This window comes from Pontibacter sp. FD36 (assembly GCF_015686655.1).
Lineage (GTDB): Bacteria > Bacteroidota > Bacteroidia > Cytophagales > Hymenobacteraceae > Pontibacter.
In genome coordinates, this window is record NZ_JADPMP010000002.1 from 461373 (window position 1) to 519043 (window position 57671).

Annotated in this window: 51 protein-coding genes and 3 tRNA genes (2 of these 54 cut by a window edge); 28 read left to right on the top strand and 26 right to left on the bottom strand. The window is 48.2% G+C overall.

Going from position 1 to position 57671, the window contains the following annotated elements:
- The 3 genes from I0P70_RS21575 to I0P70_RS04470 all read left to right on the top strand — a co-directional run.
- Positions 1–907 carry the final stretch of an alkaline phosphatase family protein gene (locus I0P70_RS21575; protein WP_196114971.1) on the top strand. It extends 932 nt beyond the left edge of the window, so 907 of the gene's 1839 nt are visible here — the last part of the coding sequence; the start codon falls outside the window, past its left edge; its stop codon occupies positions 905–907.
- 138 nt (positions 908–1045) lie between these two features.
- Complete coding sequence (mtaB, locus tag I0P70_RS04465; protein WP_196114972.1) at positions 1046–2365, top strand: tRNA (N(6)-L-threonylcarbamoyladenosine(37)-C(2))-methylthiotransferase MtaB; 1320 nt, start codon at positions 1046–1048, stop codon at positions 2363–2365.
- Positions 2366–2438: 73 nt separating this feature from the next.
- On the top strand, positions 2439–3077 hold the full coding sequence (locus I0P70_RS04470) for an OmpH family outer membrane protein (protein WP_299986228.1): 639 nt from the start codon (positions 2439–2441) through the stop codon (positions 3075–3077).
- A 65-nt stretch (positions 3078–3142) separates the two neighbouring features.
- Here I0P70_RS04470 and I0P70_RS04475 read toward each other — a convergent pair whose 3' ends face one another.
- Both I0P70_RS04475 and I0P70_RS04480 read right to left on the bottom strand, forming a co-directional pair.
- Positions 3143–3529 carry a DUF6678 family protein gene (locus I0P70_RS04475; RefSeq protein WP_370583175.1) on the bottom strand — a complete coding sequence of 129 codons (387 nt, stop codon included), beginning with the start codon at positions 3527–3529 and terminating at the stop codon, positions 3143–3145.
- Between the two features lie 3 nt (positions 3530–3532).
- Positions 3533–4780: an ABC transporter permease gene (locus I0P70_RS04480; RefSeq protein ID WP_196114974.1), complete on the bottom strand. Its 1248-nt coding sequence runs from the start codon at positions 4778–4780 to the stop codon at positions 3533–3535.
- Between the two features lie 129 nt (positions 4781–4909).
- On the opposite strand from I0P70_RS04480, the gene I0P70_RS04485 reads away from it, so the two are divergent.
- Positions 4910–6178, top strand: a complete 1269-nt coding sequence (locus I0P70_RS04485) for an asparagine synthetase B (RefSeq protein ID WP_196114975.1) — start codon at positions 4910–4912, stop codon at positions 6176–6178.
- 95 nt (positions 6179–6273) lie between these two features.
- Here the strand turns inward: I0P70_RS04485 and I0P70_RS04490 are convergent, their stop codons facing one another.
- The 4 genes from I0P70_RS04490 to lpxK form a co-directional block, all read right to left on the bottom strand.
- Complete coding sequence (locus tag I0P70_RS04490; RefSeq protein ID WP_196114976.1) at positions 6274–8232, bottom strand: T9SS type A sorting domain-containing protein; 1959 nt, start codon at positions 8230–8232, stop codon at positions 6274–6276.
- A 441-nt stretch (positions 8233–8673) separates the two neighbouring features.
- Positions 8674–9279 (bottom strand): tRNA-(ms[2]io[6]A)-hydroxylase, encoded by a 606-nt coding sequence (locus I0P70_RS04495; RefSeq protein ID WP_196114977.1) that lies wholly within the window; start codon positions 9277–9279, stop codon positions 8674–8676.
- A gap of 15 nt (positions 9280–9294) precedes the next feature.
- A complete protein-coding gene (locus I0P70_RS04500) occupies positions 9295–11169 on the bottom strand; it encodes a putative porin (RefSeq protein WP_196114978.1) in 1875 nt (624 codons plus the stop codon).
- A gap of 66 nt (positions 11170–11235) precedes the next feature.
- Entirely contained in the window at positions 11236–12312 is a 1077-nt protein-coding gene (gene lpxK, locus I0P70_RS04505) for a tetraacyldisaccharide 4'-kinase (protein WP_196114979.1), read from the bottom strand.
- 123 nt (positions 12313–12435) lie between these two features.
- Here lpxK and I0P70_RS04510 point away from each other — a divergent pair, with 123 nt between their 5' ends.
- The 12 genes from I0P70_RS04510 to groL all read left to right on the top strand — a co-directional run bounded on the left by I0P70_RS04510 (position 12436) and on the right by groL (position 24962).
- Positions 12436–12894, top strand: coding sequence for a hypothetical protein (locus tag I0P70_RS04510; protein ID WP_196114980.1), 459 nt, complete (start codon positions 12436–12438; stop codon positions 12892–12894).
- A 55-nt stretch (positions 12895–12949) separates the two neighbouring features.
- Complete coding sequence (locus tag I0P70_RS04515) at positions 12950–14059, top strand: Nif3-like dinuclear metal center hexameric protein (RefSeq protein WP_196114981.1); 1110 nt, start codon at positions 12950–12952, stop codon at positions 14057–14059.
- 4 nt (positions 14060–14063) lie between these two features.
- Positions 14064–14795 carry a zinc ribbon domain-containing protein gene (locus I0P70_RS04520; RefSeq protein ID WP_196114982.1) on the top strand — a complete coding sequence of 244 codons (732 nt, stop codon included), beginning with the start codon at positions 14064–14066 and terminating at the stop codon, positions 14793–14795.
- 47 nt (positions 14796–14842) lie between these two features.
- Positions 14843–16321 carry a lipopolysaccharide assembly protein LapB gene (locus tag I0P70_RS04525; protein WP_230391980.1) on the top strand — a complete coding sequence of 493 codons (1479 nt, stop codon included), beginning with the start codon at positions 14843–14845 and terminating at the stop codon, positions 16319–16321.
- Between the two features lie 4 nt (positions 16322–16325).
- Complete coding sequence (locus tag I0P70_RS04530; RefSeq protein ID WP_196114983.1) at positions 16326–17621, top strand: anthranilate synthase component I family protein; 1296 nt, start codon at positions 16326–16328, stop codon at positions 17619–17621.
- Positions 17622–17712: 91 nt separating this feature from the next.
- Positions 17713–19152, top strand: a complete 1440-nt coding sequence (gene miaB / locus I0P70_RS04535; RefSeq protein ID WP_196114984.1) for a tRNA (N6-isopentenyl adenosine(37)-C2)-methylthiotransferase MiaB — start codon at positions 17713–17715, stop codon at positions 19150–19152.
- 44 nt (positions 19153–19196) lie between these two features.
- Positions 19197–20471 (top strand): sigma-54-dependent Fis family transcriptional regulator, encoded by a 1275-nt coding sequence (locus I0P70_RS04540; protein ID WP_196114985.1) that lies wholly within the window; start codon positions 19197–19199, stop codon positions 20469–20471.
- Positions 20455–20979 carry an LptE family protein gene (locus I0P70_RS04545; RefSeq protein WP_230391981.1) on the top strand — a complete coding sequence of 175 codons (525 nt, stop codon included), beginning with the start codon at positions 20455–20457 and terminating at the stop codon, positions 20977–20979. Before I0P70_RS04540 ends, I0P70_RS04545 begins: the two co-directional genes overlap by 17 nt.
- 26 nt (positions 20980–21005) lie before the next feature.
- On the top strand, positions 21006–22367 hold the full coding sequence (locus tag I0P70_RS04550; RefSeq protein WP_196114986.1) for a hypothetical protein: 1362 nt from the start codon (positions 21006–21008) through the stop codon (positions 22365–22367).
- A 1-nt stretch (position 22368) separates the two neighbouring features.
- Positions 22369–22749 carry a preprotein translocase subunit SecG gene (gene secG, locus I0P70_RS04555; RefSeq protein ID WP_196114987.1) on the top strand — a complete coding sequence of 127 codons (381 nt, stop codon included), beginning with the start codon at positions 22369–22371 and terminating at the stop codon, positions 22747–22749.
- 248 nt (positions 22750–22997) lie between these two features.
- Positions 22998–23288, top strand: a complete 291-nt coding sequence (gene groES / locus I0P70_RS04560; protein WP_007659288.1) for a co-chaperone GroES — start codon at positions 22998–23000, stop codon at positions 23286–23288.
- Positions 23289–23324: 36 nt separating this feature from the next.
- Entirely contained in the window at positions 23325–24962 is a 1638-nt protein-coding gene (groL, locus tag I0P70_RS04565; protein ID WP_196114988.1) for a chaperonin GroEL, read from the top strand.
- 87 nt (positions 24963–25049) lie between these two features.
- Here groL and I0P70_RS04570 read toward each other — a convergent pair whose 3' ends face one another.
- On the bottom strand, positions 25050–25646 hold the full coding sequence (locus I0P70_RS04570; RefSeq protein ID WP_196114989.1) for a hypothetical protein: 597 nt from the start codon (positions 25644–25646) through the stop codon (positions 25050–25052).
- Positions 25647–25817: 171 nt separating this feature from the next.
- Positions 25818–27404, bottom strand: a complete 1587-nt coding sequence (locus tag I0P70_RS04575) for a peptide MFS transporter (RefSeq protein ID WP_196114990.1) — start codon at positions 27402–27404, stop codon at positions 25818–25820.
- Between the two features lie 213 nt (positions 27405–27617).
- Here I0P70_RS04575 and pckA point away from each other — a divergent pair, with 213 nt between their 5' ends.
- From pckA to I0P70_RS04590, 3 genes are all read left to right on the top strand, one after another.
- Entirely contained in the window at positions 27618–29234 is a 1617-nt protein-coding gene (gene pckA / locus I0P70_RS04580) for a phosphoenolpyruvate carboxykinase (ATP) (RefSeq protein WP_196114991.1), read from the top strand.
- A gap of 137 nt (positions 29235–29371) precedes the next feature.
- Positions 29372–30088, top strand: a complete 717-nt coding sequence (locus I0P70_RS04585; protein ID WP_007659294.1) for a 16S rRNA (uracil(1498)-N(3))-methyltransferase — start codon at positions 29372–29374, stop codon at positions 30086–30088.
- A gap of 18 nt (positions 30089–30106) precedes the next feature.
- Positions 30107–30772 (top strand): DUF4159 domain-containing protein, encoded by a 666-nt coding sequence (locus I0P70_RS04590; RefSeq protein ID WP_196114992.1) that lies wholly within the window; start codon positions 30107–30109, stop codon positions 30770–30772.
- 89 nt (positions 30773–30861) lie between these two features.
- Here I0P70_RS04590 and I0P70_RS04595 read toward each other — a convergent pair whose 3' ends face one another.
- Entirely contained in the window at positions 30862–31410 is a 549-nt protein-coding gene (locus I0P70_RS04595; protein WP_196114993.1) for a hypothetical protein, read from the bottom strand.
- Between the two features lie 141 nt (positions 31411–31551).
- Here I0P70_RS04595 and smc point away from each other — a divergent pair, with 141 nt between their 5' ends.
- The gene (smc, locus tag I0P70_RS04600) at positions 31552–35094 is read left to right on the top strand and encodes a chromosome segregation protein SMC (RefSeq protein WP_196114994.1); all 3543 of its coding nucleotides are present in this window, start codon (positions 31552–31554) and stop codon (positions 35092–35094) included.
- 73 nt (positions 35095–35167) lie between these two features.
- On the opposite strand, the gene I0P70_RS04605 is transcribed toward smc, so the two are convergent.
- The 6 genes from I0P70_RS04605 to I0P70_RS04630 all read right to left on the bottom strand — a co-directional run bounded on the left by I0P70_RS04605 (position 35168) and on the right by I0P70_RS04630 (position 39723).
- Positions 35168–35521 (bottom strand): MmcQ/YjbR family DNA-binding protein, encoded by a 354-nt coding sequence (locus I0P70_RS04605; protein WP_196114995.1) that lies wholly within the window; start codon positions 35519–35521, stop codon positions 35168–35170.
- Between the two features lie 25 nt (positions 35522–35546).
- Positions 35547–36098 (bottom strand): 1-acyl-sn-glycerol-3-phosphate acyltransferase, encoded by a 552-nt coding sequence (locus I0P70_RS04610; RefSeq protein WP_196114996.1) that lies wholly within the window; start codon positions 36096–36098, stop codon positions 35547–35549.
- Between the two features lie 93 nt (positions 36099–36191).
- A complete protein-coding gene (locus I0P70_RS04615; protein WP_196114997.1) occupies positions 36192–36728 on the bottom strand; it encodes a hypothetical protein in 537 nt (178 codons plus the stop codon).
- A 232-nt stretch (positions 36729–36960) separates the two neighbouring features.
- On the bottom strand, positions 36961–37731 hold the full coding sequence (locus I0P70_RS04620; RefSeq protein WP_196114998.1) for a patatin-like phospholipase family protein: 771 nt from the start codon (positions 37729–37731) through the stop codon (positions 36961–36963).
- Positions 37731–38573 (bottom strand): MBL fold metallo-hydrolase, encoded by an 843-nt coding sequence (locus I0P70_RS04625; RefSeq protein WP_196114999.1) that lies wholly within the window; start codon positions 38571–38573, stop codon positions 37731–37733. The genes I0P70_RS04620 and I0P70_RS04625 overlap by 1 nt, the downstream gene beginning before the upstream one ends.
- Before the next feature lie 199 nt (positions 38574–38772).
- A complete protein-coding gene (locus I0P70_RS04630; RefSeq protein ID WP_196115000.1) occupies positions 38773–39723 on the bottom strand; it encodes an acetyl-CoA carboxylase carboxyltransferase subunit alpha in 951 nt (316 codons plus the stop codon).
- A gap of 223 nt (positions 39724–39946) precedes the next feature.
- Between I0P70_RS04630 and I0P70_RS04635 the strand changes: the two genes are divergently transcribed.
- The 3 genes from I0P70_RS04635 (at position 39947) to I0P70_RS04645 (ending at position 40285) form a co-directional block, all read left to right on the top strand.
- Positions 39947–40020, top strand: a tRNA-Asp gene (locus tag I0P70_RS04635).
- A gap of 60 nt (positions 40021–40080) precedes the next feature.
- A tRNA-Asp gene (locus I0P70_RS04640) sits at positions 40081–40154 on the top strand.
- A gap of 57 nt (positions 40155–40211) precedes the next feature.
- Positions 40212–40285 (top strand) — tRNA-Asp (locus tag I0P70_RS04645).
- A gap of 404 nt (positions 40286–40689) precedes the next feature.
- Here the strand turns inward: I0P70_RS04645 and gmd are convergent.
- From gmd to I0P70_RS04660, 3 genes are all read right to left on the bottom strand, one after another.
- Positions 40690–41802, bottom strand: a complete 1113-nt coding sequence (gene gmd, locus I0P70_RS04650) for a GDP-mannose 4,6-dehydratase (RefSeq protein ID WP_196115001.1) — start codon at positions 41800–41802, stop codon at positions 40690–40692.
- Positions 41803–41855: 53 nt separating this feature from the next.
- Positions 41856–42809 (bottom strand): GDP-L-fucose synthase family protein, encoded by a 954-nt coding sequence (locus tag I0P70_RS04655; RefSeq protein ID WP_370583176.1) that lies wholly within the window; start codon positions 42807–42809, stop codon positions 41856–41858.
- A gap of 253 nt (positions 42810–43062) precedes the next feature.
- On the bottom strand, positions 43063–43926 hold the full coding sequence (locus I0P70_RS04660; protein WP_196115003.1) for a DUF481 domain-containing protein: 864 nt from the start codon (positions 43924–43926) through the stop codon (positions 43063–43065).
- 123 nt (positions 43927–44049) lie between these two features.
- On the opposite strand from I0P70_RS04660, the gene I0P70_RS04665 reads away from it, so the two are divergent.
- From I0P70_RS04665 to rmuC, 3 genes are read left to right on the top strand one after another with little or no spacing between them, the layout of a single operon-like run.
- A complete protein-coding gene (locus tag I0P70_RS04665; protein WP_196115004.1) occupies positions 44050–44523 on the top strand; it encodes a hypothetical protein in 474 nt (157 codons plus the stop codon).
- A 57-nt stretch (positions 44524–44580) separates the two neighbouring features.
- Entirely contained in the window at positions 44581–45252 is a 672-nt protein-coding gene (locus I0P70_RS04670; RefSeq protein ID WP_196115005.1) for an HD domain-containing protein, read from the top strand.
- A gap of 55 nt (positions 45253–45307) precedes the next feature.
- Positions 45308–46639 carry a DNA recombination protein RmuC gene (gene rmuC / locus I0P70_RS04675; RefSeq protein ID WP_196115006.1) on the top strand — a complete coding sequence of 444 codons (1332 nt, stop codon included), beginning with the start codon at positions 45308–45310 and terminating at the stop codon, positions 46637–46639.
- Positions 46640–46707: 68 nt separating this feature from the next.
- Here the strand turns inward: rmuC and I0P70_RS04680 are convergent, their stop codons facing one another.
- On the bottom strand, positions 46708–47427 hold the full coding sequence (locus I0P70_RS04680; RefSeq protein ID WP_196115007.1) for a pirin-like bicupin family protein: 720 nt from the start codon (positions 47425–47427) through the stop codon (positions 46708–46710).
- Between the two features lie 146 nt (positions 47428–47573).
- On the bottom strand, positions 47574–48347 hold the full coding sequence (locus I0P70_RS04685) for a LexA family transcriptional regulator (protein ID WP_196115008.1): 774 nt from the start codon (positions 48345–48347) through the stop codon (positions 47574–47576).
- Positions 48348–48962: 615 nt separating this feature from the next.
- Here I0P70_RS04685 and I0P70_RS04690 point away from each other — a divergent pair.
- Positions 48963–50408 (top strand): S8 family serine peptidase, encoded by a 1446-nt coding sequence (locus I0P70_RS04690; protein ID WP_230391982.1) that lies wholly within the window; start codon positions 48963–48965, stop codon positions 50406–50408.
- A gap of 80 nt (positions 50409–50488) precedes the next feature.
- Here the strand turns inward: I0P70_RS04690 and recQ are convergent, their stop codons facing one another.
- Positions 50489–52624, bottom strand: coding sequence for a DNA helicase RecQ (gene recQ / locus I0P70_RS04695; protein WP_196115010.1), 2136 nt, complete (start codon positions 52622–52624; stop codon positions 50489–50491).
- A 169-nt stretch (positions 52625–52793) separates the two neighbouring features.
- Between recQ and I0P70_RS04700 the strand changes: the two genes are divergently transcribed.
- On the top strand, positions 52794–53126 hold the full coding sequence (locus tag I0P70_RS04700) for a four-helix bundle copper-binding protein (protein WP_007658239.1): 333 nt from the start codon (positions 52794–52796) through the stop codon (positions 53124–53126).
- A gap of 74 nt (positions 53127–53200) precedes the next feature.
- Here I0P70_RS04700 and I0P70_RS04705 read toward each other — a convergent pair whose 3' ends face one another.
- From I0P70_RS04705 to I0P70_RS04725, 5 genes are all read right to left on the bottom strand, one after another.
- Positions 53201–53533, bottom strand: coding sequence for a phage holin family protein (locus I0P70_RS04705; protein ID WP_196115011.1), 333 nt, complete (start codon positions 53531–53533; stop codon positions 53201–53203).
- Between the two features lie 70 nt (positions 53534–53603).
- Complete coding sequence (locus I0P70_RS04710; RefSeq protein ID WP_196115012.1) at positions 53604–54695, bottom strand: agmatinase family protein; 1092 nt, start codon at positions 54693–54695, stop codon at positions 53604–53606.
- The gene (speE, locus tag I0P70_RS04715) at positions 54667–55995 is read right to left on the bottom strand and encodes a polyamine aminopropyltransferase (RefSeq protein ID WP_196115013.1); all 1329 of its coding nucleotides are present in this window, start codon (positions 55993–55995) and stop codon (positions 54667–54669) included. Before speE ends, I0P70_RS04710 begins: the two co-directional genes overlap by 29 nt.
- A gap of 221 nt (positions 55996–56216) precedes the next feature.
- Entirely contained in the window at positions 56217–56864 is a 648-nt protein-coding gene (locus I0P70_RS04720; protein WP_230391983.1) for a chemotaxis protein CheC, read from the bottom strand.
- 12 nt (positions 56865–56876) lie between these two features.
- Positions 56877–57671, bottom strand: the final stretch of a protein-coding gene (locus tag I0P70_RS04725; RefSeq protein ID WP_196115014.1) for a chemotaxis protein CheA. 840 nt of this gene lie beyond the right edge of the window; only the last 795 of its 1635 coding nucleotides appear in the window; its start codon lies beyond the right edge, outside the window; its stop codon occupies positions 56877–56879.

Sequence of the window (57671 nt, forward strand, 5' to 3'; positions counted from 1 at the left end):
CGACCGCAGCGAAAAAGGCATAGTGGCGCTTCTGAGCGGCTATCCGGTGCAGACGACTACTTCGATCATCAAAAACCCTAAGAAAACAGAGCAACTGCCGCACCTGAGTCAGACATTCAAAAAGGCTGGTTATGGCACTTCGTTTTATTATGGAGGAGAACTGGAGTTTGCCAACATACGCTCATACCTGCAAAACGGAAAGTATGACCGGCTGATTGACAAGCATGATTTCCCGGCTGAGAGCTATAACTCCAAATGGGGCGCGCATGACCATGTACTGTTTGAGCGTGTACTACAGGACCTTAATCAGGAAAAAGAACCTTTCTTTAGCACTGTCTATACCTTGAGCAGCCACGAGCCTTTCGAGATTCCTATACCTGCGAAGTTTAAAGGAGACAAGATCAGTGACAAATTCAAGAACTCAGTTTACTATACCGACTGGGCACTGGGGCAATTCATAGCGCAGGCCCGGAAGCAACCCTGGTGGGACTCGACCCTGATTGCGCTGGTAGCCGACCATGGCCATCCGCTGCCTTACGATGATCCGAACTATAGAAGCACCAAGTTTCGCATACCTTTCATTCTGACAGGAGGCGCATTGGCGGAAAAAGGACGAATCGTTTCCACTATTGGCAGTCAGACTGATATTGCCACTACCCTGCTTTACCAGCTGGACATGCCACACCAGGACTTCAAGTGGGGACGCAACCTGCTGGCGCCAAGTGACTATCCTTTTGCATTTTATGTTTTCAGGGATGGCTTTACTTTTATCACCCCCGGCAAAGTGCTGTCCTACGATAATGTGGCCAAAAAGCCTATCATCAAGGGCAAGGGTGTAACGCCAGAACAGGTGGAGCTGGGGAAAGCCTATATGCAGTACTCCTTCGAAGACTTTGTCAGAAAGTAGAAAGAGCGCTAGGTATAGGCAAAGGCGTTGCGTATAAAAAAAATAGGTTGGCTAGCTATAACGCTGATTAACAAGACTGTTTACATAGGCCCCTACTGACTCATTCAAAATTTAAATTTGTATCTTTGCACCCTGATTATGAAAAAGGTAGCATTTTATACACTGGGCTGTAAGCTGAACTACTCTGAAACAAGCACGATCGGAAGAATTTTCCAGGAGCGCGGTTTTGAGAAGGTGGAGTTTACCGATACGCCTGACATATACGTGATCAATACCTGCTCTGTCACTGACAATGCAGATAAGAAGTGCCGTAAGATCGTAAAGGAGGCGAAGAAGTACTCTCCTAACGCATTTATAACCATTGTCGGCTGCTATGCGCAGCTCAAGCCAAAAGAGATCAGCGAAATCCCTGGTGTTGACGCCGTGTTGGGAGCCGCTGAGAAGTTTCAGTTGGTTGACATCCTCGAGACATTCGAGAAGAAGGAGCAGCCACAGGTATATGCCAGCGCCATCAGTGAGGCAAACACTTTCCATAACTCCTACTCTTTTGGCGACCGTACGCGCACCTTCCTCAAAGTGCAGGACGGCTGCGACTACTCTTGCACCTTCTGCACCATTCCCCTGGCCCGTGGCAACAGCCGCTCCGATAGCATCGCCAATGTAGTACGCTCTGCCAATGAAATTGCAGAGTCGGGTGTGAAAGAGATCGTGCTCACAGGTGTAAACACCGGTGACTTCGGTTTGCAGGATGGGGAGCGTTTGGAGACGTTTTACGAACTGGTACAGGAACTCGACAAAGTAGAAGGTATAGATCGCTTCCGCATCTCTTCTATCGAGCCTAATCTGCTAAAAGACGAGATCATCGAATTTGTGAGCCAGAGCAAGCGCTTTATGCCGCATTTCCACGTGCCGCTGCAGTCAGGCTCTAACAAGATACTGAAGCTGATGCGCCGCCGCTACCTGCGTGAGCTGTATGCTGACCGTGTTGCCACAATTAAATCGCTGATGCCGCATTGCTGCATTGGGGTGGATGTGATCGTAGGCTTCCCGGGCGAAACAGAAGAAGACTTCCTGGAGACTTATAACTTCATCAATGGACTTGATGTGAGCTACCTGCACGTATTCCCTTACTCCGAGCGTGAAAACACGATGGCTCCTGACATGCCGGGCAAGGTAAGCATCAAAGACCGCAACCGCAGAGCAGACATGCTGCGCATCCTTTCTGAAAAGAAAAAACGTTTCTTCTACGAGCAGAACATAGGCCGGGAATTTACGGTGCTGTTCGAAGACGATGTGAAAGACGGTGTGATGGAAGGCTGGACTGAGAATTATGTGCGAGTAGCAGCCAAATACGATCCTGTATTGGTAAACGAAACGAAGCATGTACGACTGACCGGCATCAATGAGCAGGGCTTAATGGAGGCCGAAGAAACTTATATAGAGGTGCTGAAACATTAAAAATTCTGAATTTTTAAAAATTAGCCCTATATTTTCAGTCTGAAACAATCAATAACAGCTTAATTATCTAATTGTGAACCTATCTAGAATCGTTTTGGGAGTTGCTTTGGGCGCTCTAGTAACTGCTTGTAACACAGATCAAAAGCCACAGGCGACTGTTACTTCTACTACATCAGCTAACAGCTCTGACACCCTGGCTACCGCTGCCGTAGCTGATATTGTGTACATTAACTCAGACTCTCTGCTGAGCAATTATGAGTATTTCAAAGACGCTCGTACACGCTTTCAGTCCAAAACGCAGAAAGCTGAGAAAGATCTTCAGGCCAAAGCAGCTGCTTTCGAGAAGGATGTACAAAACTACCAGCGCACTGGCGGCAATATGACAGTGGAGCAGCGTGCTTCTACAGAACAGAAACTCTCACAGCGTCAGCAGCAATTGCAGCAGCAGAGCCAAACTACGGGCAACCAACTGGCTACTGAAGAAGCAGAAGAGATGAAAAAGATCTACGATCGCGTAGAAGCATACCTGCAGAAGCTAAGCCAGGAAAGAGGTTATAAAATGGTATTGACGTACTCCAGAGGGCAAAGTGCAATCTTGTACGGCGACAACTCACTGGACATAACACAAGAAGTATTGGCTGGACTTAACAGCGAATATGATCAGGAGAAAACAGCGGCCACTACAAAAGAGCCAGCTGCCAAAAAGAAATAACCTGACATCAGGTATAGTAAACAAAGAAGGCGGGCCTATAAGCCCGCCTTCTTTGTTTTGATCTATTATTGTAGCTGCTGGTAACCCATTATCCTAAATATCTCCCCTTCTACTTCATGCGGTATGCCATACTTATCTAACACCTCCTGAAACAGATCTGTATAATCTGCCTGCAGTGTTGGCGCTAAGAGTCCGGTGCTGGTTTCTTTCATCGCCTTTATCTCCAGCCACTCAATGTTTGCCAAGCCTGTCTGCTCCAGTTGCTCCCACCATATAGGGGCATAATGTTTCGGCGCAACCTCCTCATGTAGATATTTGATGCGCACATGCGGTTCAATCATGGGAAGACTGAGCATGGCCGAAATCAACTCCTGCCATTTCGTGTTATTCATGATCGGGACTAAGCGCTTTTCGTCTAAGATACGGCTCAGACCATCATATGGCTTTATCATACACTATTCGTAGCGTAGCGATTCGATTGGGTCGAGTCTGGAGGCACGGTGAGCGGGATAATAGCCCGAAAGCACACCAACAACCACACAGATCGTTAAACCAACAAACACCCAGATCCAGGGAACAATGAAGCCACCATCACCGATCAGGGATGCAATGCCGTTGCCCATGAGTATACCCAGGAAAATACCAACCAGCCCTCCCAAGATGCAAATCACTATGGCCTCGATCAGGAACTGCTGCTGAATTTGCATAGCAGTGGCACCCAAAGCTTTGCGAACGCCAATTTCACGAGTACGTTCATTGACTGATACCATCATGATATTCATTAGCCCGACAGAGGCACCCAGCAGGGTTATAAATCCAATGATGAATCCGCCCACTTTAAGGTAACCCGTGATTTCGTTCAGGCTCTGGATCAGCGAGTCGCTTCTTCTGATCTCAAAGGATTCCTCCTGTCCCAGCTTGTCCTGGCGCACATTGCGCATCACGCCCGTTGCTTCGCCCATGACATAGGTAAGCTCCTCGGGTTTAGAAATGGAGGTTTTGATGTTGTAAGTAAGCGTGCCATTGCCTTGCTGCGGGATCTGGCGCCCCGTTTCGAGTGGGATAAGAATCATGCGATCACCTCCACTGCCACCCATACTACTGCCACGCTTCTCCAGTTCCCCTACTACTTTAAAGCGGCGCCCCAAAAAGGAGATATACTGGTTAATCGGATCGGTCTTTGGGAAAAGCTTATCAGATATCTCTTTACCGATGATGGCAACGTTGGAACCAAGCTCCAGCTCATAGTTGGAGAAAGCCCGGCCCCGCTCCAGGTTCAGGTTTTGACCAGAAAGATAAAATTCATCTCCGGCTATTACGTTTATATTCGGGTTTGTCTTATCTGTCACACTCTTTACAACCGTAGCACCTGAAATATTGGCTGAAAGGCTCACTTGTGACTTCGCCTCCATCAACTCCTTATACTTCACTGCCTGGTCGTAGGTGATATCCGGGTATACCTTGTCTGTTCTTCCCTGTCCATTGTTTCCCCTGCCGCTGTTGTACTTCTTTCGGATATCAAAAGAGTTGGCGCCTAGGCTCGAAAAAGTCTGGTTAAGGGAGTTCTTCATACCATCAACGGCTGTGAGTATACCTACCAGTGACATAATGCCGATGGAAATGATCAGACCGGTAAGGACGGTCCGTAGCAGGTTACTTTTGATGGCTCGAATACTTTCCCGTATATTTTCGAACAGGTCCATAGCTTAGGTCTTATATGCGAAACGTTCCCCCCTGCGTTAAGTATAAGGAAGAACCTCTGGTTTCTAATTTACCTCCAATATCTGAAAAAAGAACCAATTTCAATACATTTGTTACCATATGTTAAGCCCATGAAGTCATTCCGCCATCTGATACTGCTCATCGCATACCTGGTTCTCCCCTTTCATGCTTTCAGCTCCACGGTACTTATACCGATGGATGAAAGCCAGAAAGACCACCTGAAGTCGTATGGAGCGGCTTATTGGGTGCTCTCCAAAAGTGTGTCGGTTGACTGGCTCCTTAATTACCGGGGCGGTAGCTTTGCCTTCCAGCATGCCCCGCAGCTTGAAAACGAGCTGGTCGTGCGCGGGATCAGCTACCAGGTTATCTCTGATGCACAATACAACACCATCCTCACCCAGATTAGCGACCCAGAGGCCAATATGGATGTCATGAAGCTGGAAAAGGTACCTAAGATTGCTGTCTATACTCCAAAGTCCAAAATGCCCTGGGACGATGCGGTGACGCTGGTATTGACCTACGCCGAGATCCCTTATGATAAGATTTATGACGAAGAGATCATGCGCGGTGACCTACCTAAGTATGATTGGCTACACCTTCACCACGAGGACTTTACAGGGCAGTACGGCAAGTTTTACTCGAGCTACCGCCATTATCCCTGGTACCAGGAACAGCAGCGCGAAGCAGAAGCTTCTGCCAAATCGCTTGGCTTCAAAAAGGTGTCAGAATTGAAAGGAGCGGTAGTCCGCACCATCCGAGATTTCTGTGCCGGAGGCGGCTTTTTGTTTGCCATGTGCTCTGCCACCGATACCTATGACATAGCCCTGGCGGCAGAAGGCGTGGACTTTATTGAATCAATGTACGACGGCGACGGTGCTGATCCCAATGCGCAAAGTAAACTGGACTTCAGTAAGACCTTTGCATTCAAAGATTTCTCACTGGTGCGGAACCCGCTTGAGTACGAGTACTCCAATATTGACATGCAACCACAAGAGCGCGGTCTGACAGAGCCAAACGACTTTTTTCAGCTCTTTACCTTCTCAGCCAAGTGGGACCCTATACCTACCATGCTGACGCAAAACCACGCTAAAACTATCAAAGGGTTCATGGGCCAGACAACCGCGTTCCGCAAAAGTCTCGTTAAACCAGAAGTGGTGGTGATGGGTGAAAACAAAGAAGTGGGCGAGATTCGCTACATGCATGGCACGTTCGCCCGTGGCACCTGGACCTTCTATGGCGGTCATGACCCGGAAGACTACCAGCACCTGGTAGGCGAAGACCCTACCGATCTGGCCCTGCACCCTAACTCACCCGGGTATAGGCTTATCCTGAACAACATCCTGTTCCCGGCAGCTAAGAAGAAAAAGCAGAAGACATGATATACACAAAATATAAGATCCTACAGTTGCAGGCATTTGACAACCTGCAACTGTAGGGTCTCCAATTACAATAGTATCCGATCTAAAGCGTCAGTCTATGGATTAATAATAACTTTTCTGGTCCACACCTGGTTGTCTGATACAATTCTGAGCACATAGTAACCATGAGGAAGCTTATTAAGTTGAATCGGTATCTTGGATACCTGGCGGTAATTGCTTTCCATTAACCTGGCTCCAGTACCTACTTCCTGCAGCGTGACTTGCGCTGTAGTCAGTACTTCAGGCAGCTCGACTTGCAAAACGCCCCTGTTTCTGGCCGGGTTAGGATATACCAGGATGTCGTCCGATGAAAAAGCCGCTGTAGCTTTAGAAGACGACTTGTTTGAAGCAATTGCTCCACGGCATGGGCCTCTGTATTTCCAATCACCCTTTGCGTGACTATTTTGCGAAGGATTACTTCCTGTTGAGTTGCGCTGGGCTTCGTAAGTGTTGCCGTTTAATGAAGCAAGTGCTCCTGCAACATACCTAAAATCAGGTTGCCAATCCGGAAGTTCGCAACTGTTCCTGTTACCTCCCCCATAACCGTTTACAACCGTTATACTGATAGGATCCGAAGCATATGTTTCTCCCTGCTGATTGACTGCTACAGCATATACTTCATACGTTCCTTTTCCTATACCTTTCCAATGGAAAGTATAGGGTGCTTTGCTGGAAGCGCCCAATACCTTATTCCCCTGGTAGTAGACAACCTGTCGAATAGAGGCATTATCTGGAATGTCGAGTGCTACAACCAGATCCACAGAAGCGTCAGCTTTAAAATAAGTGCCACTTGCCGGAGAAACTAGATCAACTGCTATAACCGGAGAAACGACTGGTATGTAACCACTGATGGTATACTCCCCAAGCGATCCATATTTAGAATATGCGCCGTAAACAGAGGTTCCCCCCTCAATCGATAGAAAATACCTGCCAGATTGAAGTTCCTCTTCTATGCTGACAGCAGGTTGCCCTACATCCTGCACACGGATCACCTGACCGCTTTCGCTTCGAAGGACAAGCAGCGGGTTCAGGTTAGAATGCTCTGCAGTTGGCTGTACTTGCAGCGTAACCAAACCACCCGATGTTTCAAATGAAAATACATCTATATCATCTGAATTGCTGATGTTCCCTTTATTCGAAGCTGGTGCAACTACCCCCGTCCCATCTGTCACCAAAGCAGAAGCCGCTTCTTGATGGCCACCATGATCGTCAGTGCGATAACCGAATCCATTACGTGTGGCGATTATGTGCAGATCATCCTCTGTGTTATTGGCAAATGGATAATCTCCCTTGCTCCACTGAGCGAACGGAATAAAGGCTGCTCCCATGATAGGCGCCCAACTCCCATTACCATAGTAGTATTCCTCTGCGGGCGAAGTTCTGCCATCGTGCGACAAGTGCAGCATATGCCCAATTTCATGGGAAGCCGTGTTACCGCCATTCACGACACCTGTATTCCAGACGAAACTGGGGGTTTCTCCCCAAATCTCACCACCAAAGGTAAAAGAGCCGATGTAAGCACGACCACCATCACCAGGCGAAAAATAATTTGTCGGCGTGAAGATGACTCTGCCACGCCGGTTGACAGGCGCCCGGTTAAAGACCTCCTCACTAGTCGTGATATTGACATCAAATGCGCTGAAGTCTGCACTGATGAGGGCCCACATAGCTGCTATCTCTGACTCGCTGTAGTTCATAGGCAGCGCGTCTATAGGGTTACCGCCATTGAACATCTCGTTCCAAAGTGTGCCGTTAACATAGTGTCCATCGTAATCAAGCAGTACTACGGCTGTGGCTCCAGGCAGACTTTCGAGTTTTGGAACCTGAATGGCAGCTGCGCCTAAAGTGTTCTCAGGACGGCTAGGCTCACCACTTTGATGCCGCATGAAATCGACACAAAGCACCTTGTCAATGTCTTCTTCCTGCAGGTATACATCACCGTTCGGCTCTGTCGTAAAGCGATAATAGCGCTTCTGATCAGGCATCATGACATCGCCTGTTACACGGTTGCCCAACACTTTGAGAAAGAAGTTGCTATTAGGAACATTGGAAACTTCCCCGTAAAAAACCTCGCCGTCCCTTGCGGTTTTACTCTTGCGAATTGACAGTGAAATGGATTTGTTACCAGGGAGCTGATGGCGCACCTCAGGAGAGGCAGATCGCTGAGTTTGTTTTAGGTTGGCTTTACTCTTGTAGAGCTGAGAAATCTCTGCTGCCTTGCCAATCCGGCTTTTACCTTGTGCTAAAGCTTGTCCACTGCTTAGACATACAATAAGCAGAGAAAACAAAATACAGTAAGCTTGTTTCATAATTATTCGATTTGAGAAGTGATACTTACATAGAGTATACTCCTGCCAAAGGAATAAGTATTAACTAAGCTATAATAGATTAAACTAAATAAAGTAAATAGGTGTATTTAGGCGGTTAAACAATGAAAAAGTATGATCAATATTGATTTAGTGCATCCTATCCGGTCGGGGCTCCAGATTTCGGATGATCTCAGCTTCTATTTCGAGTAGTTCATTCAGGCGGGCATCCACTACGTCTGCTGGCATATACTCCTTGGCAAGCTTCACAAAACTTACGTAGTGCCCCGCTTCTGATACCATGAGCTCGTAGTAAAACTTCTGGAGCTCTTCGTCCTGTATATTTTTCCAAAGCAGTTTGAAGCGTTCGCAGCTGCGGGCCTCGATCAGGGCATTCACCAGCAAGTGATCCATCAATTGGCGCTCCCGTTGCCCACCTTTGCGGATATGCTTGGTCAGTTCTACCACATATTCGTCAGGCCGGTTGCGACCCAAGCCCCAGCCACGTTTTTTCAACTCTGCCAGTACACGCTCAAAATGGCTCCACTCCTCTGCTACCAGATCGGTCATCTCTTCCACAAGGCGAGTCTTGTCAGGGTACTTCACAATGAGGGATATACCTGAGGTGGCCGCTTTCTGCTCGCAGTAAGCGTGGTCAACTAATATTTCTTCAATGTTTTTCTCAGCAATGTTCACCCAACGCGGGTCAGAAGGGAGCTGAAGGCGAAGTATCGTTTTGGTAAATTGGGAAGACATACGGGGTCAGATAGATTAATCGAAAAACATCCACTTAATGCCGAAAACAAAGCTGGTCCGCATGCCCGGGTAGTAAGGCGTACTAAAATAACCAGGCGCTGTCAGATCGGAAGCGATGTTCGCCATTTTAAGGAACACGTTCAGGTTCTTGATATCAGCTGTAATAAACACATCCGTTACGGGGTAAGGCTGTATAGTGAAGTCATTCTGCAGATGGAACTGCTGCGTAACAGGCATGTAAGCATCGGCCATGTAGGCGGTAGGAGAATACACTTGCACCCCAAACTGACCTATCAATGCATTTCTGAACAGCGCACCTTCAAAGTAAAGCTTTGAGTCAAACAACCACTCCGGTATGCGGATCACAGGCGCTTCGCTCGTATTCGTGTAAGCGACAAAATTTTCAAAGTGAACCTTGCCGAAACGGATATGATGTTGAAGCTCGGCGCCAAACACCTGTTGATTGTCGGCATATTGCGCAGGAACGGCATTCAGGCCGAAATAAATATGGCGCTTGATGTGGTTAAAGTGACCGGTTAGCCGAACAAACTGACGTGCGCCCAGTTTGCCGGCAAATGTTGCCTCCAGGCGGTCAGTCACAGAATTGTTGAAATCGTTGGTCCACTCGAAGTGGTTACCGATTATACGTTGCTCTATAAGTGAGGGTGAGCGTAGCACACGGCTGACACGCCCCTGCAATGGACCCAGTTTAGCCGTGGCACCTACTTTGTAGTCGTTCGTCATCTGAAACTCACCGTCAAAAGACAATAGTGCCTGGCCGTACATCAGACGCAATTCACCCCCTACAAACAATTGGCTCAGACTTTCATTGCTTTCGTTGTAACGCTCCGAGCTGTCATGCTGTGCTATGCTGAGCACCCTGTAGTCGAGTTTGGAATTGCGGAACTTGGCGTAGGCCTTGTAGAAGGACAGTTTGTTATTTCCGGTTACACCAGCAATGTTTTCCATTTCGCGGTAAGCAGTGCGGTCATCGGTTCGGGTGAGCGGTGTGAGAACTTTTGGGTAAAACACTGGCTCACCGTTGCTCTGACGCGAAATAGCATCATCCTGAAAAATATCGCGCTGACGCCCCCAGTCGAAGCTGTGGAAGAGCTTCAGGTCTTCGCCTGCCAGTTTGTAAATGTGCATCAGGTGATAGTTGCTTCGTAACTCCTGTGTAGAGGCCTGGTCGAGGTAGGTCAGCGCCTGCTGAAACAGAAAACGGTTGGCTTCTCCGGGAATAATACCGCCAAATTCGATCTGCTCGTGATTGAGGTGGGTAAAATTTGCAAAGAGGTCATACTTTTCATTCTCGGACCGGTAATGCGTAAAGGCCTTCACGGCCTGGCTGCTCAGGATGCCATCGCGACGCAGGTTGGATACACCTATCTGTCGGTTCCCTGAAATGATCTGGTAAGCCACACCGGCATTCCAGCGCGGGGTGATGTTCCTGGCGTGAGTGGCCTCAAAGATCTGCTCTCCACGCTGCCCCTGAATGTAGTAAATGTGTGAGTATGGCGACCGTGTATCATAGTAATTGACGCGGTGCGGATCATAAGCAAAGCGGTCAAACACGTTTTTGCCGAGTCGGGCGCCAATCTTGTTTGGGGCTCTGAAAAGAATAGGCTTGGATGCAGTACCCACATTGCCCAGGTGCTGATAATGCGCTGTGTCCTGGTACCAATAGCGCTCATTATGCATGTTGTTGATGCTGGTATCAATGCGCTGCAACAGATACCGTCCTTCCAGCACATCGTTTTCAAACAACTGGAGTGTTGTTCTAGGGCTGTAGAGTACTTTTGTTGTGTCGTCAACGATCTGGGACTGTGCCTGCGGGGCAACAGCCAGACCTACCAGGAGCCATATTACTGCTAAGAGCTTACTTTTCACAAGCCAAAATTAGTGATTTTCGTGCAACCCGTATACGTACTGCTATGAAGTATAAGGTGTTTTAGTTTATTTTTTATCCCCCGCGATGGGTATAGATGCTTTGAACGTGCTTACATGCTGCCCTACCAGTTCATCAAATGCCTCTCCAGCCTGCTGCAGAAAGTACACTTCAACTGGTATGTAGAATATCGGCAGCTCCTGTGTCGCAGCTGCAATTATACCATCTGACAGTTTTACAGCATCTTTTCGTGTTGTAATGATAATCATATCTTTACCATTACTTTCTTCCAGTATACCTTTCAGCTTTTCCATATCCGCTAAGGTATAGCTATAGTGGTCGGGATACTCCAGGTGCTGCACAACTTCAAATTTCTTCTCCGCTAAATAGTGCAGCAATGGACTGGCATTGGCTATACCTGTCAGCAGCACAACTCGTTTTGACAGCTGTGTCGCATTGCCTATACCTACCGGGTTACCATAGCGAAATGCGCTGAAGAACACAGGTGTGTCAGGACGGCTATACCTGCGGATGCGTTTGTCTATACGCATCATCTCAGCTGTTGCTAGCGTTGCAGGGCATTTTGTTACGATGATAGCATCGGCGCGTCGGGCACCCTGCCGGGGCTCCCGCAATAGTCCGGTTGGCAGGACATGGTCTTCATAGAATGGACGGCCATAGTCAGTCAGCATCAGGTTAAGCGAGGGATTAACGGGGCGGTGCTGCATGGCATCATCCAGAACTACAACCTCAGGAGCAGGTTTAAGCTGCAGTAGCTGTGCTATACCTGCGGGTCTGCTCTCACAGACAGCAACCGTCACGTCCGGAAAATCGCGGTAGTATTGAAAGGGTTCGTCCCCCAGGGTATGGGCAGTTGCTTTATCATCAGCCAGTACAAAACCCTTGCTTTTGCGACGGTAGCCCCTGCTCAGCACCGCTGTTCTTTTGTCGGTCAAAAGCCGCAGCAAGTATTCCACGTGCGGGGTTTTGCCGGTGCCTCCTACCGTGAGATTGCCAACTGCTATGACTGGCAGATCAAAACGCTCCGAGGATAGCCAGCCCTTGTCATAGAGCAGATTCCGCAGCAGCATGATACCGCCGTAGAGGATCGAAAATGGCCATAAAAGGTAGCGTAGAACAGTCATAAGGGGCAGTTGTACCTTGCAAAGGTATAGAAATATGATCAAAGCCTGTTGTCCGGACTTGATTTGTATTCCCTGAATACACTATATTTAATACTTGCAATATCCGACCTCATATTTCTTCACATGAAAACAAGCCGTACCCTTACCTTTTTGGCACTTTTTCTGCTGCTTGGCACCTCAGCCTGCACACCTTGTGCCACCATGCGCTCCGATCCGCCGGCACCTGTTTCGTTTTACCTCGTGGACGCTTCGGGCAGTAGCCCATTCGATAATCCGGCTGCCGGCATCCATCCGGACTCTATTCAACTGATACTTGATGGGGAGCCCTTTAACTACCTGTTTACCGGAACCGATGAAACAGTGAATAACCTGATTTTTGAGACCTACCCGGTCATGTACACTAAGTCGAGGGTACGCATGCTGCTACGCCTCAACAACCTGAACACCGATACGCTGGACATCGCCTATACCGTGAACCGGGGCAAGTGCTATACCGACTATACTTACTCCGCTTTTTACTTCAATGGCAAAGAGCTCAAGCGCCAGCCTGATACAGGTTATCTGCAACTACAGGTGCTTTAAATTTTTAGGGCTGTGCCGAACTTAGTAATTTGGTGTTTCAAAAGCAGACTAGACTATGAAAGATAAGAACACCATCGGTGATATAATAAAGGTGCTGGAGCAGTACGCCCCTGTACCCTACCAGGAAAGCTACGACAACTCCGGTTTGCAAACCGGCAGCGCGGACGACGAAGTAAAAGGCGTGCTGCTGACCCTGGACTGTACCGAAGCAGTCATAGACGAGGCGAAAGCGAAGGGCTGCAACCTGATCGTGGCGCATCACCCAGTCATTTTCAAAGGACTGAAGAGTCTGACCGGGCGCAGCTATGTGGAGCGCACCATTATCAAGGCCATTCAAAACAACATCGCCATTTACGCCTCCCACACCAACCTGGACAGCGTGCACAATGGCGTGAATGCCAAGATTGCAGAAAAGCTGAAATTGCAGAACATCCGCATGCTCAGTTCCAAACCCCATACCCTGATGCAGCTGGCCTTTTTTGTGCCTGTTGAAAATACAGATGAGGTGCTGGCTGCTATACATAAAGCCGGCGCCGGGCAAATCGGCGAGTACAGCGATTGCAGTTTCCAGGTACAGGGCACCGGTCGCTTCCTTCCTTCCGAACAAGCAGATCCTACCATTGGTGAGAAAGGCAAACCGGAACAGGTACAGGAAAACCGGGTGGAGGTGATTTTCCCGGCCTTCAAGCAGCAGCGTATCATGCAGGCATTGTTGGAGGCGCACCCTTACGAGGAAGTGGCGCATTTTCTGACTCTGCTCGAGAACAGCAACCAGGAAGTTGGCATCGGTATGATCGGAGAGCTGGAAACGCCTATGGCGGAGCAGGACTTTCTTGATTATCTGAAAGAACATATGCAGTTGCCGGGCGTTCGCTATACCCCGGTGAGTGATAAAAAAATCAAGCGGGTAGCGGTTTGCGGTGGCTCAGGAAGCTTCCTGATAAAAGACGCCCTACGCCAGGGTGCCGACGCCTATGTGACAGCCGACCTGAAATACCACGAATTCTTCGATGCAGAGGGCCGCCTGCTCATTGCTGACATCGGACACTATGAAAGTGAGGTATTTACAAAGGAGATTTTTTATGATACAATTTCCAAAAACTTTACTAATTTTGCAGTCTATTTATCGGAAGTAAACACAAACCCTATCAGATACACCTATTAACTACATGGAAAGTACGGTAGCCAGCAAATTAGAAGCACTGCTAAAGCTTCAGAGTATCGATTCGCAGCTTGATGAAATTAGACGCGTAAGAGGCGACCTCCCTGAAGAGGTTCAGGACCTGGAAGATGAAATTGAGGGCTATGAGGTAAGGGTTCGTAAGTTTGACGATGAAGTGGCAGCACTCAACGACAGCATTGCCCAACGCAAGCAGTCTATCAAAGACGCTGAAGGTCTGATCCGCAAGTACGAAGACCAGCAGACAAACGTACGCAACAACCGCGAGTACGACGCCATCACGAAAGAGATCGAGCTGCAGAAACTGGAAATCCAGATCGCAGAAAAGAAAATCAAAGAGGCACACTACCAGATCGAGCAGAAGATCAACGAGATCGAAGGCACGAAAAACCGTCTGGAAGAGCGTCGCAAAGACCTTGAAAACAAGAAGCACGAGCTTGACCAGATCGTTGCCGAGAGCGAAGAAGAGGAAAAGAACCTGGAGAAAGACCGTGACAATGCTGCACAGCAGATCGAAGATCGTCTGCTTAGCGCCTATACCCGTATCCGTAAGAACGTGCGCAACGGACTTGCAGTAGTATTGGTGAAGCGTGATGCCTGCGGTGGCTGCTTCAACACAGTTCCGCCTCAGCGCCAGGCTGATATAGCGGCTCAGAAAAAAGTTATCGTTTGCGAGCACTGCGGCCGTATTATGGCTGGTGTTGAGCAGCGTATCTACTAAATGACAGCATGCTGAGCGTTATGCGCTTGCATACATATAGAAAAAGGATGGCGTTTGCCCATCCTTTTTTTTTGTTGCTATACCTGCTCCTTTCCCTCCCTGCACAAGCGACCTCTGTATACAGTTCTACCGTGCGACAGGCCTACGAGACATCCATCAGCCTGCGCATACCGGAAGGGCGCCGTCTGATCCAGCAGGAGCTCCTGCATCATCCTGACAATGCCGCCGCGATCCTGATCGCTAACCAGCAGGACTTTCTAACATGGGCCATTCAACAAAACCCGGAGGTATACGCAGGTATACTATCTCGTCAGGAAAAGCGACTGCAGCTACTTGGCAGCCTGCAGGAGAATTCCGTTTGGGTGGGTTATGCCCTGGCTGAAGTGCGGCTGCAGATCGCCCTGAGCAAACTGCTGCAAGGCAACAAACTTGGCGCCGCCTGGGATTTACGACAGGCCTACCTACAATACAGTGCCAACGCCCGGCAGTACCCTGATTTTCTGCCAAACCGCAAAACACTCGGTGCCCTGCAGGTCCTGATTGGCTCCGTGCCTGACTCCTACCGTGTGCTGCTCAACATCATCGGAATGCAGGGCAGTATCGAAACAGGTATGGCAAACCTGAAGGCAGCCGCCACCAAAGACAATCCTTTCCGGGAAGAGGCGCAGCTTTTGCAGATCCTGTTATTACACCTGGTTGACCCGGAGGCAGATGAAGTTGCTGGCAACTCCATGTTGCAGCTAAGCCGCCAACACCCGGAAAACCTCCTTTATACTTTCGCAGCGATGCATGTGCTCAAAAAAACCAAAAAGAGTGAAGTCGCTTTGCAGGTATACCAGCGAAGACCACATCAGGCCGGCTATCTTTCCTTCCCCTATCTGCATCACATGGCGGCAGATCTATACCTGTACAAAGGTGATTTCAACAACTCTATAAAGTCAAACCAACTGTTCCTGTCCCTGCATAAAGGAGAGAACTACTTAAAAGCAGCCAACTATAAGCTATACCTGGCTTACTGGCTGGGCGGTCATGCACAGCAGGCAGAAAAGCATTTGACACAGATAGGGCTTGCAGGGCGAACCGAGATGGAAGAAGATGCTTACGCAGCCCGGTTTGCCAAAGAGCAGGTAAAGCCTAACCGCTACCTGATGCTGGCCCGACTCCAATCCGACGGAGGCTATTATCAGGAAGCCCTTGGCATGCTGAACCAAATGCCTATGAAGCCGGATACTGCTCCTACGGAGCGGGCTGAGTATTACTACCGCAAAGCCCGCATCTACCACGGCATGGATAAGTTGCAGCAGGCCAAACAGCACTATGAACAGGCCATAGAGGCAAGCCGACAGACTACACTTTATTTTGCTCCTTATTCGGCTTTGCAACTGGGCTACATTTACCAGGACGAGCAAAAACCGGAGATGGCCAGGCAATGGTTCAGCCGTGCCTTAGCTTACAAAGGACACGATTACAAAAATAGCATTGACGGCAAAGCCAAATTGGCTCTCCAAACGCTTAAAAAGCTGTAATAACATGGCTTATACCAAAACCATTCTGCTGGCAGATATATCCTGCTCACTTAGCCTCCTTCGCCGGAAAGCTCTTGCCTGGGCGCAGCAGTTCAAGTTAGCAGCCAGCTATACCTCCAATGATATCCCCTATCCTTACCATGGTTTTGATGATTTGATCGCTGTATCAAACGGACAGCCAATTCAGTGGGAACGGGAGAATGTCTTCGGGGAACTGCAGGACAAACTGAAGGCAAAACCAGCGCTATGGTGCGGCTATCTAGGCTACGACCTCAAGAATCAGGTAGAGAAACTCAACAGCCATAATGCAAATGCGATAGGCTTTCCGGACATATTCTTTTTTGAACCGGAGCTATACCTTCACTTTAATAAAAGCAGCCTAATCATCAGCAGCAAAGCTGATAATATTCTAGTTTCTTTACAGCAGATACTAGCGACTCCTATACCTGAGAACTTCTCTATATCCCCTATTCAGCTCCAGCAGCGAGTGCTGAAGGAAGACTACATTCGTAATGTAGAGCGAGTGCGGGACTATATTCGGGATGGCGAGGTATACGAGTTGAATTACTGTATGGAGTTTTATGCAGAGGAAGTGAAGCTGCCGCCCCTGCCGCTATACCTGCAGCTCAACACACTTTCTCCTACACCATTTTCGGGCTTTCTGAAATACGATGATCTATACCTGCTTTGCGCCTCACCGGAGCGTTTTCTCAAGAAAGAAGGGAGCAAACTGATCTCACAGCCCATTAAAGGGACGATTCGTCGCGGCGCTACACCCAAAGAGGACCAGCAGCTACAACAGCAACTGCGCCATGACGAAAAAGAACTGGCCGAAAACATGATGATCGTGGATCTGGTACGCAACGACTTGCGACGCTCCTGCGCTACGGGCACCATTCAGGTCGAAGAAATGTTCGGCATTTACGGTTTTCGGCAGGTTTCGCAAATGATCTCGACGATATCAGGTCAACTGCGGCCAGAATGTAGCATTGCCGATGCGCTGATAGGGGCTTTCCCGATGGGGAGTATGACCGGTGCCCCCAAGATCAGGGCCATGGAGCTGATTGAAGAGCTGGAAGTAACCAAACGGGGGCTTTACTCTGGCGCCTTCGGCTACCTGAAGCCTGATCAGGACTTCGACTTTAATGTCGTGATCCGAAGTCTGCAGTACAACGCCTTAACAGGTTACTTGTCGTTCATGGTGGGCAGCGCTATCACCTACGATTCAATACCTGAGCAGGAGTATGAAGAGTGCCTGCTCAAAGCACAAGGTATACGGAAAGCCTTAGGGCTTGAATAAGCGCATTAGATTTAAAGAATTCCTCTGCCATTCTGTCACGTTTTCCAGTGGATTATAGTATATTTGCACCTCCTAAGAGATTTTTTGAAGTATGGACCCAATCGTTGATTTAGATTTTATAGATAACCGCACCCCTGAACAGGCTACCGCAGCCGCTTCTTGCGACACCAAAGTAACGGCTGAAACCAATACCGGCAAGACCCGCAAACTGTACATCGAGAGCTACGGCTGCCAAATGAACTTCTCAGACAGCGAGATCGTGTCGTCGATCATGTTTGAGCAGGGCTTCGACACAACGGCTCAGATCGAGCAGGCGGATGTGGTATTCCTTAACACCTGCTCTATCCGAGAGAAGGCGGAGACTACAGTTCGCAATCGTTTGGGTCAGATCAACTACTTCAAGAAGAAGAAACCTGAAATGGTGATCGGGATTCTGGGCTGCATGGCCGAGCGCCTGAAAAAATCGCTGCTGGAAGAGGAAAAGATCGTGGACCTGGTAGTCGGACCAGATGCTTACCGTGACTTACCTAACCTGATCAATGAAGTGGATGGTGGCCAGAAGGCTGTGAACGTACTTCTTTCACGCGAGGAAACCTATGCCGACATTAACCCGATCCGCCTGAATAGCAACGGGGTAAGTGCCTTTATCTCCATTATGCGTGGCTGCGACAACATGTGCTCTTTCTGCGTAGTGCCTTTCACCCGTGGTCGTGAGCGCTCCCGTGATACGCACTCTATCGTGCGAGAAGCCGAGGCACTGGTTGCACAGGGCTATAAGGAGGTGACACTGCTTGGACAGAATGTGGACTCTTATAAATGGGCTTCAGAAGACGGCAACGAGCACGTAAACTTTGCGCAGCTACTGGAAATGGTGGCTCAACTCAGCCCTACCCTGCGTGTACGCTTCTCCACCTCCCACCCTAAAGATATTACAGACGAGGTGTTGTATACCATGAAAAAGTACGACAACATCTGCAAATACATACACCTGCCTGCCCAGAGCGGTAACTCCCGTGTACTCGAGCTGATGAACCGTACCTACGACCGGGAGTGGTACCTGAATCGCGTAGACGCTATCCGTGCTATACTGGGTGAAGCCTGCGGTATCTCCTCGGACATGATCGCAGGCTTCTGCTCCGAAACAGAGGAAGAGCACCAGGATACCCTGTCGCTGATGGACTACGTGCAGTACGACTACTCATACATGTTCTTCTACTCAGAGCGCCCAGGCACCCTGGCTGCCCGCAAACTGGAAGACGACATTCCGCTGGAAGTGAAGAAGCGTCGCCTGGCTGAAATCATCGAAAAGCAGCGTGAATGTTCTCTGAACCGCAACAAGCGTGATGTGGGTCGTGTGCACCGTGTGCTGGTAGAGGGTTTCTCCAAGAAGTCAGATCAACAGCTGAGCGGCCGCAATGACCAGAACAAAGTTGTGATCTTTGACAAGAAACATTATAAGAAGGGCGATTACGTGAATGTATTTGTGAACGACTGCTCCGTAGGCACGCTCTTCGGCGAAGCGGTAGATTAGGCCTGGAAATTTTCCAGGTCATCTAATCTTCAAATAAAAAAATAATGCGCAATATCGATATACAGAGTATAAAACAGCGCTTTGGCATCATCGGCAACTCACCCTTGCTAAACTACGCCATACAGGTGGCGGCCCAGGTGGCCCCCACCGATATGACTGTGCTGATCACGGGTGAGAGCGGCAGCGGCAAAGAGTCTTTCTCCAAGATCATTCACCACCTGAGTCCGCGCAAACATGGGCAGTTTATCGCCATCAACTGCGGTGCTATACCTGAAGGCACCATTGACTCAGAGCTTTTCGGTCACGAAAAAGGATCCTTTACCGGCGCAACGGACACCCGCAAGGGTTATTTTGAAGTAACAGACGGCGGTACGATCTTTCTTGACGAAATCGGTGAGATGCCTCTCGGTACACAGGCCCGCCTGCTGCGTGTGCTCGAAAACGGAGAATTTATAAAGGTAGGATCTTCCAAAGTGCAGAAGACCGATGTGCGTGTGGTTGCCGCTACCAACGTAAACCTGATCAACGCAGTAGAGAAAGGCCGCTTCCGGGAAGACCTCTATTACCGCCTCAATACGGTTCCAATTACAGTTCCACCATTACGTGAACGTGGCGAGGATATTTACCTCCTGTTCAGAAAGTTCGCATCAGATTTTGCTGAGCGTTATCGTGTCAAGCCCATTAGCCTGACGGAGGATGCGGTGGAGGAGCTTTTGAGCTTTCGCTTTCCGGGCAACATCCGTCAGCTGAAGAATATTGTAGAGCAGATCTCCGTGCTGGAGTACGACCGTGAACTGGATGCCAACAAGCTGCGGCACTACCTGCCCCGTGAGCAAGGCGGCAGCCAGGTACCAGCCCTGCTGGCAAAAGAACCTGGTGCTGACCAGTCCTTTTCGGAGCGCGACCTGCTTTACAAGGTCCTTTTTGACATGCGCCGCGATGTATCGGAGCTCAAAAAACTCGTGTTCGAGCTCATGACGCGTCAGCCAGGTGATAACGAGCTACTCAAGGAGCACAGCCACCTGTTTGAGAACATAGAAAAAGTAAACCATGTGCGTCCTTACAAAGGGGCAGAGCAGCCAGAGCCGTATTACCTGCCAGTGCAGCATCCCCGCAACGAGGAAGAGTACGACGAAAGAGTAGAAGACATCTCCCATGAAACTGAGGAGGAAGGCCTTTCGCTGGAATCAATGGAAAAGGAAATGATTCTAAAAGCGCTCAAAAAGCACAACAACAAGCGGAAGTATGCAGCCAATGACCTGGGCATTTCCGAAAGAACGCTCTACCGTAAACTAAAGCAATATGATATCGAGAACTAAGGGCCTCACTTTATTCCTGAGCCTGCTATTGGCAATTTTCTGCACCGCCTGCGGGGTGTACTCTTTCACAGGAACCTCTATATCGCCTGACATCCGAACCATTTCGATTCAGAACTTTGAGAACAGTGCCGGCGAAGGTCCTTCTAACCTGACACAGGTGGTGACTAACAGTTTCCGAAACTATTATCAGCGTAATACCAACCTAACCGTACTACAGCGCGACGGCGACTTGCAATTGGAAGGACAGATTATTAGTTTTACACTGACTCCAGCGGCAGTACAGCGCGACGGCAACATTGACCAGGCGACGCTGAACCGCCTTACCATGGGCATTCAGATCCGCTTTACAAACGCAAAAGATCCGGAGCAGGACTTTGATCAGCAGTTTACGATCACAGAGGACTTTCCTCAAAACGTTGACATCACCAGCATTCCGCCTGCGGCCATCGACCGTATGACCGATCGCCTTGTGGCTGATGTGTTTAACAAGACGGTTGCCAACTGGTAGTCATAACATAGCATCATCACCTTTACATGAATAAATCTGCCTTTCTTAAACTGATCAAGCAGGTATCCGACATTTCTGACCAGCAGCAAAGCGAACTGGAGCAGGTAGCGGCTACCTTCCCCTATTGCCAGACGGCCCATCTGCTGCTGGCAAAGTCAGCTTATGACAAAGGCAGCATGCTCTCCACCCAGCGTCTGCGCCGGGCTTCTGCCTACGCAACAGACCGTCAGCTCCTGAAGCGCATCATCTATACCTCTCCTGTCCTGGAACCTGCTTATGCCGAAGAGACAGAAGAAACAGCCCTGGCAGATGAAGCGGAAATTATAACTTCTGAAACGGTAACAGAGCTGGAAAGCGACACAGAAGTGGCTGTTACTGAACAAACCGTAACAGAAGATGCTGAAACAACAGAAGTTATACCTGAGCCGGCATCTTCATATCCGGAAGAAACACTGGAAGAAGTATACGCCCCTGCTCCTGTTGAGGAAAGTCAATACATAGAAGCTGAGCCGGAAACAGAATCGCCTGATGCAGAAATAGACTCTGAACTAGCCTTGCTGTTCACTTTCAACAGCATCAGTTCCTCTTCCACTGACCTGCTGAGCCAGCGGGAAGAAGAAAACATTGAAGCTGCAGAACAGGAAACGGAGCACGCTCACCTGACAGAAGCGGCTGAAGTGCTGCACGAACTGGAAGTATCGCAGCAGACAGAACAAGTAGAAACCGAAGTAGAGGATCAGCACGCTGAAACTGAAGAAGAGGCTATACCTGTTCCCCAATCAGAAGCTTACCAGCCTGATACACTCACTACCGAGACGTCAATAGCGGAGAATACAGAATCTGACAGTGACATATTTGCTGAAGATGCAGACGAACCTGCGCTGGCAAGCGCGGAAGATGCCGAGATTAACTATTCTTTTGACGAGATAGACCGGCTATACGCGGAAGATGCACTGGGCTATTGGATGGGATCGAGCCGCATGGGCGAGATGCTGCAGCTGAAGGATGACTATACCCGGTCACGCCCTCAAAGCTTCCACCCGGAGCTGATTCTAGAGTATAGCAAAACGCACGAACTCGAAAAAGCGATACAGCCCACTGCCCACGTGCTCAGCAAGCAGCTTGATATTATCGACCAGTTCCTCAAGCTGAATCCGAAGCTCAAGACAATGGCCAACCTGAAGCTAAAGCCTGAGCCACAGGAGGATTTATCGCTCAAGAGCTCTAAAATAAAGAAGGGAATGGCTTCTGAAAGCCTGGCCAACATCTTTATCCAACAAGGAAAGCCTAAAAAGGCTGTTAAAATTTATGAACAGCTTATTTTGAAATATCCGGAAAAAAAGTCTTACTTTGCCGAACAGATCGAGAAATTACAAAACATAACATAAAATGTATATCGCCCTAATCAGTATCATTCTTTTCATTTGCGTACTTCTTGTTTTAGTAGTACTAGCCCAGAATCCTAAAGGAGGCGGACTTTCAAGCCAGTTTGGTGGTGGCGGTGCCAGCCAGCTGATGGGCGTAAAGCGCACAGGCGACCTGCTCGAGAAACTGACCTGGGGCTTCGCAATCGCACTGGTTGTACTGACACTTGGTACGCACATGATGATCGATACCAATACTGAATCTACTGTCCGCAGCGTGAACGAAGAGCGTGCCCGCCAGATGGGTGCTCCGGCTGCCCCAGCCCTGCCAGGCACTGAAGGTGAAGAAGACATGTCAATCCCGGGAACGGGTGAGATACCTGAAATGGTAGACACTGCACAGTAATAAAGAACTGACAAATTGAAAGCCGGCCTTCAAAGCCGGCTTTTTTATTTTGTTCTGTCCCCTACCAGCGCGAACTGACAAATAGCTCCTGACTGACAGTACCTGACAAATTTGTCAGACAGGGAACTAATTTAAACTGCTAAAATGACCCAAATTGGCAGAAAATCGGCCTTGGCACAGGAAATGATAGGGACAGTATGGTTTCAACGTTAAATCATTAACCACAAAAACTAAAAACATAACAAACTATGTCAATCAGCATTAAACCATTAGCAGACAGAGTGATTGTAGCTCCTGCTGCAGCAGAGGAAAAAACGAAGTCTGGTATCATCATTCCGGACACTGCTAAAGAGAAGCCACAGCGCGGTGAGATCGTAGCTGTAGGCGAGGGCAAAGTATCTGAGCAAGGCGCTCTGATGAAGCCACAGGTTGCCGTTGGCGACCAGGTGTTGTATGGCAAGTATGCAGGTACAGAGATTTCTGTTGACGGCAACGATTACCTGATCATGCGTGAGTCAGATATCCTGGCTATCCTTTAACCTATTCCATTTAACCAAAACCAAAGAGATATAACTATGGCTAAGAACATCACATTTGATGCTGACGCTCGCCACAAAATTAAGTCTGGCGTTGACAAACTGGCAAATGCTGTAAAAGTTACCTTGGGCCCTAAAGGTCGCAACGTAATCATCGATAAGAAATTTGGTGCCCCTACGATCACAAAAGACGGTGTATCTGTAGCGAAAGAGATTGAGCTGAAAGACGCTATCGAGAACATGGGCGCTCAGCTGGTAAAAGAGGTTGCCTCTAAAACAGCTGACCAGGCTGGTGACGGTACGACTACTGCTACTGTTCTGGCTCAGGCTATCTACACAGCCGGTATTAAGAACGTAGCGGCTGGTGCCAACCCAATGGACCTGAAGCGTGGTATCGACAAAGCTGTTCACGCAGTGGTTGAGAACCTACGTTCACAGTCTAAGAAAATCGAGAACTCCTCTGAGATCGCTCAGGTGGGTACTATCTCTGCCAACAACGACGCTGAGATCGGTAAGATGATCGCCGACGCGATGGACAAAGTTGGTAAAGATGGTGTGATCACTGTAGAGGAAGCAAAAGGTACTGAAACTGAGGTAAAGACTGTAGAAGGTATGCAGTTTGACCGTGGTTACCTGTCTCCTTACTTCGTAACCAACCCAGAGAAGATGGAAGCGGAGTTCGACAACCCTTACATCCTGATCTACGACAAGAAAGTGTCTACCATGAAAGAACTGCTTCCAGTATTGGAGCAAGTGGTTCAGACTGGTAAAGGTCTAGTGATCGTTTCTGAGGATGTGGACGGCGAAGCACTTGCTACACTGGTAGTAAACAAACTGCGTGGCTCCCTGAAGATCGCTGCTGTGAAAGCTCCTGGCTTCGGTGACCGCAGAAAAGCTATGCTGGAAGACATCGCCATCCTGACAGGTGGTACTGTGATCTCTGAAGAGCGCGGTTACAAACTGGAGAACGCTACCCTGGACTACCTGGGTCAGGCAGAGAAAGTGATCATCGACAAGGACAACACTACCATCGTGAATGGTGCTGGCCAGAAAGATGATATCGTAGCTCGCGTAAACCAGATCAAAGCGCAGATGGAAACTACTACATCTGACTACGACAAGGAGAAACTGCAGGAGCGTCTTGCTAAGCTTTCCGGTGGTGTTGCCATCCTTTACATCGGTGCTTCTACTGAGGTAGAGATGAAGGAGAAGAAAGACCGCGTAGACGATGCATTGCACGCAACAAGAGCTGCCGTTGAAGAAGGTATCGTAGCCGGTGGTGGTGTAGCCCTGATCCGTGCGCTGGATGCCCTGAACAACGTGGACGTATACAACGCTGACGAGCAGACAGGTGTAAGCATTATCAAAACTGCGCTTGAGTCTCCGCTTCGCACGATTGTAGCGAACGCAGGTGGTGAAGGTTCTGTAGTGGTGCAGGCGGTACGTGAAGGCAAGGCTGATTACGGTTACAATGCCCGCGACGACAAGTACGAGAACATGTTTGCGGCCGGTATCATCGACCCAACTAAAGTAACTCGTCTGGCGCTTGAAAACGCTGCTTCTATTGCTGGTCTGCTGCTTACTACTGAGTGTGTAGTATCAGAAGAGCCTTCTGAAGAAGGTGGAGCTCCAGCCGGCATGCCAGGTGGCATGGGCGGAATGGGCGGCATGATGTAATCAACTCCCATAGTCTGATAATAACGAAGCCCCGGGCCAATAGGTCCGGGGCTTCGTGTTTTAAGATAGCTGATGCATTAGGTATACCTACAGCTCCCTGATCTTAATCGTAACATCGTGTGGTGCCGCTTCATCTCCCCCAAAGTATGGGTACAGCTGGTAGTGACTGCTAGCTGTAGTGCAGTAACGCGGTAATGTGATTTGCGTATCGTTTACTTTAAAAATATACTCTTTCTCTCCCATTGCTAATTCATACCTGTTCGTCTGGCCGGGTTGTACCGATGCGATATAGGCTGTGTTGCGCTGCTTGTTACTATAGGTATAGGCGTGAATCTCCAAACGGTTATTAAACCAGCGCCAGCCAAAACGAGCACTGTTAGTGTGATGGTCTGTATCGCAGTCTGATAGGCCATACAGTTTGTTAATGTCTGCCTGGTTATTAGGTATAGTCGTGGTGTAAATGGCTGAGCTATCAAAAGCCGCCTCAAAACGGATGATGGAGGTTTGGACAAACTTGAACTGGCTGTTGGTGGCGTGTTCTCCTTTCTTGATAGTATAAGCGGTGACTTGCGGCTCCGGAGTGGGAGAATCAGTTTCCGTAATGGCAGTCGTTTCTACTTCACAGGAGGTGGCGATAAGTAATAGGACAGCAGCTGAAAGAAGATGCCTGAATAAGAAATGCATGTAAATTGTAAAATGGCTAAAAGACGAAATTCATAAATAGCAGCAAATAGCTATATATCAAGCAATCTGGCGTATTTTCAGAATTTTTCGCAATATCACAAATTGTACTATAAAAACAAAGAGCCCGCACTAGTTAAAGTACGGGCTCTTTTGAATACTATATTCTGCAGATTAGTGAATGCCGTGCATCCACTTGCGCATGATCGGAGTCAGCAACAGGGCAAGCACCGCGAATCCAAAGGCCACATAGGCGATTTGTTCAAACACGCCCGTGTATACCATTAAGGATGCCATACCTGTAGCAGCTTCACCTTCGCCACCGCTCACAGCAGTCAGCTTAGCGATAAGGCCAGCGATGTAGTGCGCGAAAGAAGATGACAGGAACCAGATACCCATGATGAAAGCCACGATCTTCTTAGGAGAAAGCTCTGTTACTTTAGAAAGACCAACAGGTGATACGAATAGCTCACCGGTTGTGATGAACATATAGCCCAGGATCAGGAACCAGATAGACACTCTGCCTTCCGCATCTGCATAGTTGGCACTCCAGGCGAAAATCAGGAAGCCCAAACCAAGCTGTGCTATACCTAAGGCAAACTTTACAGGTGTGAATGGGTTTACACGGCGCTTGGAAAGGAACACCCACATAGCCGAGAACGGCAGTGCAAACAGGATAATAAAGAATGGATTGATCGAGTTGGTCTGCGCCGCATTCATGAACGTCAGGTTCACGTTACGCTCTGCAAACAGGGTAAGAGAAGAACCCGCCTGCTCAAAGAATGACCAGAACACGGTGATGAAGAATGTCAACAGGATTACTACAAAAAGTCGCTGACGCTCTACACTGTCCACCTTCACCAGGTTGTAAATCAATACAAGCGTGATAACTGGAAGCAGGATGTAGTTCATCACGATGTGCATGATGGAACCATCGAATACCGTCTCACCGAAACCTGGCAGGTCCAGCGTACCATTGTACAGCAGGAGACCGAAAACAGGAAGAGACAGAAAGCTGAGGATCGTTACCCAGGCCTCTTTTGTTACACCTGCAACACGTTCTTTAATAACAGCTGGCTCCGGCGGAAGACCGTTGTTACCAAACACGCCGCTACGGCCACCTTGCCAGAACATCACCAGACCGAGCAACATACCGATACCGGCAGCGCCGAAACCATAATGCCAGCCATATTCCATACCTAACCAGCCGCAAACAAGCGGGGCTACCATCGCACCGATGTTGATACCCATGTAGAAAATGGTGAAACCAGCATCGCGGCGCGTATCACCTTCTCTGTAAAGCGTGCCTACAAGCGTTGAAATATTCGGTTTGAAAAAGCCGTTACCTACAATCAAAAGAGCAAGAGAACCGTAGAAGAATACAGGATGTTCGATCGCGAGTGCGAAGTGTCCAAGCGCCATCAAAACGGCACCCAGCATGATCGCTTTACGATAGCCGAGTAATTTATCGGCGATCATACCGCCAATTACAGGAGTAGCATAAACTAAGGCGCCATAAGCTGCGTAGATACCAATTGCAATCTCATCGCGATTTGCAAATGACTCAAACAGGTTGTTCACCATGTATAACACCAACAGGGCGCGCATACCATAAAAGCTAAAGCGCTCCCAGAGCTCGGCAAAGAAAAGGTAGAACAGTCCCTTCGGATGCCCGAACATCTCTGGGCCGGTCGGGTCAGCGCCAATCGGTGCATTTTGCTCACTTACCTGGTCAGTAAGCGTATGTTCTTTATAAGACATAGGATTTGTTAGTTGATTGTTTAGTTTAGTTGAGCATACAAAGAAGGTAAATATATCGGTTTAAACACTTACAGACAAATATTTTTTGGGGCAACGCCATTTGCAGACCTCTTTTTTAATTATAGCGACTAATCTTATTTTAATATCTAATATTTTATATTTTTGTAGCACCGTTGTGAAACAAACAGTTCACTTAAAACCCTTTATTTTCAAATGAAAGAATCTGGTATTAAATCAGGTACAGTAGGTCTGGAGAGCCTGGGCATCAAAGAAGCTAAAGAAGTGCTTTGGAACCTCACTCCTGCCGAGCTAGTGGAAGAGGCTCTGAAAAATGGCGAAGGCGTACTCACTGACACTGGCGCCCTGATGTGTGACACAGGCAAATTCACAGGTCGTTCTCCTAAGGACCGCTTTGTGGTAAAAGACGCCAAAACCGAAAACACCGTTTGGTGGGGCGACATCAACATTGCGTTCGATCCTGAGAAGTTCGACAGACTCTACGACAAAATGATCGACTTCCTGAAGGATCGTCGACTTTATGTGCGCGATGCTTATGCCGGTGCTCACCCTGACTACCGTCTGAACCTGCGCATTGTAAACACACAAGCATGGCATAACCTCTTCTGCAACAATATGTTCCTGCGGTTGGAGAAAGAAGAGCTTAAAGACCACAATCCAAACTTCACGATCATCTGTGCCCCTGAGTTTGAGGCTGACCCGGAAGTAGATGGCACACGCCAGTCTAACTTCGCCATCATCAACTTTACCCGCAATATCATCCTGATCGGTGGTACTGGCTACGCAGGTGAAATGAAGAAAGGTATCTTCGGCGTGCTGAACTATATCCTGCCTGAAGAGAAGAATACATTATCGATGCACTGCTCTGCCAACGTGGGCAAAGACGGTGACACGGCAATTTTCTTCGGTCTGTCAGGTACAGGTAAGACAACACTGTCAGCTGACCCGAACCGTGGTCTGATCGGTGACGACGAGCACGGCTGGACAACAGACAGTGTATTCAACTTTGAAGGTGGTTGCTACGCCAAAGTAATCGACCTGACGCGTGAGAAAGAGCCACAGATCTGGGATGCCATCAAGTTTGGCGCTATCGTGGAGAACACGCGCTTCATAGAAAACACGCGCACTGTTGACTATACGAACAACTCTGTAACAGAGAACACGCGTACAGCTTACCCGATCCACCACATTGACAATGCGATCGAGCCATCAAGAGCTGATATTCCAAAGAATATTTTCTTCCTGACAGCTGATGCTTTCGGTGTACTGCCTCCGATCTCTAAACTGAACACTAGCCAGGCTATGTACCACTTCATATCTGGTTACACTGCCAAGGTGGCCGGTACTGAGGTTGGCGTGACGGAGCCACAAACTACTTTCTCCGCCTGCTTTGGCGCAGCCTTCCTGCCGCTGCACCCAACAAAGTATGCCGAGATGCTGGGCCAGAAAATGAACGAGAACAATGTGAACGTATGGCTCGTGAACACTGGCTGGACTGGTGGTCCTTACGGTGTTGGCTCGCGCATGAAACTGCCTTATACACGTGCTATGATCACGGCTGCTCTTAACGGTGAGCTGGAAAACGTGGAGTACACGAAGCATCCTGTATTTGGCGTTGAAATGCCGAATACCTGCCCTAATGTTCCAGACGAAGTATTGAATCCTCGCAATACCTGGGCTAACAAAGAGCAGTATGATGCCAAGGCAACAGACCTTGCTGCTAAGTTTGTGAAAAACTTCAGCAAGTACGCTGACTTTGCGAGCGAAGACATCATGGCCGGTGCGCCTCAGGTAGAAGTATCGATCGACTAGTTCGTCTAAACAAGATAAAAAAAGCCTTTCTGCTTTAAGCGGAAAGGCTTTTTTTATGAAATAGGAGCTGTTTCCTTGTTATAAAATTACCTACATTCGTATACCTTTATCTGGCATCGAAACCAACTGAAACTACTGTGCACTTATTCTATACCCCTGACATCAATTCCGAAATTTATACCTTGGCTGAGGATGAATCAAAGCATTGCACGCGTGTGCTGCGGCTTCATCAGGGGGATACGGTATACCTGGTAGACGGACGAGGCGGCATGTATACGGCCATTATTCAGGATGCGCACCAGAAGCGCTGTCAGCTGCAAATAATAGACAAGCAGCTCGAGTATGGCAAACTCCCCTACTACGTGCACATCGCCGTGGCACCTACCAAAAACATGGACCGGATCGAGTGGTTTGTAGAGAAAGCCGTAGAGATCGGTGTTAGCGCCATTACCTTTCTGGAATGTGAGCATTCAGAGCGTAAACAACTCCGATTAGATCGCATTGAGAAAATAGCGGTCAGTGCTATGAAGCAGTCCCAGAAAGGGTACCTTCCCTTATTGAATGAACTAACGCCATACCAGCATTTTATCAAATCCTGCATACCGGAAGATACCTTTATAGCGCACCTGGAAGACGATGCTACCAAATCGATCAGGGACTACTACAGGCCAGACAGACAGCATTGTATACTAATCGGCCCGGAAGGAGACTTCTCGCCTAAGGAAATAAAGGCTGCCTATGATCTAGGTATAAGGCCTGTTACGCTGGGTCAGAGCAGGTTGAGGACCGAGACGGCCGCCTTGGTCGCTTGCCATACTTTGCACGTACTACATGATATTTACGCCCCGTTATAAATTAAAGAAAATCGATACATGAAGCGCACCCTCCTCTTCCTATACCTTGTCCTGCTTTGTGGCTCACTGGGCGCACAGCAAAAGTACAGCTTTAAGATAGCCAAGCTCAAGTATAACGGCGGCGGAGACTGGTATGCGAACAAAACCTCCTTGCCAAACCTGATCAGGTTCTGCAATCAGAATCTAAACATGAACATCGCCCCGGAGGAAGGTATAGTAGAGGTCGGGAGTCCGGAGCTTTTCAGTTATCCCTTTGTGCACATGACAGGACATGGTAATGTGGTGTTCTCTGATGCCGAGGCGCAGAACCTGCGCAACTACCTGACAAGCGGAGGCTTCCTGCACATCGATGACAATTATGGGCTGGACCAGTACATCCGCAAAGAAATGAAGAAGGTGTTTCCTGAGTACGAGTTCGTAGAGCTACCTTTTGACCACCCGATCTACAGCCAGAAATATGTCTTCAAGAATGGCTTGCCGAAGATACACGAACATGACAACAAGCCGCCACAGGGCTTCGGTATCATCCATAAAGGCAGGTTAGTGTGCTTTTACAGCTATGAAACAGACTTAGGAAACGGCTGGGAGGATGCTGAAGTGCACAACGATCCAGAAAATAAAAGACAGGAAGCACTTCAGATGGGAGCCAACATTCTGGCTTATGCCCTCACACAGTACTTGTAAGAAATCATATAGGTATAATCTTTCTACTCAGTTTAATCTTACTAAGTAGTATGCGGAATTACATTCCTACTTTATAGCTTAAGGAAGCACTAGTACTGCTTCCTATTAAATATCTCAGAAAGAATAAACGCCTGACGAACGGACTGCGGATTGTGCAACAGTTGAGCATACACATTAGGTACAGCCATCCGCTCCTGCTTCTTGGCTTCATACAAGGCATCTGCGGCTGCAATGCGCTCCTTCCTCTGCTGGTTGTAAAGCCGGGCTTGCTCCGGATTTTCCAATGATAATGCACGCGGTGGCTTCTGTTCCCTGGCAGTGGGCTGCAAAACCGGCTGCGGCACTGGCTTCGGCTTCTCTACAGGAGCTCTGTTCTGCTCATTGGCACGCTCCATTTTGCTCTGCATCTCCCGCAGAATATCCTCAAACGAAGTAGCAGGAGCTGATGGGCGCTGCTGACGGGGCTGTGTTTGTGCTGTAGGCATGGGCCGAGGGGCTTGACGCTCCTGTGGCGGTCGTTCCTGGGGTGCAGGCGGCCTGCCATCATCGTCCGGCGTGTTGAAGGCTTTGCGCCAGGCCGTGTAGATGAAATAAGCCACAATGGCCAGTATGTATAGGATCAGTTTAAAATCTTCCATGCTGTCAGTCTCTTATCAAATATAGCAGAAATAATGTATTCCGTCTGCATACTTCCTGCATATTTATACTGTTCCCTTGCGTCATGGTAAACAAATTAGTCTTATTTTTGAGTTTGGTTTGAATAGATTCCGCTGACGCGAATGCAAGTATCAAGATTAGAAATTAAAGGATTCAAGAGCTTTGGCGACCGTGTCGTCATTAATTTTGATGAAGGTATCACAGGTATAGTTGGCCCAAATGGCTGCGGCAAGTCCAACATTGTCGATGCCATACGTTGGGTGTTAGGAGAGCAGAAGACGCGTAACCTGCGCTCCGACAAGATGGAGAACGTCATCTTCAACGGCTCCAAAACCCGCAAGCCTGTGCAGATGGCCGAAGTGTCCATCACTTTCGACAACAATAAAGGCATCCTCCCTACTGAGTACTCCCAGGTAACTGTTACCCGCAAGTACTACCGCAACGGCGACAGCGAGTACATGCTCAACGGAGTGACCTGCCGTCTAAAGGATATCAACGAGCTCTTCCTCGACACAGGTATAGGATCCGACAGCTATGCCATCATCGAACTCAAGATGGTGGACGAGATCCTGAACGATAAGGAGAACTCCCGCCGTTTGTTGTTCGAGGAAGCCGCCGGTATCTCTAAGTTCCGTGTTCGCAAGAAGCAGACGCTGAAAAAGCTGGAAGAAACTGACGCTGACCTCGAGCGTGTGGAAGACGTGCTGTTCGAGATTGGCAAGAACATGAAAACGCTGGAACGTCAGGCAAAACAGGCCATTAAGTACTTCCAGCTAAAGGATGACTATAAGAAATTCAGTCTGGAGTATGCCCGCCGCAACATCAACCAGTACCAGCAAACGCTGGAGCGCCTGGACCAGGATGTGCAGCGCGAGACGGAATTGAAAGAGGGTTATGTGCTAGCTGTAACAGAAGCTGAAGACGCCATAGCCGACCAGAAAGCGGAACTGAACCTGACACAGGAGCAACTGGCCGAAATGCAGAAGACCATGCAGGTTCAGACTGCTAAACTGCGCCAGCTGGAAAATGATATAAAGTTAAAATCAGAACGCAGCAATTTCCTGAAAGAGCGCATGACGCAGCTGCGCCAACAGATTAGTCAGGATACTGCCAACCTGGAGCATACACAGGAAAGCATTGTGGAGCTGCGCGATGAACTGATACAGGTACAGGACAGCTTTGCAGGTGCTGAAGAGCAGGTAAATGTCTTAAAAGAGCAATTGCAGGAGGCCAATGAACAGAAGCTAAGTCTGCAGGAGGCATTTCAGGAACTGACGCTGGAACAGCGCAGCAAGCAGAATGCAGTATTCCAACTGAACAAATCGCTTGAGATCAGCCAGGTACAGATCCAGAATCTGACCCAGGACCTAGAGCAGCTTCGTCAACAACAACTTACTGCTGAAGAAGACGCAGCCGTGCTGCAGGAGCAACTACAAGAGGCGCAGGCTGAACTAGAGGAAAAGACCTCTACCCTGGTGAGTCTACAGGCCAGAGAAGAATCGCTACTTCAGAACATAGAGAAAACAGAAACTGACATTGAGGGGTTGAAAGAGCAGCTGGTAGCGCTGAACAGAAAGCGTGACGCTCGTCAGAACCAGTACAATCTGACCAAATCGCTGGTCGAGAACATGGAAGGTTTTCCAGAGGCGATCAAGTATCTGGCCCAGTCTGACGACTGGAATAAGCCTGCCCCTCTCCTATCTGATATCATCGTATGTGAGCCTGAGTACAAGTCGCTTATCGAAAGTTACCTGGAGCCTTACATGAACTTCTTTGTGGTTGATGAGCTGCAGGATGCTGTGGAAGCAATCGCACTGCTCAAGCAGCATAATAAAGGCCGTGCAAACTTCATTATCCTATCTGAGATCGAAGAACTGGAGCCAACCGCTACCTTTAGCGACGGTGATTTGAAAGCAGCTTTTGAAGTGACGAAAGCTGATAAGAAGTACAGCAGCCTGCTCAAGTACATGCTGCGCAATGTATATATCAGTGACGAATCCGAAGAGGACTTCTCAGCAGAGGATTACCGTACGATCATTCTGAAAGACGGGTCTGCCATCAAGAAGCCATTGAGCTTGTCAGGTGGTTCGGTAGGCTTGTTTGACGGCAGTCGCTTAGGCCGCAAGCAAAACCTGGAGCAGCTGGCCGAAGAACTCGAGCAACTGCAGCAGGAAGTGGAATTGATGCAGAGCCGTATCAACGCACAACAGCAGATCCTGCTTAACTACCGCAGCGAGTCTCAGAAAGATGCGATTAAGCAGCTCGAAAAAGAAGTTGCCAAACTACAACAGGACCTGCTCACAGTTCGCATCAAAAACGAGCAGCACCAGCAGAACCGCAAAAACTTCGACCAAAAACAGCAGGAACTGCAGCAGCGTCTTGATGATCTCTATGTACAAAGCCAGCAGGTTTCGCCCCAAGCGGAGGAAGACATGCAGGAACTAAAGCAGTTGGAGGAGCAATTGGCAGTGCTTAACTCGCAGATCAACCAGCAGCAAGAGCAAATCACGGTGATCTCAGGTATGTACAACCAGGAGAACATCCAGTTCCACCAGCTCAAAAACCGCTTCGGATCACTACAGCAGGAAATCAGCTACAAGCAGAAAACTGTGGAGACCAACCAGGAGCGCATAGCCGGCCTACGCCAGGAGCTCCAAAAATCCGAAGAAGAAACGGTTGAAGCAATGGACTTCATTGAAGAGAACGAGGCACTGGTGCAGACCATGGTGGAAGCCCGCCGTGAGTTTGGTTACGAACTGGATGCCGTAGAGAAAAAATATTTCAACTTGCGCGGTGAGTTGGATGAGAAGGATAAGACTATACGGGAGCTACAACGCAAGCGTCAGAACGCAGACGAACTTTTGATGCGCATGCAGCAGACCATAAACGATACGCGCATCAAGCTTGTATCGGTGCAGGAGCGTTTGGGAGCTGAATTCAATATTGCCACAGCAGAGTTGGAGCAGCCTATACCTGAATTGGAACACGATGGCTTGTTCCAATTGAGCAACGAGGAATTGAACAAGAACATCTCTGAAATCAAGTCGTCGCTTGACAGAATGGGGCCTGTGAATGCTATGGCAGCAGAGGCCTATGTCGAGATCGAGGAGCGAAACAGATTTATCACAGAGCAACGTGACGACCTTGTGAACGCCAAAAATGCGTTGATTGATACTATAAACGAGATCGATACCGTAGCGAAAGAGAAGTTCCTGTCTTCATTCAACGAGATCAAGCAGAACTTTATCCGGGTATTCCGCAGCCTGTTTACGGAAGAAGATAACTGTGATCTGGTGCTTACAGATCCAAAGAACCCGCTGGACTCGCGCATTGAGATCATGGCACAGCCTAAAGGCAAGCGACCTCTGACTATCAATCAGTTGTCAGGTGGTGAGAAGACGTTGACAGCCATCTCACTCCTATTCGCGATCTACCTGCTCAAGCCGGCACCGTTCTGTATCTTCGACGAGGTAGATGCACCGCTGGATGATGCGAACATTGACAAGTTCAACAACATCATCCGCACCTTCTCCAACGAGTCGCAGTTTATTGTAGTAACACACAATAAGCGCACCATGGCATCGACTGACGTGATGTATGGCATCACCATGATCGAGGCAGGTATATCACGCGTTATACCTGTAGACTTAAGACAGATTGCATAACAAATCCATACCTACTCATAACAGAAGAGCCGCTGATTACCAGCGGCTCTTCTGCTTTATAAATGGACTGAAACTATTGCTGTTTAGCGTCTATCTCTTTTTGCAACTTCTTTGTGAGTTTTAATTTCACCAGTTCATACGATTGTTTAACATAATTTTCCCACTCTTGCACACTAAGTCTCTCCCATGACTGTATCTGCACCCACTTGTTACGGGCCATGTAGGGGGCCGGGATTATACCTACAGAAGTCGAAAGTTCATCAAATTCTGCATCAGTTACTTTGAAAGACACACTCGGAGCGCCTTCGAGGTTCGTGACACAAAACATTTTGCCACCAACCAGAAAGCATAGGTCATTTCCCCACTTCACATCTTCCGTTACACCTTTCAGGTCCAGACAAAAGGTTCTTAGATTTTCTATGTTCATATGAAATTTAGCTTAAAGCAACACATCACAGCACACCATTTTCAGGGAATTTACCCTGCTTGGTTCGGTAAAAAGCCTTGATCTTCTCTAGATCTGCTTCTATATCCCCCGTAGGGTAAATGGACGGTCCTATACCTGCTTCCTTCTTTGCATAATCGACATAGCCTAGCACAATTGGCACACCGGCACCTACTGCAACATGGTAAAAACCTAAGCGCCAACGCGGTTGGTATTTGCGGGTGCCTTCCGGTGTTACGAGCACACACATATCACCAGGTGTCTCCTTAATGATCTTGATCATGGCATCTACCATACGCGTGTTCTTCGAACGGTCAATAGGCAAAGCGCCCATCGATTTGAGAAGACCGCCAAATGGGAATTTCATGAATTCCTTTTTGATCGTAAAACGGATGGGAGCCTCCATCATGTAAAATGCGGCACGGGCGTAAATGAAATCCCAGTTACTGGTATGAGGTGCGGCTACCATCACGCAACGGCGTTGGTCTGGAGCCAGGTTCCCGTTTAGTTTCCAGCCTGCAATTTTGAAGAGGAGTTTAGAGATTGCTTTTGCTAACATATAATAGGCTATAAAAAAATGCTAATCCATGACTCAAGCCGAGCAAATGGATTAGCATTTCAAATATAGTGTATTCTCAGTAAAAACAGAATCTTAGAGGGCGCGTTTAATCACATGTGATTTCTGGCGCAGTAAGTAAGCCTGCAAACCAAAGCCAATCATAGGGCCTAATTCGGTATAAGCTCTTCCGTCTCTGTCTACTTTGCGGAAGTAACGAACAGAAAGCACCGGCTCCAGGGAAAATTGCTTGTTAATGAAAAATGCATACCCGAGGCCTACTCCGCCCTCCAATGCTTTGTACTTGCGGTTTACATCATTAAAATTATTCAGCCCCGCCAGCATGGTCACCTCACCAAAGACACCGTTAAGCATGTAGTATCGGATAAAAGGACCAGCCAAAACAAAAGTTTCTCTACTTGGCTCCCGATCACTATCAGTCGCATCAGTGATCTTGTTACTCTGGTGCAGTACACTCAGATCGAGGCCAACAGCTAAGTCTTCCCGCACAAAATAGCCGTTCTTACTTCGCAGGTTAAAATCTATCCGGCGACCAGTAACTTCCTGTCCAGTATTGTTTAGTTCACTGGAGGTAACCTTGTAACTCCCTTGAAGGTTACCGCCTAACAACAAAGAGCCATGTTTTATTTTAGCTCTTATAAGTGAACTCTCATTTTCCTGGGCCCTAAGCGAAAAAACAGTAATAAAAAGTAGGGCTACAATAAGGATAAAGGTACGTTGTAGCATAGTAGAGTGGGGTTGTATATGCAGGATTTTACGATCAACACTAAAAATAGATTAAAAATTATCTTTTAATATTAACAGAATAACATCAGATAAAGAAATGTTTTTTCTGCTTACTCCGCTAGGTCGAAATAGTTACCTGCAATAACTCTTTTTTAATGCTCATCGTGTAGGTATAGCCGATCTCAAAAAGCTCATCCGCTTTACTGAAACTCATTAATCTGTAATGCTTTAGCGCGGGTGGTTCAATGAAATAATCACAGAGATGGCGTCGTAGTTGCACGTTGTTATTTATCGCAAGGTGAGCCGTCCGCTCAACCATGCTCCGAAGGCTGGTAATGCGTACATCGTGATTGAGGGGATTGCTGTGCACACCTATTTTAAAATCACACTTTCCTGTCAGGGCTTGCAAAGGCAGATTGTCCAGCAAACCGCCGTCATTGAGCAACATCCCCTCGTACTGTACCGGTCTGTATAGGACAGGCACTGCTGAAGAGGCGATCAGGGGCTTGATCAGGTTTCCACTCGAAAAATTAACGGTTACACCGGCATGCATATCTGTTGCCCCTATAATGATAGGGATAGCCAAATCCTCGAAAGTGGCCTGATCACCCAGGTAGCGGTGGTAGAGCTTTTCAACTTCATCTAGGTGCAAGATGCCCACCTGCCCAATGGCCAGCCGCATGATGCGATAGATGCGCAGCTCCTTGATGAGACGCAGTGTGTCATCGGGGCTATAGCCGGCCGCATAGAACACGCCCACTATAGCGCCAGAACTCACTCCTGAAAGTATGGTTGGCTTTATACCTAATTCGTCAAAAGCCTTGAGTACACCCAAATGGGCAATGCCCCTGGCAGCGCCTCCCGAAAGTGCCAGCCCTACACGCTTCATTAAAATTCGCTCAGTGAAAAAGTTGTATCAAGCCTCACACCTTTTTCAGTGTGTTGCACAGTGCAGCATTCATTCACGGCGTCATGCTCCAGGTATAACACGAAGTTCTCGTCGGCTGCCATGTTAAGAAACCGGGCTTTCTCATCCAGTGTCAGAAGAGGGCGTGTGTCGTAACCCATGACATAAGGCAGTGGAATATGCCCAGTCGAGGGCAGCAGATCAGCCATGAAAGCCACTTTACGGCCTTTATAAGAGATGATCGGCACCATCATTTTATCGGTATGGCCGTCAGCATAAAATATATCGAACTGCGGGAAAGGCGATGGTTTGTTAGGGTCTACGAACTGTAAATGCCCGCTCTCCTGCATAGGCAATATGTTTTCTTTCAAAAAAGACGCTTTCTCACGGGCATTCGGCTCTATTGCCCATTTCCAATGATCGACATTAGACCAGTAGGTGGCATTCGGGAATACCAGTTCCAGGGCCCCGTCGTTGTTTTTATATTTCACGCCACCGCCGCAATGATCAAAATGCAGGTGCGACAGAAAAACATCGGTTATATCGCTGTGGGAAAAGCCGGCAGCATGGAGGGACTTTTCGAGTGTGGCGTCACCGTGCAGGTAGTAGTGACTATAGAACTTTGCATCCTGCTTATCACCAATGCCATTGTCGATCAGGATGAGACGGTCTCCGTCCTCGATTAACAGACAGCGCATTGTCCAGGTACATAAATTATTTTCATCGGCAGGATTAGTACGCTGCCACAGAGATTTGGGCACTACGCCAAACATGGCACCTCCGTCCAGCTTAAAAAATCCTGTATCGATCACGTGTAGTTTCATAATTCTATTGTGTTAGAATGTTTAGGAGTTAGCATAGCAAGCACCACTTTTTACTGGGGTATTTACGAATGGTTACTGTCATCTGCCTAAAGTTACCAAAACAAAAAGAGGTGGCAAAACCTCTGCAGGCTGCCACCTCTTATATATTTGCTATGTGAGAATCCGATGTTCAGGAATCCTCAAAATCTAGAATTCATTATCAGCTTTCCAGAACCACGCCCATTGAGGAGAACTTTTCGATGCGCTGCATGATGCGGTCTTCAGGGGCTATACCGTCCAACTCATCCAGCATTTTGCAGATCTCCTTCTTGAGGGTACGCATCATTTTGTCTGGTTCTGTGTGCGCTCCACCTAGCGGTTCCTTGATAATACCGTCAATCAGCTTGTGCTGCAGCATGTCGGTAGCTGTCAGTTTCAGCGCTTCGGCAGCCTGCTCTTTGTAGTTCCAGCTGCGCCAGAGTATAGAGGAGCAAGACTCAGGCGATATTACAGAGTACCAGGTGTTCTCGAGCATCATGACACGGTCACCGATTGCTATGCCCAGTGCACCACCAGAGGCGCCCTCTCCTATAATGATACAAATCACCGGCACTTTCAGCATGAACATCTCTTTCAGGTTGCGGGCAATCGCCTCGCCCTGTCCACGTTCTTCAGCCTCCAAACCCGGAAATGCACCCGGTGTATCGATGAAAGTAACAATCGGACGGCCAAACTTCTCAGCCATTTTCATCAACCGAAGCGCCTTGCGATATCCTTCCGGGTTTGCCATACCAAAGTTGCGCATCTGGCGCTGCTTCGTGTTACGGCCTTTCTGCTGACCGATAAACATAACGCTGCGTCCATCTACTTCACCAAACCCACCTACCATGGCTTTGTCGTCGCTTACGGTACGATCACCGTGCAACTCCACGAATTTAGATGTTAAACCGGCAATGTAATCCAGGGTATAGGGCCTGTCCGGGTGGCGGGAAAGCTGGACACGCTGCCAACGGGTCAGGTTGGCATAGGTCTCTTTCTTAAGCGTCTTTATCTTTTCTTCAAGCGCTTTGACTGCTTCCGAAACGTCTACCTGGCTTTCGCTGGCCAGTTTTTTCATTTCCTGCAGTTTGCCCTCCAGGGCCGCTATAGGTTGTTCAAAATCCAAAAGCATAATTCCTCATTGCTGATTGAAGCACAAATTTAATAGATTACAGTTACGGAATTGCCAATCTTCGAAAATTATCGTCTATTACAAAAAAAGTATATTTGGTTTTGAGCAAGTTACGTTTTTAAGGCAAAAATATAGCGCCAAAATGTGTACCTACACTTGCAGAATCAAAATTTACCCTCTACATTTGTGACACTTTAACGGATAGCGTTATCGAAATACATTTGGTCTGGTAGTTCAGTTGGTTAGAATGCCGCCCTGTCACGGCGGAGGTCGCGGGTTCGAGTCCCGTCCAGACCGCAGCTTAAACCCCTGCGGTTAACACAAGTAAAGCAGTAGGCTTTACCCCTTAAAGAGTTTGGTCCGGTAGTTCAGTTGGTTAGAATGCCGCCCTGTCACGGCGGAGGTCGCGGGTTCGAGTCCCGTCCGGACCGCAGATTTAAACTGCGGTTTATTATTCAGAGTAGATGATTCTGATTTTTCAATTTATTGGTCTGGTAGTTCAGTTGGTTAGAATGCCGCCCTGTCACGGCGGAGGTCGCGGGTTCGAGTCCCGTCCAGACCGCTTAAAAGCTCTTGTGAAAGCGAGGGCTTTTTGCGTTTATACGCCTTTCCCCTTCTATTAACTATACCTATGTAGGTTCAAATAAATCGTGCCCCAGCGGGATTAACTCAAGATTACCACTGTTTTTTCGACTTTTTGGAGAAATATGGTGTTGCGAGAGAAATGAGATATTCCACATCCCTCATTTCATTCGAGATGACAAACTAAGCCAATTTGAGTTTATACTTACTATACCATGAGACGCCTTCTCACTACATAGGAGCATCTAATAGCTCAGCTTATAGATTAGCCTCGAAGCTGAATTAATTTCTTTTATAAAATAAATAAGTTATAACGCCAGAAAAACAAAAAAGGCAGCCCCGTTATACGGAACTGCCTTTTTCTTTGAGTGCTATAATACTGTATTACTCGTGGTAGTTTAGGATGCGGTGACCGCCTTCCATCAGATAGGTATCACGCTTGAAGAGCTCGATGTCGTTCTGCATCATGTCTTTCACCAGTGCAGGCAGGTCGTACTTCGGCGTCCAGCCCAGCTTCTCCTTCGACTTGGTCGCATCACCGATCAACAGCTCCACCTCCGTCGGACGGAAGTAGTTCGGATCTACGCATACCACCTCTTTGCCGATCTCGATCTGGTACTCCGGATTGTTGCAGGCGGCCACGTAACCCTTCTCGTCCACGCCTTCGCCCTTAAACTCGATTTCGATGCCCACCTCGGCAAATGACATCTTCACAAAGTCACGCACAGTAGTGGTCACGCCAGTGGCGATCACGAAGTCCTCCGGCTCGTCCTGCTGCAGGATGCGCCACATGGCCTCTACGTAGTCCTTGGCATGGCCCCAGTCACGCTTGGCGTCAAGGTTACCCAGGTATAAGCCGTCCTGCAGACCCATCGCTATACGGGCGGCGGCGCGGGTGATCTTGCGCGTCACGAACGTTTCACCTCTCAGTGGTGATTCGTGGTTGAAGAGGATGCCGTTGCAGGCAAACATGCCATAAGCTTCGCGATAGTTCACCGTGATCCAGTAAGCGTAAAGCTTGGCTACCGCATAAGGAGAGCGCGGGTAGAATGGCGTGGTCTCCGTCTGTGGCACAGCCTGCACCAGACCGTAAAGTTCTGAAGTGGAAGCCTGGTATACCTTCGTTTTCTTCGTCAGCCCCAGGATGCGGATTGCTTCGAGTATGCGTAGTGTGCCCAAGCCATCAGCATTGGCCGTATATTCTGGTGTGTCAAAGCTCACCTTCACGTGGCTCATGGCCGCCAGGTTGTAGATCTCGTCCGGCTGCGTCTCTTGGATGATACGGATCAGGTTAGTGGAGTCGGTCAGGTCACCGTAGTGGAGCTTGAAGTTGATGTTCTTCTCGTGTGGGTCCTGGTAGAGGTGGTCGATGCGCTCTGTGTTGAACATCGAGCTACGGCGCTTCACACCGTGTACTTTATATCCTTTGCTCAGTAAAAGCTCCGCTAAGTAGGCACCGTCCTGTCCGGTTACGCCAGTGATAAGGGCTGTCTTCATGTGATATACTTGTTTAATGTAATTCTCTTTTTATGGTTGTATATAAGGTATGACTAAGCAGTCACGTATTTTTCTTTGAAATCGGCATAGGCCAATGCTATACCTTCGCGCAGTTCAATTTTGTGTTTGAAACCAAGGCTGTGCAGTTTGCCCACATCCATCAGCTTGCGTGGCGTACCATCCGGCTTCGACGTATCAAACTCCAGCTCGCCTTCATAGCCAATCACCTCTTTGATCAGCAGCGCGAGATCCTTGATGGAGATATCTTCCCCCGTGCCGATATTCACTAGCTCGCGACCGTTGTAATTGTCCATCAGGTATACACAGGCGGCTGCCAGATCATCGGCAAACAGGAACTCGCGTTTCGGACTGCCCGTACCCCATACGGTAACAGTGGGTGCGCCGTTGTCTTTGGCCTCATGTATTTTTCGGATCAGGGCCGGCAGCACATGCGAATTTTGAAGATCATAGTTGTCGTTATAGCCGTAAAGGTTGGTCGGCATCACGCTGATAAAATTGCTGTCGTACTGGTCGCGGTAGGATTCGCAAAGCTTGATGCCCGCTATTTTGGCAATGGCGTAGGGCTCGTTTGTCTGCTCCAGCGGTCCGGTGAGCAGGTATTCTTCCTTAAGGGGCTGCGGGGCCATTTTCGGGTAAATGCAGGAAGATCCCAGGAACATCAACTTCTTCACCCCGCTCAGGTGTGCGGCGTGGATGATGTTGGCCTCGATCATCAGGTTGTCATACAGGAACTCTGCCCGGAAGGTGTTGTTAGCATGAATGCCCCCTACCTTGGCTGCGGCCAGAAACACGTAGTCCAGCTGCTCGTTCTCAAAAAACTCCTGCACGGCCTGCTGGTTGCGCAGGTCCAGTTCAGAAGAGGTTCTTGTAATGATGTTTGTATACCCATCGGCCTCCAAACGGCGCAGAATGGCAGAGCCTACCATGCCCCGGTGGCCAGCAATGTAGATTTTAGAAGTTTTTTCCATCGATAAAAAAGTACAAATGTGTGCAGTAGAAGCACGCTGGACTTACCAGTTATATTGTTTAACGTCACGAATCAGAATTGTGCGTTCTGATTGCGGGAAAATTACTTAAATGCACAACAGGCACTTACTCGTAAAACATATCCCATGACGCAGCTTACGCCAAAGTTGACTGCATTGTTTAACTCAATGCAAATAATATTAAAAAAGATTGATATAAACGTAGGAATGAGCGGTGCAAATACTGCACTTACTGTTATGAACAGGCTGATTGCTAAAAATCAACCTGCAGTCCATTCGTGATGGCGTAGATAAATTTTGTAACAGGAACAATGGGTCTGTCCTCGTAGGTGAAGTTGAAGTTGGTGCGCATCGATACACGTCCGACCAACCGCACGGTCAGTCCTAGATCACCGCTGATGCGGTTACGGAACCGGCGGATATCATCATCATAACCTGTCTGAAAATAGGCTATGTTATTTGTCTCCACATGCTCTGATAATTTGGAGCGCAGACTAATGTAATTAGTCGACTTGAGCAAATCCGCCACACGGGTTACACCTTCCTGCTCCGGATCTTTCCAGCTTTCGTGCTCGTGCATCAACCCTGTGCCCGCAAACCAGGAAGTATTGTCAGTGCGATAAAGTAGCCAGCGCAAACCCCCGCCTGTCAGAATACGCCGCTCCAGTCCACGGGCCAGGTCCGTCTGGTATTGGGTAAAAAGCTCATAAGACATCTTGCGGCGACTAAACAGATTCACTCTGAAATGGGAGTAACCATTGCTGGCTACGGTGTTGCGCAATTCGCGTGAGTCATAGTTTACCAGCAGGTAGTTATAATAGTTGAGCAGCAGGTAAGTATGCTTTTTGGAAATATAAGCCAGATCCCCGTTGAAAGTCAGCTGCAGAAAGTTGTTAGGATTGTTACGACCCGCATTGCGGTTGAACATCGAAAAGTTAAGCCCTGCCTTGCCTGTCAGAAAATCAGCCGTATCACGCTCTACCCTCGAACGCTCAATATTTAGAATCTGGGCATCCACTTCTGGAGTAGTATAGAAGAGAGAGAGCAACAGAATAAAAAATATGGCAGGTATAGTACGCATGATGATTGACTTGCAAGTGAGAAGGTATAGCTGCAAAGGTATAAAGCCCGGGGGAGCTATGAAAATCAGGCTAACATTCATAACATTTGGAGCATCTGCCGTTTTATAATAGAAGGAGATGATACCTCCCTAACACGTTCACCTTTAAGCATAAAGCATATGGCAAGAAGTTCAGCACAACTGGTGGCAGCTATTCGTCAGACAGCCAACCGACTGGCACAAGGCGCCAACTACCAATGGGGCCATATGGGCAGCTGCAATTGCGGTCAACTGGCCCAAACCATTACCCAACTTGAAAAGGGTTACATACATGGAGCAGCCATGTGGCGACATGGCGACTGGAGCGAACAGCTGCGGGACTACTGCCCTCAAAGTGGCCTTCCTATGGATGAGATCATCGACCAAATGCTCTCCTGGGGGTTCACCAAAGATGACCTGGCTCACCTGGAGCGACTCTCCGATGCCAAAGTTATCGAGATGCTGCCGCCTGACAGACGCTGCTTAAAACACAACCAGCGAGACGATGTGGTGCTATACCTGAACACCTGGGCTGAACTGCTCGAGCTGGATTTGCTACCAGTACCGTCCATACAAGGCATAACCGCTGAAGCTGCGTCAGGTGTAAAGGTATAGAACCGCCGTTGTGCCTTTGCAGGATATTTCGCAGTTTTGGGAAATATACCTTATACCATGCAGCAACAAGCCATAATCGACGCAACCGCAAACTATGTAAGAGAACAACTGGAAGGCGAAGGCTCCGGCCACGATTGGTGGCATATCTACCGGGTATGGAAAAACGCTCTCTACATTGCCTCACAGGAAAAAGGAGCCGATACCTTTAAAGTAGAGCTGGCGGCACTGCTGCACGACATAGGCGATCATAAGTTTCATAACGGCGACCACACCGTAGGGCCGCGCATGGTACGGGAATGGCTTGAGAAGATGCAGGTAAAAGAAGAACTGATTGCCGAGATCTGTGCCATTGTCAGTGGCCTGTCTTATAAAGGAGCCGGTACCTCTTCAGAAATGCCTACCCTGGAAGGCCGTATCGTGCAGGATGCAGACCGGCTCGATGCCATTGGCGCTATAGGTATAGCCCGCACCTTTGCATACGGCGGTCATAAAGGGCGCGAACTGTACAACCCAGCCATAGTCCCTGTGCTTCACGATAATTTTGAAGCCTATAAATCAAACACAGCACCCACCATCAACCATTTCTACGAAAAGCTGCTGCTACTCAAAGACCGTATGCACACCCCTACTGCCCGCGAAATGGCTGAAAAGCGCCACCGCTATATGGAGGATTTCCTGGCCCAATTTTATGCAGAGTGGAATGCTACCGATCATCTGGAAGGCTCCTGAAAACTAAAAAGGTTAGCATCTGGTTTGAAATGCTAAAAAAACATACCTTTACTGTATGGAGATATTGGTAGGTATAGCGGCATTTCTGGCTGGGCTCGTTGTAGCGTATCTGGCTATGAAGGGCAAGATAAGTGCACTGCAAGATAAGTTTAATCAGGCAGTGGTAGCGCAGGGCGTTTTGGAGGGCCAGGCCCGGCACCAGGCACAGGAAGCGGAAGTCCTGAAAAACCAGCTGCGAGAAGCCCAGACAGAAACAATTGAGCTGACCAATGCGCTGACCAAGACGGAAACAGACTACGAACACCTGCACCAGCGCATGCATGAGCAGGCCAGGGAACTGGAGCAATTGCGAGAAAAATTCCTGCAGCAGTTCCAGCATATCTCTAACCAGGTGCTCATGACCAATGCCGAGCATTTCAATAAGGCTTCTTCTGAAAACCTCGAACGGATCCTTACACCACTTAAAGAACGCATCCGTGAGTTTGAGGCTAAAGTAGATCTTACCTATGAGAAAACACTGAAGGATAGCATTTCGCTGAAAGAACAGATCAATCAGTTGTCGGCCCTGAATCAGCAAATGAGCCAGGATGCGCTCAATCTGACAAAAGCCCTGAAAGGCGAAAGTAAAACACAGGGCAACTGGGGCGAATACCTGCTGGAAAGCCTCCTTGAGAAATCCGGCTTACGCAAGGGCGTGCACTACGAGCGTGAAGAGGTGCGGCAGAATGACGAGCTGAAGGTATACCGGCCAGATGTGATCGTACGTTTGCCTGACTCCAAGCACCTGGTGATCGACTCCAAGCTTTCGCTGGTGGCTTATGAAGCCTACTGCAGTTGTGATGACGAGGCGCAGTTGGAGACATACCTGCGCAGTCACATCAGTTCTATCCGGACACACTACACTGATCTTGGCCGCAAAAACTACCACCGCCTGAGCGGCATAAACTCTCCGGACTTTGTGCTGATGTACATTCCCATTGAGCCGGCTTTTAACCTGGCACTGCAGCACGACCAAAATATTTTTACCGACGCATTTGACAAAAACATTGTACTGGTAACCACCTCTACCCTACTGGCCACTTTGCGCACGGTGGCTGGTGTATGGCGGCAGGAGGACCAGAAAAGAAACGTGCTGAAGATTGCAGAGGAAAGCGGGAAGCTCTATGATAAGTTTGTGGGTTTTGTGGAAGATCTCAAAACGGTCGGACGCCACCTGGAACAAAGCCAAAGTGCCTATAACGGAGCCATGAACAAATTAACCGAAGGTAAAGGCAACCTGATTCGCAGAGTGGAGATATTGCGGGAATTAGGAGCCAAGACAAGTAAACACCTGGACGAGCACCTCCTGCAGGAAGCCATTGCTACACCAGGTGATGACAATGAATAAAAATCAATAAAGCGGTGGGCAGGTCAATATAGATGACCTGCCCACCGCTTTATTGATAATGAGATCTATTAGTAATTCGCCTCAAGAGCAGGAACATCCACCAGGATAAAAGTGGCATCTGCAGTCCCCCGGATGGCAATCACCTCCTGCTCATCAAGTCTGATCTGGTCATGGCTGTCAGCTTCGACATTATTAACGAGCAGACTTCCTGTTAGTACATAGATCAGTGTTCTACGAATCTTGAATGTTCTGAAAGTTATTTCTTCTCCCTGCGATACGCTGCCATAGTAAACCGTGGAATTGGAGTTAATGTAAGTGACATCTTCCAGCACCTTCTGACCCGTTACCAAAGGTATAAGCTCGTCCTTTGCCTTCAGAAACCCTACATCCATCACTTCATAGGATGGTGCAAGCCCTCGCTTGTTTGGCATAAACCATAGCTGAAGCAGGTGGATTTCATCATCTGTATCGTTTGTTTCAGAATGGCTCACACCAGTGCCAGCCGTCATCCGCTGTACCTGGCCCGGAGACACCGTTGTCTCATTTCCGATGTTGTCCTTGTGACTCAGATCTCCTGACAGTACAATGGTCACAATCTCTAATTCAGAATGAGGATGGGTAGGAAAACCCGAGCGTGGACTTACGTAATCATCATTAAAGACGCGCAGTGGACCGAACTCCATGTTTTCAGGATCATAATAATCTGCAAAAGAGAAGAGATAGTGGGAACGGAGCCAGCCCTCCACCTGGGCCTCATATCTTTGGGAAGCGGTAATTAATCGTATCATATCGCGCTTTTGTTTTATGCTATGCCTTTACGGATAATGGCGTTTGTAGTTAACTGGTCGCATAAAACAGCGCTAAAACAGCGCATCCTGCCCTATCAGAAGCAGGATGCGCTGTTTATACAATACCTTAAAGTGCTGTTAAAGCATTAAGCTTTCTTCAGTTTAAGCATCTCCTTCTGGAGATCAAGCACAATGGATGATAGCTTGTCAAGTGAAATGTCAGCAATCGGGAAAGTAGAGCTGATATAAGATTTGGCTTCCCAGATCTCCACTACATCATCAACTGGCAACTCGTAAGGAGAGTAGAGCGGATTATCGGAGTGCAGGCGCAAGGTGGAAGCCTCTTTCACTTTATTATAGACCCGCTTGAACACGACCCCCTCTTTGCCACTGACAATGATACAGGGCGTACCATCCTTTAACGTACTCCAGTCCTCAACAAAACGGCCAACAATGACAGTACCTGAAGCCAGAGGCAGCATAGAGTCACCACTGATCTCAAAGGCACGGTAAGTCCCGCCGCTGCCCAAGGTAGGAAGGCGGAAACGAGGCAATTCCTCAATAAACTCAGGATCGGCATAACCGTTCAGGTAGCCGGCACTTGCCTTATAAGGAACCAACTCTATATTTTCTCGATCTTCCTGATCTACCGTAATGGCTAATACCCGCAGTTTACCACCACCGGCCTGACCTGGTTCAGGTTTGTAAGCCGGATCAGATAAGTCAGCGGTAATAAGTTCATCAAGAGAAACCTCAAAAAGACGCGCAACGTTGACCAGCGTGCTTAGTTTTGGCTCTGCCCTTCCCTCCTCATACGCCCCCACCAACGAACGCTTGATTTCTAATTTCTCGGCAAGCTGTGCCTGGGTATAGCCGGCCTGCTTCCGAAGGTGTCTTATATTCGATGTTACCTTTTCCACTATTCTTCTTTGTTCGTGTTCTGATAATAATAGAGCACACTGGGTGCTGGCATGTAAACATACTAAATTTATACGTATTATACTAATTTTATTAGCAAATAATTGTCATGAATTTCAGTGATATTTGCAAAAACTAATATACAACCGTAAAGTACAATTATAGTAACACATAATCATTTAAATCGATTTAATATACACTCCAAATAGTCCTATTAAAATTTATTTGCTATAAAGTTTGCAAACTTACTTTTTATCCAATTATCTTTCGTGAAAAGTAAACCCAAACGCATATTATATGATTAAAATCTACTAAACCTTCACATCCTGCCGGGCTCATTACATAGTCCACATCTTTAAGAATCCATATTTAAAAATGTAGACAGGAATACTACGCTCTATTAAATCCATCGATAACATAAAATTTCTACAATTTTATCGCATCACTAAACTTTTCAAAATCTCACGTTGTTACGAGGCATTGTGAAATTTTTAATACAATAATTTACCCAATCCAACCAATCTTATATGATGAACAATTCTACACTATTAAAAGCGTTGTCAGGTTTAGCTCTGGCATCCGTATTCACCCTCTCAAGCTGTCAGAAAGAGGACTTCATGGAAGAGCAGTTTCAGACTGATTCTGTTCAGGTCGATACTCAACATGGACAGGCTATACCTGGCCAGTACATTGTAGTATTTAAAAATGGAGGAAATAACTTAAACGCAACCGGTGTAAGTGCCATGACCATAGCCGGTCGCACCGCAACAGTAGCCCTTCGTGAACGACTGCTGCTTACAGCAGGAATTGAGCGTGAAGCTATACAACAAACTTTTGAAGGAAATGTAAACGGTTTTGCAGCCCGACTCTCTAAAGAACAGTTAGATCAGTTGCGCAAAAACCAGGAAGTAGCCTACGTTGAACAAGACCGTATTATTATGCTTGCAAAGCCGGGTACTGACAATACGACAACGAAAGGCAACGGCAAAACGAAAGACGACAAAACAACGACGAATGGCAATGGTAATGGTAATGGCAATGGTAATGGCAATGGTAATGGCAATGGTAATGGCAATGGTAATGGCAATGGCAATGGAAAGAATAAAAACACAGAGCCTGCACCTACCCAGCCAGCCCCGTCAGAACCAACTCCTACCGAACCTGCTCCGACTGAGCCGACACCTACTGAACCAACTCCAACAGAGCCAACTCCGACTGAGCCGACTCCAACAGAGCCAGAACCAAAGCCACAGCCTGAGCAGCCAATCAGCAGCCCATATGCTAAAATAACTCCCCTTGCAGGTGAGACCCTGCCTTGGCACATAGCCATGAATGGCTACGGAGACGGCACTGGCAAAACGGTGTGGGTAATTGACTCAGGTATAGATACCGATCACCCTGATCTGAATGTAGACTTCCAGCGCAGTACGTCACTTATTTATGGTGATGCTTCTATTGAAGACGGCTTCGGTCATGGTACGTATGTATCCGGTATTATCGCCGCCAAAAACAATGGTACTGGCATGGTGGGCGTAGCTGCAAATGCAAATGTTGTAGCTCTGCGTGTGTTTGATAACACAGGATATGGCACTGTGTCGCGTGCCATCAGTGCCGTAAACTATGTGATCAACATGGCCAAGCCTGGTGATGTGGTAAACATGAGCCTGGGTAGTGGCATCTCCAGCACACTTGACAATGCCGTTACTACTGCAGCTGGCAGAGGCATCCTGTTTGCAATCGCAGCTGGCAATAGCGCTGTAGACTGCTCTGTTAATTCTCCGGCCCGTGTGAATGCCCCGGGAGTATACACAGTGTCTGCGATGGACCGTTACCAGAACTTCTGGTCAAGCTCCAACTATGGCGCACCTGTTGATTATACAGCTCCTGGTGTAAGCGTAACATCTACCCGCATTGGTGGTGGTATCGGTAGCGTCGGAAGCGGCACTTCCTATGCTGCGCCTCACGTGGCTGGTATCCTGTTGCTTCGTGGCGAGGTGTTCTCACAAGGTATCGTAAACGGTGACAAAGACAGCTGGCCAGATCCAATCGCTTCTGTAGAGTAATAATTCATACTCCTTATTACTATAAAAAAGAAGGCCGTCCAGATTTGGACGGCCTTCTTTTTGTTGACTATACCTGAAAACTACCAGGCGTACTGCATTTTGTGCATGGCTAGCGAAAGCCGAATCTTAAAGTACTCATAGCGTTCCTCCAGGTGTTCATACAAATCCTTCAGTTTGGCATCTTTGCCAAGCCTCTCAATCGCTTCGACGATAGACTCGTATTCTCGCTTTGAAACAAAATCGTGCACAGGCACATCGTAACCCTGTTCCAGCAAAGTAGCCAGGTGCGAATAGATAGTGACAGGATTGAGATTACGTCGTCTTGCAATCTCTTCTGGACTTAGCCCCTGCTGATAAGCCTCCCAAGTAACTAAATGGGTAGCCCCTTTGATTGCACTGCCTTTTGCCTGCTCTTCTGTCAGAAAGGCGATGATCTCATTGATAAAATTATGCCCGTAGCGCTCAAACTTCTGAGCTCCGACCCCACTGATCGCCAACATTGCGATGCGATTCGCCGGCTTTTCTGCTGCCATTTCCTGCAGCGTACTATCTGTAAATACAACGTAAGGAGGCACATTCTGCTCGTCTGCCAGGCGCTTTCGCAAAGCACGCAGTCGCTCGAACAGCGCATCCTTGATAATTTCTCTTTTCGGTTTTTCTCTCTGTAAGGTTTCTGTCTGTTGCTTGGCGTCCTCGAACTTAACCAGTTCTATTTTGCGTCCATCAAATAGTACCTGCCTGCTCTGCTCGGTCAGTTTCAAGGTATAATTCTGGTCATAGGCAAGCTCTACCAAGCCTGCATTGAGCATTTGGTGCAGATAACGGTGCCAGTCCAGGGTGCCAATGTCACGTCCGGCACCATACGTTTTGATGCGGTCGTAGCCGCCTGCCATTACCTGGCTATTGCGTGAGCCGCGCAATACATCTACCAGCAGGCTCATGTTGAGCTTTTCCTGTGAACGCGCTATAGCTGACAATGCTTTCTGTGCAATTAAAGTCCCGTCAAATCGACTGGGAGGATTACGGCAAATATCGCAGTTGCCACAATCCTTGCTCATCTGCTCCCCGAAGTACTGCAGCAAAATTCGTCTTCTACAGAAGGTGGCTTCAGCAAACTGCTGCATACGCTCCAGCTTAACGAGTTGCAGCTCATTCTGCGACTTATCATTATCTGACAGCATGGTGCGCAAATTCATCACATCAGCGAAACTGTAAAACAGGAGTGCATCCGATTTGGCACCATCACGACCGGCACGTCCGATCTCCTGATAATAGCCTTCTACATTTTTAGGCAAGTTGTAATGAATCACCCAACGTACATTCGACTTGTCAATCCCCATACCGAATGCGATGGTGGCGCAAACGATCTGCACATCGTCACGCAAAAACGATTCCTGGGCTTTTGAACGCTGCTGGGCACTCATACCGGCATGATAAAATGTAGCGTTGTAGCCATTTTCGCGCAACTTGCCTGCCAGGCTTTCAGTCGCTTTTCGGCTCAGACAATAGATAATGCCCGGCTGGCCATGTCGGCGTGAGAGGAAATCGGTGATCTTATTGAATCTGTTTTGGCCGGGCAGCACCATGAGGTTAATGTTTGGCCGGTCAAATGAAGCTACAAAAACTTCAGGCTGTCGTAGCTGGAGCTGCTCCTGGATGTCTTTCTGGGTCAGCTTATCAGCTGTAGCAGTCAGCGCTACCACAGGTACAGCAGGGAACTGCTGCTTGAGGGCGCGAAGCTGGGTATACTCTGGTCTGAAGTCATGTCCCCAAGCCGAGATACAGTGGGCCTCATCTACAGCGAAAAGGGATACCTGCAACCGTTTCAGGAAAGAGAAAAAGCCAGCGGAAAGTAATTTTTCCGGAGAAACATACAGCAATTTGATCTGACCTGCCAGGCTCTTCTCCTCAATCTGGTACTGTTCATCTGCTGTCTGGGAGCTGTTCAGGTATGCGGCAGGTATACCGTTTGCCAGGAGCGCTTCCACCTGGTCTTTCATCAGGGCGATCAAGGGAGAAACTACTACGCATAGACCGGGCATCACCACGGCAGGCACCTGATAACAGACAGATTTTCCGCCACCGGTCGGCATCAGCACCACTACGTCTTTCTGCTGTAGAATATTCGTGATGATCTGCTCCTGCATGGGCCTGAACTGCTCATAGCCAAAATACAGTTTTAATGCCTCACGTGCTTCTCTTATACCTAAACTCATGCTCTGTAGAAAGTGTAACGATACGAAATAGAATTGCTGTACTAAACCCAAAGTTAACCATAATCGGTGTGAAATAGGTTCCTGTTTTGGTGGTGCTTAGTCAATAAATAAACAATGACTTTATGCAGCCGTACTTTAATTAGAGTATAAACCTTATAACCTGTAAACTATGAAATCAGAGAGAACAAATGAATTAGAGCATGTGCTCATAAAATGTATCACTGCCTGTGAAGCCTGCGCAACTGCCTGTCTGCAGGAAGATAATGTAAAAATGATGGTGCGCTGCATCATGCTGGACCGCGACTGCGCAGACATCTGTACCATCACAGCACGCTTTGTAGCCCGCGACTCGGCCCATGCCAAGCACGTTATGAAAGAGTGTATCGAGATTTGTCGCCTATGCGAAGAGGAGTGCCGCAAGCATGACCATGACCATTGCCAGAAATGTGCGGACGCCTGCCGTGAGTGTGCGGACGCCTGCGAAGCCTGGATGACCCGGTAAACGATCAAAACAATGAAAACAGAAAAGCCCCTGATTTACACCAGGGGCTTTTCTGTTTTTGCAAGGTTCGGATGCTAGAAAATCATATCCAATAGCGCTTCAATCAGTGAAAGCACCAAACTGAAGACAAGGGCCCAGAGAAAACCATCCACATTAAAGCCACCCACAAGGGAATCAGCTAACAGGATGATCAGCGCATTGATGACCAGCAAGAACAGACCGAGTGTCAGCACAGTCACAGGTATCGTCAGGATAACCAGGATCGGACGAACAACGGCGTTGAGCAAGGCCAGTACTACAGCCAGGATCAAAGCCGACCCGAAACCGTCAATCTGCACACCAGGCAAAATATAGGCTCCAATAAGGGCGGCTACACCCGTCAATAAAATCTTAATAATGATTCCCATTTTGTTTCGATATATAGTGATAGTATATTATTCCTATCACGCTATACGACAAAGCGGGAATAAAGGTGAGTTACTGTACCTCTAAGCGTTTTTGAGAAACAGCCATCCAGTTGCACAGCTTGTAAAGTAATCGGGCACCGACATTTCCATTCCACTCACTGTCACCAGGAGCTACTTCGCACAGGTCGAAACCGATGATCTCTCGGCCTGAGCGAACCAGTGCCTTGATCAGGTATATAGCTTCTTCAAACTCCAGACCGCCTGGCACTGGTGTGCCTGTGGCTGGGCAAAGTTTCGGATCCAGCCCGTCGATGTCAAAGCTGATGTATACCTTTTGAGGAAGTTGGGCAATGATCTTTTTACACTCTTTCTTCCAGCTGTCGCCCTCGTACATATTCTCTTTCAGCACGCTGTCGTAGAAAATAGCTACTCGTCCGTTGGACTGATTAGCCAGTTCTGCCTCTGCCTGGCAGATGTCGCGTATACCTACCTGCACCAGCTTTTTGACCTGAGGCAGTTGCAGGGCATTGTACATGATAGAGGCATGCGAATATTTGAAACCCTCATAAGCGTCACGCAAATCGGCATGCGCATCCACTTGTAGAATTCCGTACTCCTCGTGGCGTTCAGCCAGCGCATGCATCAGACCAAGCGGTGTGCTGTGATCACCGCCAACTACGCCAACCAGTTTGCCTTGATCCAGGTAGGAATGCGCCTTCGACTTCAGCCAATGCAGTAGTTCTTCCCCCTTTTCAGTCACTTCTGTTGGCAGGTTCTCAAACTCAGCTCTGTCAGACTCGGGGCTTCCCTCCTCCAGCCAGTTGATATAATTCTCAGCCCGCTGACGCAGATTATCGCTCACAGCAGCCCATACTTCTGAAATCTCCTCCATGGCTATACCTAGCTTCCAGGCTTCTTTGATGGCGGGCTCAAACAGGTCAAGCTGAGGTGAGGCTTCCTTGATGGCCTGTGGTCCGGCTGCAGTACCGGCACTGTAAGACACGGTTACTTCCCAAGGCACAGGTATAAGCACAACCTCCGACTCTTCTACTGTAAAAGGCAGACCAAAAAGGCCACCATTCACATCGCCAACACCATTGGGGTCAAAGGCTGCGATTTTTTGCTGCTTGCTGTTAGTTGGTTGGTTCTGCTGAGTACTCATCAGTTACATTTTCAGGTTTTGTGTTTAAAAGCTCCTTCACAAAGTTCGGAAGGGCAAATGCAGCCGCATGCACAGCTTCATTGTAATATTTAAGGCCTTCTTTCTGGGAGAAAGCTGCAGCTTCCTCTCTATCGAATTGCAATGGATTCGCATTGCCCTTCGCTGAATAAGAGAAACTCCAGGTGCCTGTCGGATAAGTAGGTATAGCGGCCAGATAACAGTGCACTTTCTCCTGTCCGAATATCTTCTTGTAGGTATCGTAGATCTCTACAAACACAGCAGAGTTGAAGCGCGGAGACTCACTCTGTGTGATCATCACACCGTCTTTCGTCAGGCAGCGGTATACCTCCTGGTAAAATTCTGCTGTGAACAGACCTTCTCCCGGGCCAACCGGATCAGCTGAGTCCACGATGATGAGGTCGTAATGCTCGTCGGCGCATTCTTTAATATACTTGATGCCATCCGCTACCAGCAGGTTCAGGCGCGGATTGTCAAACGCCACGGCTGTTTCCGGAAGGTGCAGTTTACAGGCTTCGATCACCAGTTCATCGATCTCTACAAGTGTCACCTCTTCCAGCTGCTCGTGGCGCAGGAGTTCGCGTACCGTACCACCGTCACCACCACCGATCACCAGGGCGCGCTTGGCTGAGCGGTTACTGAACATCGGCACATGGGTGATCATCTCATGGTAAACATACTCATCTTTCTGTGTGCACATCACCATGCCATCCAGCGTCAGCATATTGCCGTAAGCAAGCGTTTCATAAATTTCTACACGCTGGTACTCCGAATCTTTCTTGTAAAGCTGGTTTCCTGTGTGCTTCAACGAAAGAGCGATGTTTTCATCGCGCTCTGTGAACCAGACATCTCTTGTAATGGAGCCATCAGCTTCTATGGTCTTAGCGGTCGCATCACGCAGGCTCTCCAGGTTGAAGTCATTGCGCTTCAGCAGACTTAGCTGTCCGCGACGTAGCTCCATAGAAGAGCCGTGGCCTGACTGAAATGCTTCTTTCAGATAGGTATAAGATACCCATGGGTCAACAGAGTCGCCACAGGTGAAAAGGTCTACGGCTGCATAGCCATACTCAGGCCAGGTATGGATGGCCAGGTGGCTTTCCTGAATTACCACCACACCTGACACGCCATAAGGCGAGAAGTGATGGAAAGTACTGTTGATGACAGTGGCTCCGGCTGTTTCGGCAGCGGCAACCATGCTGTTTTCGATGTGCATCACATCGTTCATCAGTTCAGGAGAGCAATCGTAAAATTCAACTAAAATGTGTCTTCCTAAGGCGTTCATTAATTGACTGTGTGGTTTCAAATATATAAAAATGCAAAAAAACGAAAACTGGCGCTATATTCAAACAGGACCTTTCAATTAGACTTTACGCATTGGGTCGTCAATGGGGTCTGAATTATGTCGGGGATAGCGTAAAAAGTGAACGAGCTATACCTGGTGGGGACATCCCGACAGGTATAGCTCGTCAGATATTTTATTTCAAAAAATTCGATCAGGTAAATCTATACCTTAAAAGTTCTGATGATTTCAAGCATTTTAAGTAGGGTGCTGGTGTCGAAGAACAAAAGCAGCGGAAGCTCCACGTCTTTTGAATTGTGCTGAAACTTGGTGATCACAGTAAACACGAGGGGTTGGAAAAGTGGGTGCTGTACCAGGATGTCTTTCAGCGAATTAGCTATATGATTTTTAGGTGCCTTCGGTGGCGAACCGTAAATGTTGCTTTTGAGGATATTGGCAAGCTGGGTGACCAAAGCACCGGTAATAATGTTGCTGATCTCGAGCAAAAGGGACTCCTGCATGACGCTCAGTTCGCCTTTCTGCACATTCAGCATGCTCAGGCACACACTGGAGAGCAGGCTGATGTGCTCCTCTGAAAAGAGCATGAGCGTAGCTCCATTGAAATCACCCTTTATATCAGACTGAATAACAAAATGTGTGTCTTCATATTTAGCGATGAGCGCAATAAGGTCCTTTACTTCAATGAGCTGCACATCAGGCACCTTCAGCATGACTTTATCTTTGGCGATCACAGCGAAAGAATCGGCAGCACGGGCCAGTCCTATATTCAGGATCTCTTTGATAATGTCCTTTTCCAACTCGGTTACATGCGTATCCATCATGTTCGTCGTGTTATTAGTTCTGTTATCCATCGCCTCATTTCCTCATCTTCTATTCACAAAGTATCTGGTTATGGCAGGCACATCCAGTACCAGGCACACTTTGCCTGTACCAAGCAGTGTGACACCACCATATAAATCTATGCTATCCAGCGGTTTGCTAAGTGGTTTTACCACAATGTCCTGCTGACGGTAAAGTTTGTCCACGATCAGACCAAGCTTACGATTGTTGTACGAAACAATGATAATGTTCTGCACCTGGCCCTTCAACCGTGTTTTGTCACCCAGACGCATCTGACTTTCCTCCACATTCAGGAGTTCGTCCAGGTATACGACAGTCACTGTTTCCCCTTTGATATCGGCAACAAGCACCTCGCCTACCTCATGGAGCTCGTCTTTGTCCAGTGCCACCACTGAATCTGTGTGGATCAGTGGAATGGCGTAGAAAATACTGTCTATCTCAAACAAAAGAGCGCCTTTTACTGCAATAGAGGTTGGTAATTGCAGTATAAAGCTGGTCCCCTTTCCTTTCTCTGATTCTATACGGATGCGACCGCCTATTGAATCAATTGCATTCTTCACCACATCCAATCCCACACCCCGACCCGAAAACTCGGTCACTTCCTTGGCTAGAGAGAAGCCTGGCTCAAACAGGAAAGAATATACCTCTGAATCAGGAAGGTTTTCAGCAACATCGGCTGGCACTAACTGCTGGGCCACTGCTGCTTTCTTCACTTTCCCGATGTCTATACCTTTTCCATCATCAGTAAGCGTAATCACCACACTTTCGCGGTCACTGCGGGCTGAGAGTTGCAGTAATCCGGCCTTTGTTTTATCTGC

Bases quoted from the DNA above. Each gene is read 5' to 3' on its own strand.
- I0P70_RS04515 (WP_196114981.1), top strand. From the start codon at position 12,950: ATGAAAGATAAGAACACCATCGGTGATATAATAAAGGTGCTGGAGCAG.
- I0P70_RS04595 (WP_196114993.1), bottom strand. From the start codon at position 31,410: ATGGAAGATTTTAAACTGATCCTATACATACTGGCCATTGTGGCTTAT.
- I0P70_RS04665 (WP_196115004.1), top strand. From the start codon at position 44,050: ATGGCAAGAAGTTCAGCACAACTGGTGGCAGCTATTCGTCAGACAGCC.
- I0P70_RS04610 (WP_196114996.1), bottom strand. From the start codon at position 36,098: ATGTTAGCAAAAGCAATCTCTAAACTCCTCTTCAAAATTGCAGGCTGG.
- smc (WP_196114994.1), top strand. From the start codon at position 31,552: ATGCAAGTATCAAGATTAGAAATTAAAGGATTCAAGAGCTTTGGCGAC.
- I0P70_RS04495 (WP_196114977.1), bottom strand. From the start codon at position 9,279: ATGTCTTCCCAATTTACCAAAACGATACTTCGCCTTCAGCTCCCTTCT.
- I0P70_RS04575 (WP_196114990.1), bottom strand. From the start codon at position 27,404: ATGTCTTATAAAGAACATACGCTTACTGACCAGGTAAGTGAGCAAAAT.
- I0P70_RS04680 (WP_196115007.1), bottom strand. From the start codon at position 47,427: ATGATACGATTAATTACCGCTTCCCAAAGATATGAGGCCCAGGTGGAG.
- I0P70_RS04540 (WP_196114985.1), top strand. From the start codon at position 19,197: ATGCGCAATATCGATATACAGAGTATAAAACAGCGCTTTGGCATCATC.
- I0P70_RS04525 (WP_230391980.1), top strand. From the start codon at position 14,843: ATGGCGTTTGCCCATCCTTTTTTTTTGTTGCTATACCTGCTCCTTTCC.
- I0P70_RS04630 (WP_196115000.1), bottom strand. From the start codon at position 39,723: ATGCTTTTGGATTTTGAACAACCTATAGCGGCCCTGGAGGGCAAACTG.
- I0P70_RS04705 (WP_196115011.1), bottom strand. From the start codon at position 53,533: ATGGGAATCATTATTAAGATTTTATTGACGGGTGTAGCCGCCCTTATT.
- speE (WP_196115013.1), bottom strand. From the start codon at position 55,995: ATGAACGCCTTAGGAAGACACATTTTAGTTGAATTTTACGATTGCTCT.
- I0P70_RS04570 (WP_196114989.1), bottom strand. From the start codon at position 25,646: ATGCATTTCTTATTCAGGCATCTTCTTTCAGCTGCTGTCCTATTACTT.
- I0P70_RS04710 (WP_196115012.1), bottom strand. From the start codon at position 54,695: ATGAGTACTCAGCAGAACCAACCAACTAACAGCAAGCAGCAAAAAATC.
- I0P70_RS04700 (WP_007658239.1), top strand. From the start codon at position 52,794: ATGAAATCAGAGAGAACAAATGAATTAGAGCATGTGCTCATAAAATGT.
- I0P70_RS04605 (WP_196114995.1), bottom strand. From the start codon at position 35,521: ATGAACATAGAAAATCTAAGAACCTTTTGTCTGGACCTGAAAGGTGTA.
- groL (WP_196114988.1), top strand. From the start codon at position 23,325: ATGGCTAAGAACATCACATTTGATGCTGACGCTCGCCACAAAATTAAG.
- I0P70_RS04625 (WP_196114999.1), bottom strand. From the start codon at position 38,573: ATGAAACTACACGTGATCGATACAGGATTTTTTAAGCTGGACGGAGGT.
- I0P70_RS04720 (WP_230391983.1), bottom strand. From the start codon at position 56,864: ATGGATAACAGAACTAATAACACGACGAACATGATGGATACGCATGTA.
- mtaB (WP_196114972.1), top strand. From the start codon at position 1,046: ATGAAAAAGGTAGCATTTTATACACTGGGCTGTAAGCTGAACTACTCT.
- I0P70_RS04480 (WP_196114974.1), bottom strand. From the start codon at position 4,780: ATGGACCTGTTCGAAAATATACGGGAAAGTATTCGAGCCATCAAAAGT.
- I0P70_RS04690 (WP_230391982.1), top strand. From the start codon at position 48,963: ATGGAAGAGCAGTTTCAGACTGATTCTGTTCAGGTCGATACTCAACAT.
- recQ (WP_196115010.1), bottom strand. From the start codon at position 52,624: ATGAGTTTAGGTATAAGAGAAGCACGTGAGGCATTAAAACTGTATTTT.
- I0P70_RS04550 (WP_196114986.1), top strand. From the start codon at position 21,006: ATGAATAAATCTGCCTTTCTTAAACTGATCAAGCAGGTATCCGACATT.
- I0P70_RS04510 (WP_196114980.1), top strand. From the start codon at position 12,436: ATGAAAACAAGCCGTACCCTTACCTTTTTGGCACTTTTTCTGCTGCTT.
- rmuC (WP_196115006.1), top strand. From the start codon at position 45,308: ATGGAGATATTGGTAGGTATAGCGGCATTTCTGGCTGGGCTCGTTGTA.
- I0P70_RS04485 (WP_196114975.1), top strand. From the start codon at position 4,910: ATGAAGTCATTCCGCCATCTGATACTGCTCATCGCATACCTGGTTCTC.
- I0P70_RS04620 (WP_196114998.1), bottom strand. From the start codon at position 37,731: ATGAAGCGTGTAGGGCTGGCACTTTCGGGAGGCGCTGCCAGGGGCATT.
- groES (WP_007659288.1), top strand. From the start codon at position 22,998: ATGTCAATCAGCATTAAACCATTAGCAGACAGAGTGATTGTAGCTCCT.
- I0P70_RS04545 (WP_230391981.1), top strand. From the start codon at position 20,455: ATGATATCGAGAACTAAGGGCCTCACTTTATTCCTGAGCCTGCTATTG.
- lpxK (WP_196114979.1), bottom strand. From the start codon at position 12,312: ATGACTGTTCTACGCTACCTTTTATGGCCATTTTCGATCCTCTACGGC.
- I0P70_RS04475 (WP_370583175.1), bottom strand. From the start codon at position 3,529: ATGATAAAGCCATATGATGGTCTGAGCCGTATCTTAGACGAAAAGCGC.
- secG (WP_196114987.1), top strand. From the start codon at position 22,369: ATGTATATCGCCCTAATCAGTATCATTCTTTTCATTTGCGTACTTCTT.
- I0P70_RS04670 (WP_196115005.1), top strand. From the start codon at position 44,581: ATGCAGCAACAAGCCATAATCGACGCAACCGCAAACTATGTAAGAGAA.
- gmd (WP_196115001.1), bottom strand. From the start codon at position 41,802: ATGAAGACAGCCCTTATCACTGGCGTAACCGGACAGGACGGTGCCTAC.
- I0P70_RS04520 (WP_196114982.1), top strand. From the start codon at position 14,064: ATGGAAAGTACGGTAGCCAGCAAATTAGAAGCACTGCTAAAGCTTCAG.
- I0P70_RS04590 (WP_196114992.1), top strand. From the start codon at position 30,107: ATGAAGCGCACCCTCCTCTTCCTATACCTTGTCCTGCTTTGTGGCTCA.
- pckA (WP_196114991.1), top strand. From the start codon at position 27,618: ATGAAAGAATCTGGTATTAAATCAGGTACAGTAGGTCTGGAGAGCCTG.
- I0P70_RS04530 (WP_196114983.1), top strand. From the start codon at position 16,326: ATGGCTTATACCAAAACCATTCTGCTGGCAGATATATCCTGCTCACTT.
- miaB (WP_196114984.1), top strand. From the start codon at position 17,713: ATGGACCCAATCGTTGATTTAGATTTTATAGATAACCGCACCCCTGAA.